Genomic DNA, 57,671 nt, shown 5'->3' on the forward strand with positions numbered 1-57,671 from the left:
ATTGCGGCAGTCTTGAAAACTGTTGACTGTAACAGGTCCGGGGGTTCGAATCCCTCTTTCTCCGCGACTTTTAAAAAGCCCTGATAATATTTATCAGGGCTTTTTTGTTTATGGTATTTACTATTCTTCTCATGTTAATAAAGTGATTCCTTTATTTTTATTACGATTCTTAATATTTTACCTTAGAAAATCGAAACGAACGTTTTTTTTCTTCCGGAGTTTATTTTAACTTTAACACAATGTATTATAAAACATTTGATCCGGCTCCGGAGTTACGCGAACTTATAAAATGTTACTGGATTCTGGAAAGCCCTGAAGAAGCTGTCCCGGAACGACAAACCATTGTTCCCGATGGTTGTATGGAAATGATTTTCCATTATGGCGATTTATACCGACAATACCTCGCTGATGGAAGCAATATTGTCCAACCACGATGTTTTGTAATCGGGCAACTCACCCAACCGTTGGAAATTGAACCTACTGGCACAACCGGAATTTTTTCGGTTCGTTTTCTTCCTGGCGGTTTTCTTCCCTTTGCTAACCTTCCGATTCGGGAAATGGAAAACACCGCCGTTTCGCTGGAACAACTATTTGGTAACGACGGACTCGAAATGGAGCAAAAAATCCTGAATACTCCATCGGTAACAGAACGCATTCAACATATTGAACGCTTTTTGCTGGATCGGCTAACCGATGCGAAAACCATCGATCGGATTATCAAGACTACGGTTGAAACGATTTTAACCGCTAACGGTCAGCTAACCATTGAAGCCGTTTCCAAACAAACCCATGCCAATCGCCGACAACTGGAACGCAAGTTTGCTACCACTATAGGACTCAGTCCCAAACAACTTTCTAAAATGGTACGCCTACAGGCCACACTTAAAATGATGCTTAACAATCAATTTACCAGCCTTACTACCCTGGCCTACGAAAATGAATATTATGATCAGGCACATTTTAGTAAAGATTTTAAAGAACTAACCGGATTTACACCAAAAGAATTTTATGATGATCAGCTAAAAATGTCTGCACTTTTTTATGGAACGGAATAGCACTGTCGCATTTTTACAATTTTATAATTATCGTATAGTGCAACTTTGCAGGACAACAAAACCATTAGTAGTATGAAAACAAAATTGCCATTACTGTTTGCCGCTCTTATGCTTTTAGGAGCCTGGACTCAGGAATCAACCGACATCAAAAAAGCCGATTGGATTATTGGCACTTGGGAAAACAAAACGCCTAAAGGAAGCCTCTATGAAACCTGGCGTAAAATTAACGATCGTGAATACCGTGGTAAAAGTTATATATTACAGGGAAAGGATACGGTCGTTTTTGAAACGATTCAACTCGTACAGGAAGGTCCTAACCTATTTTACATTCCGACAGTTAAGGATCAGAATAATAACCAACCGGTGCATTTTATTGCGAAAACAAGCTCCGCAACACAATTGGTTTTTGAAAACCGACAACACGATTTCCCACAAGTGATCACGTACACCAAAACTAGTACCGATGCGCTAACTGCCGAGATATCCGGTACCAAAAACGGACAGGAACGCAAACAGTCCTTTCCAATGAAACGGATAAAATAAAAAAGCGTTCTATAAGAACGCTTTTTTATCTAGTATTCAAAATTATAGATCGTCAATATGATTTAAAAGTTGATCAACCTCATCGATGGTATTAAAATAATGCGGTGAAATCCGTACAACGCCTTTTATTCCCTTTTTATCAAAATCAATAACACCGGATTCACGAGCACTGATACTGCAATACACCTCCCTTTTTAACAACTCCTGTTTTAACGTTAGAATTGGTTTTTCTCCTTTTGTAAATGTCAGGATATTGCACGTCACAGAACCCTGATCAAAAGTTGCTACTCCGGGTATGGTCGCGATATTTTTCCGAAGGTATGTCATTAATTGATCATTATAGGATTGAATGTTTTCTATTCCGAGGCCTTTCTGATAACGGATAGCTTCTTTTAAGCCCAATAATAAGGCATACGGAAGTTCCCAATACTGAAAACGTTTTCCCTGTTCGATTAGTTCAAATGTATCTTCCGAGCGCCAGATCGCTCCGGCTCCATCGATAAAAAGCGGGTAACTTCCCCGATCCAGCATTCGATCTGAAATATATAAAAATCCCGTACCTCTTGGTCCGCGTAGAAATTTCCGCCCGGTTACACTCATAAAATCACATTTTATTTTGGCTACCGAAACCGGCAACTGTCCAACCGACTGGCAGGCATCCAATAAAAAGGTCAGTTCTTCGCGTTCACAGATTTCGCTCACTTTTTCGACATCCTGAACGAGTCCTGAATTGGTGGGTATATGCGTTACACAAACCAATTTTGGCTTTTTTATAGCGATAAGGCGTTCAAAATCTTCAAAATCGATATCACCATTTTCTGTATTTCGTACCTTTTTAATCGCAATTCCAAATCGTTTTTGTAGTGACAAAAACTGCATTTGATTGGTCACATAATCATCGGCAGTGGTCAGAATTACATCGTCTTTTTGAAAATCGATTGCCGATAGCGCTTTAGCATAGGCATCGGTCGCACTATGCGCAAAAGCAATATTATGAGGTTTGGCTTCGATTAATTCGGCTACTTCGTTATAAAACTGTTGGATTTCGGCGCTATTCCGATCGAAAGCTGCATAGCCACCGTATTTTTCTTCTTCAATAAGATATTCCTGAATTTTCGCCATAACCGGTTTGGGCATTAGCGAGGCACCGGCGTTATTAAAATATAATTTATCAAGACAATTGGGCGTGTCTTTTCGAATCTGATCCAGATTTAAGTTGGTATTATAAAGCATTAGTATAGTCTAAAATCCCTTTAACAAAGGCATTATTTTTTAAGAAATTTATAAAACTGTTTTTCGGCTTCCATTTGAATCTGAACAAAATAAGTACCGGGAGCCAATTGTTCGGTATCGATTTGTACCGCTTCATCTGTTTTCGCAATAGCAACGCGCATTTGTTTTCCTAAAACATCAAACACCGTAATTTGATCAAAATCTATGGCCGTCATATAAATCCGATCGGTAGCCGGATTCGGATACATCCGGATCTGTTTTTTAGTGAAATCCGTGTTGGATAATGCCGTAACTGTAAGCGTTTGTGTGTTTGTAGCATTCGTATTACAGGCATTGGTTGTCAGGCTAACCGTATAGGTGCCATTAGCCTGATAGGTATGCTGCGGATTTTGTATAGTGGCTGTTGCTCCGTCGCCGAAATTCCAAAGGTAGGTTGTCGCGGTCGGATTTAGCGAGTCAAATTTATAGGTTCGGTTTTGAAGATCATCCCATTTGAAATGGGATGGATTGTCATGCACTCCAACAAACCAGGTACCAAGATGCTCAAATACAATATTTTTTACAATTCCTTTGATCATATTGGCATCGTCTGGTGACAAATCACCGATAAACGCCGTTAATGTGGGATCCTTTTTAAAAAAAATGGTGTAAAATGTAAACGCGGCTGCCATCGAACCAATATAGGATGGATGCGAGTTGTCTTCGATATACAACTCCATACCCGGGTTTTGTTCCCGGATAGCCCGCCAGACTTTTGATACTGGTGAAATCAGACTTTTATTATCGGTTGCCATTTTCATATACGAGGTATACAGGGCGTTGTCCATTCCTTCATAGGTACACAACTGCGGGAGTCCGTTGTTACAGTTTTGCTCATCGCCATACTTACGTCCCCAGGTCATATAAAAAACCGCAGAACCACACGGATTGGCTGTTTTAAAGGCATCGACCAATTGCCGGGCATACGGATATACCATATTGGCCACCTGTTGCTGCGGAAACGACGGCAATTGACTTTGTTCCTGTAAAACCACATGATCCCAGTTCCCTTCGGCGATTTTATTCAACACCGTAGGATTGGCAGCATGCTGTTGAAAACGCGAACCGCCGGGCGTATGACTGTCATATTCTAAATGATCATTTGTAGATTGTGCTATTTTTTGGATTAATTCCGGCAGGTTATTATAATAGGTGTAACTATTCCCTACAAAATAAACCCTTTTGGTTGTCTGTGCATAACTCCAGGTTATCCACAACAAACACACGATAAGCAAGCCTTTAAATTTCATGGTTTTACCGAATTATAATTATCTCAAATAATGTAAACAATCCTTAAATAATATATACGAATATACTTAAGTATTCTGACATTTTTAATAAATCATCACTTCAAGTAATAAAAATAGTAATTCCTATAATTAAAAAGCCTCCGGGACGATCCCGGAGGCTTTAACCTCACTAACTATCAACAAAATTTAATAATCGCCCTTTCAGGCGGAATATTTAATTCCATCCACCTCCTAATGCGCGGTATATGTTTACCATCGCATTCATTTGCTTCATCTTCGTTTCGATCAGGTCAAATTTGGATTCCAGAGCGTCACGTTGAGTCATCAAGACTTCCATATAATCGGCTCTTGCCGAGCTGAAAAGATCATTCGAAATTTCAATCGACTGGTTTAACGCTTCCACCTGTTTGGATTTCAGGTCGAAGGTTTTTTCCGTATTGCTGATCTTAGCCAATTGGTTGGCCACTTCGATGTAAGCATTTAAAAGCGTACGTTCGTAATTATACACCGCCTGAATTTGTTTGGCATTGGCAGTATAATACGCCGCTTTTATAGCATTCCTGTTAATTAACGGCGCGGCAAGATCGCCGGCCAACGAATACAACAAGGATTCCGGTTTAATTAAATAACTTGGATTAAACGCCTGATAACCGATACCGGCCGAAATCCCCAAAGACGGATAAAACCGGGCTTTGGCCACTTTAATATCTAATTTGGCGGCAACAAGATCCAATTCGGCTTGTTTGACATCCGGACGATTTTCCAATAATTGCGACGGAATTCCGGAATGAATCACATTTGGTACCAAACCACTAAACGTAGCGGTACTTCGTTCAACCGGTTGCGGGAAACGACCTACCAAAAAGTTGATTTTGTTTTCCGTTTCCGTGATTCGCTGTTGAATATCAAACTGTAGACTTTTGGTATTTAAAACCTGTGCCTCGAATCGGCGTACGGCTAATTCGTTCACACGGGCTGCCTGTTTTTGTAGTTTTACAATTTCCAGTGCATTCCCCTGTATTTCAATATTCTGTTTTACAATTGCCAACTGATTGTCCAAAGCCAATAATTCGTAATAGGAATTAGCAATTTCGGCGATCAGATTGGTCACGGTAAAGTTTTTACCTTCTACTGATGCCAGGTATTTGCTTACAGCTGCTTTTTTAGCATTGTGCAATTTGTTCCAGATATCCAGTTCCCAGGTGGCATACGCTCCGATGGAATAATCCTGTAGCGGTTCCGGCATTTCTTTTCCGGGTTTAATCTCGGTATTGGCTTCCATCGCACCGATGTTTGTAAAACGGGCTACTTTATCGAAACCGGCCGAACCTTTTAATCCGATAAACGGTAGGTATTCTCCTTTTCGCGCCCGGATTTCGTTACGACTGATTTCAATCTCCTGCATTGTGATATTCAACTCCTGATTCTTTACCAATGCCGTATCGATAAGCGCTACCAGGTATTTATCGGTAAAATATTCCTTCCATTTCATTTTTCCGGTATTCACCGAATCCTGTACTGCTGTTGTGTTATAGGCAGCCGGAACGTTTTTATTTTCCGATCTACCCAAGGTTGCAGGGGCTTTACACCCCGCAACCGTTAGTAGTAAACTGCTTACTCCTATACCTATATATAAATTTAATCGCTTACTCATTTTCTTGTTCCTCTTTTGTAAAATTATCTATCTGATGTACAAATTCGTGTGATAAAGAACTGTCTTCTTCATCGCGTATCAATTTTCTACCCGCTGCCAGTGAGCCGAAAATATAATACAATCCCGGTACGATAATTACCCCGAAAACGGTTCCGAAGAGCATTCCTCCAAGTGCTGCAGAACCCAGTGTTCGGTTACCGATAGCTCCGGCTCCACTGGCAAGCATCAACGGAATTAATCCGGCGATAAACGCAAAGGAAGTCATCAGGATCGGTCGGAAACGCACTTTGGCACCTTCGATTGCCGCTTCGAGTATTGTGGCACCTTCATGGTGCTTCTGGACGGCAAATTCAACGATTAATACGGCATTCTTACCGAGTAGTCCGACAAGCATGATCAATCCGATTTGCGCATAGATATCATTTTGAAGTCCCATCATTTTCAGTAATAAAAACGAACCGAAAACCCCAACCGGAAGCGAGAAAACAACCGCCAACGGAATGATAAAGCTTTCATATTGTGCCGCTAAAACGAAATAAACGAACGACAATACGATTAAAAAGATATAAATGGATTCATTTCCTTTACCGGCCTCATCATACGAAAGTCCTTCCCACGCAATGTCATATCCTTTTGGCAATGATTTTTTAGCGACTTCACGAACTGCCTGAATGGCTTCGGCTGTCGTATATCCTTTTGCCGGAAGTCCCTGAATCGCAGCCGAGTTATACATGTTGTAACGGGTAATCTCATTTGGTCCCTGTGTTTTCTTCAATCGCATAAAGGCCGAATACGGTACCATTTCGCCATGATCATTTTTGATATACAGGTTTAAGATATCCGACGGAAGTCTTCTGAATTTAGGATCCGACTGTACGTATACTTTAAAGAAACGCTCGAATTTAATGAATCCCTGTTCGTAGGTACTACCAATTAAGATATCCAGATTTTCCATCGCTTTTCCGATAGATACTCCTTTTTGCATCGCCAACTGGTTATCGATTTCCAATTCATACTGCGGATAGTTGGCCGCGAAGAACGTAAACAAACCGGTTAATTCTTTACGTTTACCCAGATCTTCCATAAACTTCTTGTTTATTTTATCGAAGTCTTTGTAATCGACCGTGGTACTCTTATCCAAAAGACGCATTGAGAAACCACCCGACGAACCAAATCCCGGAATGGCCGGTGGTTCGAAAAACTCAATTTTCGCACCAAGTCCTTTGGTTTTTTCTTCCAACTCTTCCATGATTTCCGTAACCGTATGTTTTCTATCGGACCATTCTTTAAGGTTGATCAAACACGTACCAGCATTGGATCCCCTACCTTCTGTCATGATTTCATAACCTGCCAGCGAGGATACGGATTCTACTCCATCCACATGCTCGCAAATCTTCTGTAAACGTTGTGAAACCTGATTGGTTGTTTCCAACGTCGATCCCGGAGGTGTCTGAATAATAGCATAGATTGTTCCCTGATCTTCACTTGGAATAAATCCGGACGGAAGAATCTTATTCACAAAGAAAGTACCGGCACAGAAGGCGATCAATACTCCGAATGTTAGCCATCTTCTACTTACAATCGATTTCAGCAGGCTTACATATTTACCGGTCATTTTATCAAAAACACGGTTAAAACTGTCCAGACTTTTGGTTAGTATGTTCTTTTTAACCTCTTTTCCGTGGTTATTTTTGAGCAACATCGCACACAACACCGGTGTTAACGTAAGCGCAATCAAGGCCGAAATTACAATCGAACTCGCCATCGTAATCGAGAACTGGCGGTAGAACGTTCCAACAGGACCGGACATAAAGGATATCGGTACGAATACAGACACCATTACAGCGGTAATAGCGATAATAGCACCACTAATTTCACCCAATACTAATTTCACCGCCTGATATGGCGTAATATGTGGGAATTCTTCAAATTTGGCATGGACTGCCTCGACGACGACGATCGCATCATCGACCACAATACCAATGGCCAATACAAGGGCAAATAACGTTACAAGGTTGATCGAGATTCCGAAAAACTGAATGACAAAGAAGGCACCAATTAAGGAAACCGGAACCGCTAATATCGGAATCAGCGTAGAACGCCAGTCACCGAGGAAGATAAATACTACCAGTGCCACTAATATAAAGGCATCACGCAAGGTATCGACAACCTGTTCCATAGATGCATCCAGGAATTTCGATACGTCATAACTGATTTTATAATCCAATCCCGGAGGGAAGGTTTCTTTCATTTCCTCCAGCTTGGCTTTTACCTGTTTGATTACATCGTTGGCGTTACTACCGTAGTTTTGTTTTAATACGATTGAAGCCGAAGGATGTCCGTCTAAATTGGAATAGATATCGAAGAATTCACTACCCAGTTCCGCTCGTCCGATATCTTTTAATCGGATACTTTCACCATCTGCATTGGCCCGGATAATTACATTTTCATATTCCGATGGCTCACTATAACGTCCTTTATAGGTTAAAACATATTCCAGGGATTGTGCCTGAATACCGGAACTTTGCCCGATACGTCCCGGACGTCCCACGATACTCTGTTCGCCCAGTGCTTTCATTACTTCATCTACCGAAACATTGTACGCTCGCATACGATCCGGATTTAACCAGATACGCATGGCGTAGGTTCTACTTCCTAATATCTGAGATCGAGCAACCCCTTTAATCCTGTTAATTTCAGGAAGCATTTTTACGTTGGCATAATTGTACAGGAATTTTTCATCCATGTTTTTACCTTTAGCATATAGGTTGATGTACATCAACATACTCGGCTGAATAGGTGTGATTACCACCCCTTCCCGTTGTACCAGTTCGGGTAGTAACGGCATTACCTGATCCACCCTTGTTTTGACCCTCACAACCGCCTGATTCGGGTCGGTACCCGGTTCGAAGATGATTCTTAAAGTCGCTTCACCGGCACTGGTTGCATCGGTCGCCATATAACGCATGTCCTGAACCCCGTTAATAGCATTTTCCAATGTTATCAGTGTTGATTTCACCAATACGTCTGCACTGGATCCCGGATAAGCGATAAAAATATTTACTGTTGTTGGCGCAATATCTGGAAATTGCGATGTTGGCAACTGTTTAATTGCCAGGGAGCCCATAAAGACAATCATAATCGAAATTACAATCGCAAATACAGGTCTATGTATAAATTTACTAAACATGTTTTCTCTTTTTAGTTATTCGATTATTCTGCATATAGCTCTAAATGCGACATAACATATTCAGGCTTCTCTAATTTGTAGTTGATTTTTTCATTCTCTTTTACGAGACGTATTCCTTCGATAAGTACTTTATCATTTAGCGACAAGCCGCTTTTAATCACGAAAATATGTGGTAATTCTGCAGCGATTTGAATTTCTCTTGATCGCAATACATTGTCTTTATCCACTACGTATACATACTTTTTGTCAAGAACTTCAAAAGTTGCTTTTTGCGGAATCAGAATCGCATTTTTAAGTGGAATTCCCATTTTGATGTTACCGGTTTCTCCGTGACGTAACAATCCTTTAGGGTTCGGGAATGTTGCTCTGAAGGCAATGTTTCCGGTTTCATTATTAAATTCACCTTCAATAGTTTCCACTACACCTGAATGGTCAAACATTTTATTATTTGCCATTAATAAGTTTACTTTTGGAGCACTATCGCTTTTTACTTTCGCTTTATAATCCAGATATTCGGCTTCGGGTACATTATAATACACCCACATTTTACTATTATCCGAAAGATTGGTTAACAGATCACCTTCGTCTACAAGACTTCCCTGTCTTACATGAAAACGGTCGATGATCCCGTCGAACGGCGCACGGATTTCGGTAAATCCAAGGTGTACCTGCGTTAGCGCTAATTCGGCTTTGGCTTTATCTAGTTTCGCTTTCGCCATAGCCAATTCATTTGGTGCAACCACATTTTTATCGGCAAGTCGTTTGGTATTTTTATATTCGATTTCAGCAAAACTGGCTTCAGCAGCTGCTTTTTGTGTTTCTGCTTGGTATAATTTTGGCATAATCTGGAATAACAATTGTCCTTTTTTCACAAATTGTCCTTCATCGACAAAAATTTTCTCCAGATATCCACGTTCCTGAGCTCTAAGCTCGATATGTTGAATGGAATGAATCTGGGACACATAATCCTTTGTAATCATCGTATCCTTTTGAACAGGATTGGTTACCAGATATTTTACTTGATCTTCTTTTTCGGTTTCTTTTTTTGACGTACAGCCAATGGAACACAACAAGGTACATAACCCTGTGAGCATTAGGATTTTCTTCATAATGGTTTTGCTTTTAAGCAGTATAAAATTTTATTGATTTTTTAGTGTACGGGCATAGATATCCTTACTCCGAAACGGGCAAAAAAATCCCAGGAGCATGGTGCCGCAAAACAAATGTTAGTGGAGATAGCGTTTTAACGCCAATGGTGGTTTGGAATCAAATTCTGATAACGCGGAAGATGATAAATTTTTTGCAGGAAGGCAAAAACAAAAAAGGCTTACAAAGTTGTAAGCGCTTTTTTATAGTGTAGTAATCCCTAGCGGGTACTTGTGTGTATAATACGGTAGTAAAATAATTATTTAACTCCAACCATTTTTTAGAAGACGTCAGTTCATTTTCTTCAGTCTCATTATCGGTAGGATATGTTTTGTCATTTAATTTTTCTACATGGCATGAAGTATAATTTGTGATATCACTAAGTGTACTGTATACACCAGCGTTCTGAAATTTTTCAGAATTCCCACTTGTTTCATAGCCCAAAAACTGCTGATGTGCCGTACGGGCAAAAAGCCCGACAGATCCGCTCAGCAGCACAAAACATAGCGCTATAAAAAATCTAATTCTTAACTTCATAATAATGGATTCAAAATTATATAAAGTTGTGTATACAGACCTTTTAAGAAATGTTAAATTTTCAATAAAATAATACCTCCCAATCGAAGCTCTTTGTCCGGTTATTACATTTACAAACATCCTGAAATTTTTCGAATAACAAGCAAAAAATATACTTTTTCAAAAACAGTAACAGTTAATCAATAAAGAACTCTATTTCAACACTTTTAATTCTCATTGATTAGCTGTTTAACTGCTTTAACTCTTAAAAAACATTTCATCTGAAACAATACCGACTACCATTATAATAGCCATCTGTTCCGGATTCAAGACTTTTATTTACCCTTTGTATGTATTTTTCACTACATAGTTTTTTCGAAACTCGTCCAGTTTTTTAGGACTTCTGTTAATTAATCGTTCGTTTAAGGCCACTTCAATGTCTGACATACGATAAAGACATTTCCCTCTTAATTTTGTATAAGGTAGTAATTCGTCCTTACGCAAACGTTGTAATGTTTTTGTACTAATATGGAACAATTGACATACATCATAATTGTCCATCCATATTTCATCCTGTTCTTTTACCTGTTTTGGTTTTGTGTCGTATCCTTTGATGTATTCTTCTATTTTCGCAATTTTTGCTAATAGCATCTGATACGCTTTGCTTTCTAAAGTAACTAACTCCATAATTTTCTGTTTTTTCAATAAAAAATAAAAGATCGTTTCCATTAACGTTTTCTAAAATTATCCCGTTTTTTTTATTCTGACAGTCTATTTGGCTCTTTATTAGTATGTTTTGACCTATAATTCCTTTTTTTAAAACTTGTGATTATTCTTTCGTTTTCTCAAAAAGCAAACTATTAAATTGATACAAAAAATCACTTTTATACGCTTCTTTTTAAATAATAATCACATTTTTCAATTTTTTACTTTTAAATCGTTAAAACTGTAGGAAGTGTATTTCGTGTAATCCGAAATTGTTTCTTTTGGGATTTCTACTCCGGGAAAACCTGATATCTCTTCTACCCGCTGGCGTTCGGTATCCGATCATAAAAACCGCGTGTATTATTTTGAAACAGTTCTAACGCCAACTACCTTTTGGGTTGACTTAAAGGAAATCGACTTTGGTGAAAAAGCAGCCGTTAGAAAATATAAAGTCTGTATTTAACAAATAACACCAATGCCCTTTTTATCCATAAGAATGATTTGTTTATCCATATAGTCACTCAACGTGATTAAAAAAATTGCCTTTTTGGGTCATTTTGAAAAAACAATACACATTAATTCTGCTCCAATTGGAAGTATTCGATTTTAACCAATTCGCCTGCTTAACAATTACATCATGTATAGTATAATTACTAAAAAACACAAATAATTCGCATTACGCCTACACTTAAACCGAAAAATGTGTCATTTCATTTAACAAATAATTTAAACCGGTAACATTCTGTTTAATAAAGAATAACCTACAGCTTACCATAACACAATCTTAGAAACGGCAATTTTTAACACCTAGCCTCTATGTTTGTATTGTATTGATAATCAATAGTACAACCAAATCTTTTAATTTATGAAAACACATTTACACAAGACAATTGGCAATGCCGGTCTTCTGTTTACGGCCTTAATGGCCTCGACAGTGATGTGGGGTCAGGTTACCTTACCGGGAACTTCGCCTTACTCAGAAAATTTCAACACCACACCAGGTGCAACCGGAACTACGTATCCTACTGGATGGACTTCGTATAACGGTACGGCTGTGGACAATGCCATGACAGTGGGTAATGCCACTTCTAATGGAGGTGCTAACTACAACTACGGATCAAAAATTGGTATCCTTGGTTCTGGAAGTGCTTTTGTACCGGGATCAATTGTATTGCGACTAACCAATACAACCGGTAAATCGAATTTAAAAATTTCGTATGATGTAATCAAAATCAGAGAGCAAGCCCGTAGCAACTCTTTCGATCTTGAAATCAGTACGACCTCAGCTACCAGCGGATTTACAGCTGTAAGCGGAGGAGCTTATGCATCCGGTACACTTGCAGAAGGTACTGTAACCAATTACACGAACATTGATCTTTCTGCCATCGACAATAACTCCGGAAACGTATGGATCCGTTGGAAATACGATGAAATCAGCGGATCAGGTAGTCGTGATGGTATTGCTTTAGACAATGTAGTGGTATCATGGGCTGATGCTCCAACAGTAACTACTGTAGCTGCTTCAGCAATTACAGCGTCTTCAGCTACACTTAACGGTACGCTTAACGCCAATGGAACAACATCTTCTGCTTCTTTTAACTGGGGAACTTCTTCAGCTTACGGAAACAGTATTGCAGCTACTCCATCATCTGTAAGTGGAACTACTGCAATTGGAATCAGTGCTGTATTAAACACTTTATTACCGAATACGCAGTATTTCTTCAGAGCTGTTGGAACAGCTGGAAGTGCTGTTTCTAACGGAGCAGGTGCTAACTTCTATACTGCTGCCAATGTTCCGGGAATTTTAACAGTGAACAATCCTGGAATTTACACTTTGGATATCACGGTAAATGCTACAACACAAAACAACAACCCTGCAGTTACTACCTATGCAATCCGTGAAATCAACGGAAGTTATGTACAGGCTAACGGTACTTTAGGTGTGAATCCAGTTTGGAGAACCGCTGCTCAATGGGGAACTATTACAGTAACAGGTCTTGCCGACAATACCGCTTATACTTTTGGTGTGAAAGCCAGAAATCAGGCTACTCCGGCAGTAGAAACTATTTTTAGTGCCGATGTTACTGCCAGTACTTTAGTAAATACTTTACCGACATTAACCGTTGGTACGATCCGTACGTTTGGAGAAGTTTGTGTGAATCAGTTCTCAGAAGTACGTAACTTTATCGTAGAAGGAATCAACATGACTACAGCTCCGCTAGTAGTAGGTCCTTTAGCCGGATATGAGTTTTCAGAAACGGCAACAGGTCCTTTTTCTGCTACTTTATCTATCGCTCAGGCAGGTGGTACACTTAATCAGACCGTATACATCCGTTTTGCTCCAACTACTACCGGTGCACACAACGGAAACATTGCTATCGTTGGTGGTGATGCTCCGGCTGTTGCTATTGCAGCTAGTGGAACAGGAATCAACACGCAATCGTCTATCACTACAATCGAAGCAGGTGCTTTATCTGCTGCTACTGCCAAAGTTACATCTGAAGTAAGTGCTGAAGGATGTTCGACAGTAACAGAAAGAGGAATTGTTTACAGTACATCGGCTAACCCGGTAATCGGTGGAACCAATGTAATCAAGGTTACAGATGCCGGAACCGGTATCGGAAATTATGTTACCAGCTTATCGGGTTTAATTGGAGGTACAGTGTACTATACAAAAGGATACAGTGTTAATAACGGTGGAACTACCTACGGTCAGGAATTGACTTTCACTACAGCTCCGGTTATTGCTCCTGTTGCTACAGATGCAACTAACGTAACACACAATAGTTTTACTGCCAACTGGGACGCATCAGAAGGTGCAGCCAGCTACCGTCTTGACGTGAGTGAATCGGCTACTTTTGGTACTTCATCTCCGGCTACTGAACTTTTCTTCTCAGAATATGTAGAAGGTACATCAACTAACAAATATGTGGAAATCTATAACGGAACCGGTGCTGCTGTAAACTTATCAGACTACCGTGTACGTTTATATTCAAACGGAAGTACCAGTGCTTCAGGTTCTGCCAACGACGTACAATTATCCGGTACTTTAGCAAACGGAAGTACTATCGTTTTACGTAATTCAGGTGCTTCTATCTACTCAGGTGCAGCTACAGTGGTGGCTTCTGTTAACTTCAACGGTAATGATGCCGTAGCCCTTTACAAAGTTTCAACAAACGCTAACGTAGACATCATCGGAAGAATCGGACAAGATCCGGGAGCTGCCTGGACTAGTGGTTCATTAAGCACTCTTGATCAAACTTTAGTTCGTAAAGCATTTGTTACTTCTGGTGTAACGGTAAATCCAACTTCTGGATTCCCTACATTGGCTACAGAATGGGATGCTTTACCATTAAACGATGTGTCTAACTTAGGTACACACACTTTCGCGGGTATTGCTCCTTCATTTGTTGCTGGTTATGAAAACTTAACCGTAAACGCTACACAACAAAACGTAACAGGTTTAACTCCTGAAAAACACTACTACTACCGTGTAAGAGCTGTTGCCGGAAACACAAGTGACAACTCAAACATTATCGAAGTAGTTACTATCGTAAATACACAACCTACATTCACGGTAACAGCATTGACTAACTTCGGTGAAGTTTGTATTAACGCTGTAAGTACTGTACAAAACTTTACTTTATCCGGAATCAACCTTACTACTGATGCTATCGAAGTAGGACCAGCTGCTGGTTTCACTTTTGCAACTGATGCTGCGGGACCATTTACATCGACTCTTTCATTAACACAAGCCGGAGGAACCTATTCTCAGGTTATCTATGTACGTTTTGAGCCTACAACTGTAGCTGCTTATAACGAAAACGTAACTATCGCTGGTGCTGGTACAGAAATCATCGTTGCTGCTGCCGGTACAGGTGTAAACAAAGTTGCTACTGTAGCTACTACAGCTACTGAGGTATTATCTGCTTATGCTGCCAAAGTATCTGCTGAGGTAACCAACGAAGGATGTTCAACTGTAATCGAAAGAGGTATTGTTTTCAGTACATTACCTTCACCTGAAATCGGAGGAACTGATGTTGTAGCCAGAGCTGATGACGGAACTGGAATTGGAGCCTATACAGTTAACATTTCCGATTTATACGGACAAACAGTATACTATACAAGAGCATATAGCGTAAACGCTGCTGGTGTAAGCTACGGTCAGGAATTGACTTTCACTACGGCTCCGGTACCGGCTCCTATTGCTACTGAGGCTACTGCTGTTACAGGAACTAGCTTTACAGCAAACTGGGATGAAGTTTTCGGTGCTGAAAGCTATCGTATTGACGTGAGTGAATCAGCTACATTTGGTTCTACTGCTCTTGCTACTGACTTATTCTTCTCCGAATATGTGGAAGGAACTTCTACAAACAAATATTTAGAAATCTATAACGGAACCGGTGCTGCTGTTAACTTATCAGACTACCGCGTACGTTTATATTCAAACGGAAGTACTAGTGCTTCAGGTTCTGCAAACGACGTACAATTATCCGGTACTTTAGCTAGCGGAAGTACAGTTGTAATCCGTAACTCAGGTGCTTCTATCTATTCTGGTACTGCTACTGTAGTTGCTTCGGTTAACTTTAACGGTAACGATGCTGTAGCGCTTTACAAAATTTCAACAAACGCTAACGTAGATATCATCGGAAGAATCGGTGAAGATCCGGGAGTGGCTTGGACAAGTGGTTCTTTAACTACACTTGACAAAACTTTAGTTCGTAAAGCTTCTGTAATTTCGGGAGTATCGGTAAATCCAACTTCAGGATTCCCTACATTGGCTACAGAATGGGATGTATTACCAGTAAATGATGTAACCAACTTAGGTACACATACTTTCTCTGGTTCAATTCCATCATTCTTACCAGGATATGAGAACGTAACTTCTTTTGGAGTTAGCTTACCGGTATCTGGATTAGTACCAAACAAAACGTACTACTACAGAGTAAGAGCAGTAGCTGGTAATACAAGTGGTAACTCAAACATCATCGATGTTACAACTGTTGAAACTGTAGCTAAAGCAGCTCAAAACCTTACTTTTGGTCAACCGGTTAATGCGATCACTATGTACAAACAAAACAATGTGATCAACGTTGTATCTTCTACAGATGCAATCCAGTCAGTAACTATTTTTGACCTATCTGGTAAAGTATTGTTCAACAACGATAACTTCAATGCTCAGGCAATTGCTATCGACAAATTAAACAACAATAACCAGGTGATCATCGTAAGAACTGTAACGGTTAACAATGAAGTGAAAACGCAGAAAATGCTTTTCTAATTTCAAATAAACAAATATGAAAAAGGGGCTGTCTTTCGGGATGGCCCTTTTTGCTATTAGTAAAATCGTGATTATCTCAAAGCTGACTTAGCTTAAAACAATAAAATTTTCTTTTTTCCAGATTTTCAATGAGAATATCGTTACAATACAGCGGGAATACTCCTTCCCGGATAAGCATAAAGCACACTGACTGAATGAATTTCGTGAGGGCCAACCATTAATTTTCCACTACTTGAAACACTTATAGGTACATCCCACCATAACACTATATCTTTATCATCTGATTCTGTCAAATAAATACTTTCAATAATCCCTGTTTCTACATTGTATTTGCATCCCCAAAAGGTACGTATATGATGAGGTGTAACAGTAGTTATCGAACAAACTCCTCTTTCTTGAAACCCTTTTATGATAAACTCCGAAAACGCTTTTACGTTATTGGGATATTTCTCTTCAAAAAAAGAATGATCAAAAAAATGATCTATATTTGGAAATATTTCAGGAAAATACTTCGGAAAATACCAAATCATCCCTCTTAATTCCATATTTCCCTGATTAGGAAAATGAGAAGCAAACGTTTCAAAAACGGCCAATTGCCGGAAATTAGCATGCTCTCTACCCGGAGTAAAACCATTTGGAGCTCCAACAGGAAGTACATTCCCATCGGCTATATAACGATCCTGCCACCATTGAATCATATTACTACTGGTAGCCGCCCAACAAAGCTTGGAGTCCTGAGAAAATCCTTCCTGCCCTCTCGACTTATTCTGATCATACCACCCTGTATCCAAACTAACGCCTTCGGCAAAAAGCGTTCCCGGTTCATGAGGAACATGAGTAAGCAAAGGAACTTCTACCAGAATTACCGCCGTTTCCCATTCCGTTACCTGAATTCTAAAATCAATAGCCTTTTTGATCGTTTTTACCGGTTTAATTTTTAATAAAAATCTCTTATTCCGTACCACACTTTCGGAATTTTCGATCGTGATTATTTTTGCTTTTCCAAGATTGGGGTCGTTTGGTGTAATATATATTTTAATCTGCTGGCTCTGATAAAAGTAGGCTATATTTTCAGGCGTATTTACCGCTGTCAATTTCGAACTGTAATCGGTCTTTCCCTGTGCTGGTAGTGCTGTAACAGTATTGCTAAACAGAGCACCTTCCTGTATTTGTAATCCTTCCATTTCAATCCGGTAACTATTATTATAAACAGTACCCGCTGCTGCATTTTCTTCTACTTCTACATATAGTGCAGACGGTACTCTTTGCAACGACGCCTCAATTACAATCGGAGAAGCATCTCCGGATAAAACCGGAAGCGCACTGGTACACATCGGAAAACCATCACTTATAAAATCTTCCGGACGACGTGTACTTTTCAATTGAAGTAATTCTGCCTCTGTTATCGGATCGTTAGAGAAAGTCATATTAGCCACTAAATAGGCTTTTAAACCCTCTCGTATTTCACTTTCCGGAATCGCAACGGTTATTTTTTCATTTTTAATTTCATGATGGCGTTCTTCCTGAACTAATTCTTCTCCGTTATTATGGAAAAGAAATAAACTATGCTGTTTTATAGCATTTTCCTGTTCTGTTGGATTGGCGTCTGAACTTTCGTTAAAATCACTCAGACTGATTTTAAATTCCAAAGACTTCATTCCGTTTGCCGGATCAGCAGTAAAAACATCTCGCTCTTCAGAACAGGAAACAGACGTAAAAACAAAAAGAATTATAATTAGAATACTTATTGTCGACTTAACCGACGATACAAAATACTTATTCATACTCATTTATATTAATATTTATCGTTAGTCTTTTGGAATTCTACGATTAAATTGAGGATACAGAACAATATTTTGGCACATCATAACTGATTATTACAAAGTTAATTTATACCACCTTAAATTCAGGTAAGCCTAACCGAGTCAATTACAACCTTTCAACAGACATTAATTTAAAACGGTTTACCCTCCTGTTTCTATCCTGTCTACTTTACATTCAAAACCTAACAATTATCATGTTTTATCCGCGAATAGGTTCATTATTTTGTAGAAATCTATTAGAACCATATGAATTACTGGAAAAAAGTAACCGCAGCAGAACGTCAGCTCCGCATCCGGGAAGCGCTGGCAGAAAATGTTAACTTTTCAAAAGATGCCTCCTTAGGCTATCCCGCCTCCAAACTGGATGGCAAAGTCTTTTATGAAGAAGCTCCCTTTTTAAAAGAGGCTCCGATGCTACAATCGTTTGTAGCCAATCCAAACCATATTGGTTGTCATACATTTGGCACTTCCGAAAAGGCCTTTAAAGGGACGCAGGAAATCGAACGTGAAGTACTCAATATGATCGCAGTGGATATCTTCCATATGGAACCTGAAAACTTCGACGGTTATATCGCTCCCGGCGGTACCGAAGCCAATATACAGGCACTGTGGATTTACCGGAATTATTTTAGCAATACTTTCGGAGCACATCCTGATGAAATTGCAATTCTGGCTTCCGAAGACACCCACTATTCCATTCCGAAAGGAGCCAATCTGTTACTGATCGACTGGTTAAAAGTTCCGGTAGATTTTGGAAATCGTTCCATCACAGCAGAAACACTGGAAACAATATTGATCAAAGCCAAAGAAAATGGTAAAAAATACTTTATCGTAGTAGCCAATATGGGTACCACCATGTTTGGTTCGGTAGACAATCCCGACCTGTATACGTCTTTGCTTGAAAAACACCAGCTCGACTATAAATTACATGTCGATGCTGCCTATGGCGGTTTTGTTTATCCGTTTAGCAATGCTTCTTCGGTTCTTGATTTCCAGAATCCAAAAATCAGTTCCATTACCATTGACGCACATAAAATGCTACAGGCGCCTTATGGAACCGGTATTTTTATCTGTCGTAAAGGACTTATCGAAAACGTACTCACCAAAGAAGCCGAATATGTGGAAGGTCTAGATCTGACACTCTGTGGAAGTCGTTCCGGAGCAAATGCCGTAGCCGTATGGCTGATTCTGACAACCTATGGTGCACACGGATGGTTTGAAAAAGTTTCTGTTCTACAAATGCGTACCAACTGGTTATGTCAGCAACTCGATCTATTGAAAATCCCATATTTCAGGGAACCGTTTATGAATATCGTAACCGTTCGGGCTTCCTTTGTCCCGGAACAAGTTGCCGAGCGCTTTAATCTGGTACCACAAAAACACGACGCAACCAACCAATGGTATAAAATTGTCGTAATGGATCATGTTGAAATCGAGCATCTGACCGCATTTGTCACCGCCTTACAAAATGTCGCCATCACCTCCGAAACATCCGTTTAAATCAGGAACGAAACATTTTTAAATAACAAAGCGCAACTAAAAGTTGCGCTTTGTTAAATTGCGGAAATTTAATAACAATCCGTCAGTATTTGATTATGGGATTGATAATAATGTAACTCCATACCATTATGCTCCTTACAAATTGTTTCCAATAAAGTCGTTACATTTTGCTGCATTGCCAATGATCCACAAATCATGATCACACCGCCCGATTGTAGCGTTTCGGCAATAAAAACCGCATCCCGTGCCAGTAAATCCTTGACATATTGTTTTGCGCCTTCGCGTGAATAGGCAATATGCAATTGTTTTAATTTTTGTGAGGTCAAACAGGCTTCAATACCGTCCCGATATAAGGCAAACGAAGCTTCTCCCCTAAAACCGCAATATAAATAACAATTCGCCCCTTTATTTTCGTCCAGCATTCCTAAAAAGGGTGCAATACCGGTTCCGTTGGAAATCATAATCACGTTTTGGGCTTTTTTCGGAAAATGGAAATGCTCATTACCTACAATTCGGGCTTGTAGTGTATCACCTGGTTTTAATGCATACAGATAAGACGACCCCAAACCTCCGGGATATAACTTGACACTCAACTGTACCATATGGTCCACTTTTCCAATCGAATATTGACGTTCCCGGTGATCGTTAGCCGGATAAATCGCCAATAAATCCCCGGATGTAAATGGCAACTTGCGTTGTGGCGCTATCTGAATCAGAAAGGCACCGTCGGTATGCGCCAGTTCGGTTTTCGAAACAACGGTAAACGCTTTTAATCCCTTTGGTTTTCCCTGAAAAGCAATCATCGATTCGGAAAAAGGAATTTCGACTTTTTGCGACCAAAGGTTCGCCCAGCGTTGGAAATCATCCGGAGATTTATCATTAACCGTATGAATATCCAGAAATGGTATTGCCCATGTTTGTTGCTCCAGTATATTGTGAACCTCAAAAGCAAACTTACAGAAATCCGGGTAGGATTTGGATCCGAAGCCTAAAACCGAAAAGTGAACCGGTTGCTGTTGTGGCTGTTTTTCCAATAATGTACGGAATTTTGCCGCATTTGTCGGCGCATCACCCAAACCATAAGTAGCCGTTAACAGGATGAGGTGTTCTGCTTTCGGGAAAACTGTATATGCATTCAGTTCCGTAATAAAGGACTTCTCTCCTTGTTTTAGCAACTGTTCGTGAACGGCATTCGCAAAACGAAATGTTGTCCCGTTTTCCGATCCGACCAAAATAATAAAACGGCTTTCGTCGCTTTTAAATTTATTTCGAACACGATTTCCGCGTCTTTTAAATGTGATTGCAAAACCGGAATAAATAAAAAATAGAATATTCGCAGCAGCTATCGCCAGAACAATCGCCCAAACAGCACTCGAACGCCCGGTATGCAACGTCAGACTCAGATTGGACAAAAGTGTGGTTTGTGAATACGGTATTTCGCTTAGGATATCACCGGTTATCTGATTCACGACCAATTCCCGGTCTTTCAGTTTAAACGTATAATAATCTTCTACGTCTTCGGAAAACGGAAATTCAATGGATTGTACTTCGGATAAAGGTAAATGCTGAAATACTTTAAAATCGGATAACTTTTGAGCCGGCTCCGAACGGATGGCATCAAAATCGATAGCGTGCGTTATCTTTTTTTCCGGTCCTAGCAATTCAAAGCGCACTAACGACAGATAGGTTCCGGTAATTGTAATGATCAAAATCGGAATTAATGCCAGTCGTCCCAATAATACATGGTAATACTGCGCGAAGTTTTCTTTAACGATCCGGGTAAAAAAACGTTTCAAACCACGTTGCCGCTGAATCACTAAAACCGTTCCGGTACTCGCGATCAGTAACAATAAAAAGGCGGTTATCCCTATAAAAACCCTTCCGGTTTCATGTAAAAAAAGCGAGCGGTGCAATGTGGTTACCCATCGAAAAAATTCATTTTCTTTAGGTACCACTCCGAGTGATTTCCCTGTTTTCGGATCTACGTAAACCGTTGCGTCCTTACCATCGGCATCAATCACTTTGGCTATTACAAACTGGTTGGCATCAATCGTTACATCGGTAATTTCGTCGTATTCCTTTTTGAGTACCGGTAGCATTTCAGCCACCGTAATTTGGTTGAAGTCGGCTGCGCGATAGGGTTGTGTTTTTTGCAGAACGGGTTCAAAAGCAAGCACAATTCCCGTTACGGAAGCGAGGGCTATAAAGAGAAAAGAAGATACAGCCAATGCTAGATGGCTGTATCTCCATAATGAGATTGTCATATTTCCAATTGTTAATTCGGACTGATACGTACGTAACGGATATATCCCGTACCTTCATTTTTACCCGAAAGATTCTCGGTTGTTAACGGGAATTCGATGTCTTTTACACGGTATTCCTGGTTCTCTACCGCTGATTCGAATCGAAGGCTGTAACCTGCATTAATCTTCGCATTTTCTAATTCCAACACTGTAATGCTACGCTCACCGCCCGAAACCGATGCTCCGGTAATGGCACTAAGATTAGCTGGTTTTTTAGTCTGGAATTTATGCCATTCTTTCAGGTCTTTGTACCATTTTTTATCATCGCCCATCACATAAAGTGTTTTTTCATAGGCGCCTTTCGGATCGATTAACGATACTACAATATAAGCACCTTCACCTGGATAATTTGTCATCTGAACCATACATTTGTATTTCGATGATCCGGTTTTCTGTGCCATTACTGTTACTCCCGAACAAAATGTCAACGCAAGGATAAGGGCTACTTTAAACAGTTTTTTCATATTCTTATTTTAAGAAATCTAGTGATACTTTATTTTTAGTCAATGTTTCGTTTTCAGAAGCCAGATCATAGGCTGTTTCTTTAAACTCGGTCTGGATTGATTTTTTAGCGTCAAGATTGTTGATCAGGTGCTTTAAAATCGTATCGTCCTGTGCTACTAAAGCCGCTTTATGTAAAGCAGTCATTCCTTCTTTATTCTTAGCATTTACGTCCGATTTATAACTTTCGATAAGTTTGATCAACGACATATCATTTTTTGCAACTGCCATATGTAGCAATGTATTTCCGTTTTTCTGAGGTGCTGCCACATTCAATCCGGTTTGTTCGATTGTTTTTAATTTGGCGCGGAACAACTCCTCTTTTTGCGGTGTATACGATTGCATTAAATAGGCTACTACATTATCGCCATTGGCATCCACAGCTTTTACATCGGCCTCTTTACTTAACAACAAACGAACCACTTCCGGAGAATTGTAACGTGCCGCTAATAACAATGCGGTTGCTCCTTTTTTATTCGCCTGATTGATATTTTTAACCGAAGGTAGTAAAATATTTAGCACTTCAAGATCGCTGTTACTTGCCGCTGCGTTCATAAAAGCGGTTGTTCCTTCTTTGTCCGGTTGGTTTACATCTACACCTTTAGACAGGAAATATTTAATAATATCACCTTGTTTGTCTTTTCTTACGATGGCATGTAAAACGGTTTCACCATTTTTCCCGGTAGCCGTCGGCTTGATTTTTAATTCTTCCAGATATTGGTAAACATCCAACGTGTTGGCAGTACTACGTGTTCCCTGACTCGCAAAGATCATCGCGTTATCGTTAAACTTCACTCCTTTTTTTAACAAGGCTTTCAAGGTTTCAATATTTCCGGTTCTGGCGGCATAGTTAAAAGCCGTATTTCCATTGGCATCGGTACTTTTAAGATCCAATCCTTTATTCACAAAGTAGTTGATCAAAGAAAAGTCTTTATCATAAGCTGCGACTAATAAAAGTGCATTAGCCCCTTCGTGATCCACATCTTTTTTCAGATTGGCTCCGTTTTTCAGGCACAAATCATACACTTTGGTGTTTGCCTGACCATTTGCAGCGGCAAAGTTCAATGGGGTATACCCTTTGTCATCCTGTAAATCCGTTTTAGCACCTTTGCTTAATAAATACTCCATCAGATCGACATTTCCTTTATAAGCCGCCCAAAACAGGTAGGTTCTACCATCGTGTGTTAGCTTATTTACACCGTTACCTTCTTGCGATAATAAAAATTTGATGGCATCGTTAGAAACCCCTTCGGTTATGGCAAATACCACCGGATCAAAAGCATTACTGTTCAACTGTGAAGGATTTCCTCCTTTTTGAATTTCCGCTTTTATAGTGGTTATGTCGGGATTTTTTTTCCAGAAAGAGCGCTCTAAAAATACATTTTGTTGCGCGTGAAGCGTTACGGAAGCCAGTGTTATCGAAGCGATAAATAGCTGTTTGAAGTTTATAGTCATGATAATTTGGTTTTGAATGATACCGTTTTTACAGCAACTACTGCAAAATCACGGTCGGGCAAAATTAATAAGAATCATTCTAAATAAAAAGCTAAATTATCACAAAATATAGATGGTTGCTTTTATTTGCTTATCGAACATTTATTTATTTCCAACAATAAAATAGGCCAGACTTCCCAAAACCGGAAAAGCAAGTATCAGAATACACCAGATAATTTTCCTATCCGATTCCAATCTCGATTTACTCAATCGAAACAAACTAAAGATGATAAATACAATCAAACATAACAGAAACAATTGCCAGTAAAATACACTCATTTGTTTATTTTTTAAATTAATAATCTCCCCTTATTCCATGTCTTTAAAATATGCCGTAAAAAAAGCAAATGATGTATGTCCTCCATACTTACTAAGCGAAGGACTAAATCTTCCTTTTGTTATTAATCTACGTCTATATACTGTACCAACGCTTTCAAAAAATAAATTATAATTAAAAATCCCTTCTACTATAACTTCATAGGGAGCTCCTCTATCTATATTAAAATGATAAAAACTTTGGCTATAGGATACTCCTAATGTAAAGCCCGTAATATCAGTAAAAACATTGGTGATTGCATCAAATTGCTTGGCATCCAATAAATTTCTATTATAATTAAAACTAAGATTCATATTCATATATAAAGCTCCACGAACCGGAAACTGCCCGGAATAATAACAATTATCTCTAAAATCCCAGTCACCTCCATATCTAGCAGATGTATTATTATTCTGTAATGTATCCAACACAGGCAACATCTCTTCTTTATTTAAAATAGTTTCTTTTGGAAATATCTTTTCTAAATCATCCAATGATTTCAGCATTATACACTCATCAGGTTTAATTTCGTCCGTAAACGATACATTGGCCGGGTCTAATCCCAGCTCTTTAAATTTTGCCAGTATCAATTCTTTTTTATAATTTTTCTCCTCTTGACTTAAACTTTTTGGCGTCGTTTCTGTATAATCGGAACCACACGAAACAAACAACAATATTCCTAAAAAAGGAACTCTCATTTTTTTTACAATAGTGACTAATCTCATAATTTCCATTTTTTAAACGTTTATCAGAAGTTCCGTAAACATTAAAAAACAATAGCATAAATGACTTTTTCTTACTGCTTTTCGAACGGAAATACAACATTAAAAACGATACAAACAAAAAAACCGTAGCCAATTGAACATTTTCAATAGGCTACGGTTTATATTTTTTAAGGATTCAGCTATCGGTATCACGAAAACGATACCAATCGTTCGTTGAATTATACTTGTTTATGATGCTTACAGTTCACCAGTAATTTCACCATTTGATCAAATTTCTGACGGTATTCATCCGTAAACGCGCCTTCGTGATCGTATAACGCTTTACGCGCAACCGGAACACTAAAAGGTAACGTCCACGCCCGTAGTGATTTGGCCACGGCATCCATATTCGTAATACCGTTCATCGCATGACTTCCATCGGCCCAACAAACAAACCCGATCGTTTTATCCGTTAGATACGGTGTCGTTTCTTTCGAACTGACTTCCAACCAGTCAAGGCAATTTTTCATCACACCGGTCATTCCGCCGTGGTACAAAGGTGTTAACCAGACATGTATATCCGCATTGCGAAATACATGTGCCATCATCTCCACCGATTTTGGCACCGTATTCAGGGTTACGTCAAAAAGTGGAATTCCGGAATCCGGCAGATTAAAAACGGTAACATTTGCCCCGGTCGCTTCGAATTCGGTTTTAAAATAATCGGCAATTTTATGTGAGGTCGCATTGGATCTTCTTTCCAAAGCGCCGTTAAATACAAGTACATTCATAAATCACAGTAATTGGTTAATATTTCCGGATCACTTTGGGCAATCCCGGTTCGCCATATAGCAATGTGGCAACTTTACCGGCCAGAATAGTGCTTACGCAAATATAAAGTGCATCCGGTATATGTTCGCTGGCCTTAACAGCCACTTTTTTATCAAAATATAAAGACAAATCGGCATTTTCGACCGACTTTTCCCAGCTTTTTATCAGGTGTTCCTTTTCCGTCCCGTAGGCAATTGATACGGCAAAAGGCTTTAATTTTGTCGTGATCAACATATAAACCCATTGTGGAATAATCGCATCAACAGAACAAACAACTGACACTGCTTTACCCGAATAGTCTTCCCAATTTACGGAATCCATCGCAGTTCTGAAACTTTTTTCTACAATGATCAATTCTTCATATAAGTAGGTTTTTATATCAAATGTTACAAAAGTCATCGTCGGACGGTAGACTTCTAAATCCAGTCGTAAAATCCCGGAAGCCGTCACTTTATTTTCTATGGTCGCATCTTCTGTCATAATCCAAGCGAATCCAATTGTACCTTATAAATAGCCTTAAACCACGAAGTTCGCGCTAATCCTGTAAAGATACAATCGCTGTTTATTATTTTTGATTCTGAAGCAAATGTAGTAAATTTGCCTAATAAACCAAATAATCACTTTGTTTATTATGGAAATTAAATTACCGGAAAACGAAAGAGCCTTATGGATCTTAAAAACCAAAGGCCCGCTTTCTGTTATAACCCTGGCCAAAGAACTGAATGTGACCACCGAAGGTGCGCGTTTTAATATTTTAAAGCTCGCTTCCGAGGGATTGGTACTATCGGAAACGGTTTCCAAAGGACGCGGCCGACCGCAGCAAATCTGGTCGCTTACCGCTACCGGTAATTCCCGTTTTCCGGATACGCATGCCGATCTGACGGTAAAACTGATCCAGAAAACAAGGGAAATACTTGGCGAAAAAGCACTGGATGCCGTTATCGAAGCGCATTCGGCAGAAATTCGGAACAGCTATCTAAACGCCGTATCCGGGGTAGATGCACTTGAAAAACGCATTCAGATTTTAACCGAAATCCGGAACAACGAAGGTTATATGGCTGGCTATACCCAAGAGGATGATCATTTTTTAATATACGAAAACCACTGCCCGATTTGCGCTGCAGCTACGATATGTCAGGGGTTTTGCCGATCCGAATTAGAAACTTTTCAGGCTGTTTTAGGCGAAAAAACAACCGTAGAACGTCTGGATCATATTGTTTCCGGTGCGACGCGTTGTACCTATAAAGTCAGTATCAAAAAGAATCGGTAACCAATTAATACCCTGTTTACATCCAAAATCTCATAAAAAAATAAATGTTGTATCTTTGCCGAAAATAGACACTGTATGACCACTTTCGAGCAATTTAATCTTCCCAAATCCTTACAAAAAGCTATAGACGAGATAGGATTGACTACGCCTACTCCAATCCAGGAGCGTTCTTTTCCGGTAATTATGTCGGGACGGGATATGATGGGAATTGCCCAAACCGGTACGGGTAAAACCTTTGCCTACCTGTTACCAATTTTAAAACAGTGGAAATTTACGCCAACGCACACTCCAAAAGTAGTGATCATCGTACCTACAAGAGAATTGGTAGTTCAGGTGGCGGAAGAAGTTGAAAAACTATCCAAATACATGTCTGTCCGCGTATTGGGTGTATACGGAGGTGTAAACATCAACACACAGAAAACTTCGGTTTACGAAGGTGTAGACATTTTAGTAGCCACACCGGGACGATTAATGGATCTTGCCTTAGATAATGTTGTTCGTTTTGACGAAATGCAAAAGCTGGTCATCGACGAGTTTGACGAAATCCTGAACCTAGGGTTCCGTTTTCAGATCACGTCTATTTTATCGATGATGAAACCGAAACGTCAGAATATTTTATTCTCGGCGACCATGACGGATGAAGTAGATGAATTACTGGACGAATATTTCGATTTCCCGGAAGAAGTTTCCCTGGCACCATCCGGAACACCGTTGGAAAAAATACGTCAGATCGCATACCATGTACCGAATTTCCTAACCAAAGTAAATCTTTTAAAACATTTACTAACGGAAGACGATAGCCTGGAACGCATCTTGGTATTCGTAAATAACAAAAGAGTTGCCGATATCCTGATGGAACATTTGGACGAAGACTTTTCGGGTCAGTTTGGAGTAATCCATTCCAACAAATCCCAGAATTACCGTTTGAATACCATGGCCGAATTTCAGGAAGGAAACCTTCGCGGTATCGTAACCACCGATATTATGGCGCGTGGATTGGATATTTCGGATATTACCCACGTGATTAACATGCAATTTTCGGAAGTTCCGGAACAATATATCCACCGTATCGGACGTACCGGTCGTGCCGATAAAGAAGGTATTGCCATTAGCCTTATCGATCCGAAAGAAGAAGAATTCCAGGTTGAATCCGAATTACTAATGGAAAAAGAACTGGAAATCTTAGAAATACCGGCATCGGTAACAATCGAAGAAAAAAGACTGGAGTTTGAAAAGGAAAAACAAAAAGTAAAATTCCTTTTAAAGAGAACCAAACTTGATGGTGGCGGTGCTTTTCACGATAAATCCGACAAAAACAAAAAAGTAAACCTTGGTGGTCCGGGCAAACGAAACCCGCGAAAAACAAAACCGCGTAACCGTGCTGTAGAAAAGAACAGAGCCGCCAAACGAAAAAAGAAATAATTGGTACCCGAAGTAATGTCGAAAACTAAAAACTAATTACTATTTTTGACAAACATTAAAATACAATGCAATTCAAACACCCTGAAATTCTGTATTTCCTCTTTCTATTGGTTATACCAATTCTGGTTCATTTATTTCAATTGCGTCGTTTTAAAAAAGAATACTTCACCAATGTTCGCTTCCTGAAAGAAGTCAGTATCCAGACACGAAAGAGTTCCCAAATAAAAAAATGGTTATTGCTTTGTACGCGATTACTATTGCTCGCCTGTTTGATTCTGGCTTTTGCACAACCTTTTTTTAACGCAAAAGACTCCAAAAATACAGCTAACGAAATGGTAATCCTTTTGGACAATTCCTTTTCGATGCAAGCCAAAGGCAACCGCGGTGAATTACTAAAAAGAGCCGTACAGGATCTTTTGGAAAACACTCCGGACAATCAGCGGTTTTCATTACTAACCAATACCGAAGCGTTTTGGGATACCGATATCCGTTCGATTCAAAAAGAATTACAATCATTATCGTACAGCTCGGCTCCTTTCCGACTTGATTTTTTACGAAACAAAGTCGAAGCTAAAAAACACAATGTTCCGAAAGATATTGTGATCATTACCGATGCCGTACAAGCCGATCAAAACGCGGCGGTCATTCAGGAACAAAGTCCGGTCTATTGTATCATTCCAAAGGCCGAAAATAAAAACAATATCAGCATTGATAAGGTTTCGATCAACCAGCAATCCGACGATTTTTACGAGATCAAAGTAGCGTTAAGTGCTTATGGCGAATTGCAATCCGAAATTCCGATGGCGGTTTATAACGGTAAAAATCTGGTTGCTAAAACCGTAATTACGTTTGATACACCGAAAAAAAGCATCGTATTCAATCTTCCGAAAAAAGATTTTCACGGTTATGTTTCTCTGGAAGACAACAGCCTAACCTACGACAATACGTATTATTTCAGCATTTCGAAACCGGAAAAATCCAATGTAATTGCCATTGGTGATGCCGACAAAAATGCCTTTTTATCGCGGATTTATACTCCGGATGAATTCCAATACAAAAATACCACGCTAAGCACACTCGATTATAATGCACTCGACAAACAAGACGCGATTATTATAAACGAATTAAAAGAAATTCCGCAGGCGTTAACCACTACCTTAAAGGCTTTTTACGACAAAGGCGGTACAATTGTGGTAATCCCGGCAGCGGAAACATCAGTACAAAATCTGACTGCATTTTCCGGGAATTTCGGAATTACCAAAATCGGTTCGTTACAAAATACACCGAAACAAATCACGAAAATAGCCTTTAACCATCCGCTATACCAAACCGTATTCGAAAAGAAAACCGACAATTTTCAATATCCGAAAGTCAATACTACTTTTACGATTGGCGGTAATCCGGCCGGTATTTTAAGTTACGACGATCAGACGCCGTTTTTGAGCTCCGTTACCAATAAAATCGGAATGTTATACCTGTTTGCCGCACCGATAAATAAAACAAACAGTAACTTTCAAAACTCCCCGTTAATTGTGCCTACTTTTTACAACATGGCACAAAATAATCAGAAAACCGGAATATCCGAATTTACAATCGGAGACAATCAAAGTCTGATATTGGACGTTATCTTATCGAAAGATGAAGTCGTAACGGTTCAAAACGAAAAATCGGATTTTATCCCAATGCAACAGATCCTAAACAACAAGATCAAACTGGACTTTGGAGACTATCCGGAACAATCGGGAAATTATGCTATCGCGAAAGGAAATACGCTACTGAAAAACATTAGTTTTAATCATGCCCGTACCGAAAGCGATCTGAGCCTGCACAACGAAAACATTTACGATAAATATACTAAAACCGACTCCATTGCCACTGTTTACAACGATATCCATTCGACGCGAACAGCCAGTGAAGCCTGGAAGTATTTTATCATCGCAACACTACTATTTTTATTACTAGAACTACTGATCCAAAAATTCGTAAAATGAATGTAATTCTTAAAAACGCAACGATCATCGATACCGACAGTCCGTATCACAACCAAAAAACGGACCTGAAAATTATCGATGGTACTATCCGTACTATCGGATCGAACCTTTCGAATGAAGAAGGCGCCGCCGTTATCGAACTGGAGAATCTCCACGTTTCCCAAGGGTGGTTTGACAGCTCCGTATCGCTTGGCGAACCGGGCTATGAAGAAAGAGAAACGATTGCCAACGGACTGAATGTTGCCGCCAGAAGCGGTTTTACCGATATAGCGTTACAACCCAATTCCGCTCCTGTAGTGGACAATCAGACCGAAGTTAATTTTGTATTACACAAAGCCCGGGAAGCCGCCACACAATTACACCCGATTGGCGCACTGACCAAAAACAGCGAAGGAAAAGACCTGGCCGAATTATTCGACATGACCAATGCCGGTGCTGTGGCTTTTGGCGATTATAACAAAAGTCTGGACAACGCCAACCTGTTAAAAATCGGATTGCAATATGCTCAGGATTTTAACGGACTGATCATCGCTTATTGTCAGGATGAAAAAATAAAAGGAAACGGAGTGGTAAACGAAGGTATCGTGAGTACGCGTCTTGGATTAAAAGGAATTCCGACACTGACCGAAGAAATCCACGTAGCCCGTAACCTTTTCCTATTGGAATACACCGGTGGAAAACTACATATCCCAACCGTATCTACGGCAAAATCCGTATCTTTAATACGCGAAGCCAAAGCGAAAGGTTTAAACGTGAGCTGTAGTGTTGCAGTACACCATTTGGTGATGACCGACGAAAAATTAACCGGTTTTGACACCCGTTATAAAGTGACACCACCTTTACGCGACGAAAAAGAAAGACAAGCCTTGATTGCCGGCGTTATTGATGGTACGATCGATATGATCACTTCCGATCACAATCCGTTGGATATCGAACATAAAAAAATGGAATTCGACAATGCCAAAAACGGAACTATTGGTATGGAAAGTGCTTTCGGAGCGTTATTAGCCGTACTTCCAATCGACATCATCGTAGCCCGCTTAACCGCCGGAAAAGCACTATTCGGATTAAAAAAACAATCGATAAACGTCGATCACAAAGCGAGTCTGAGTTTATTTACAACCGAAGGAACATGGGAATTTACCAAAGCTCATATTCTTTCCAAATCTAAAAATTCCGCTTTTCTGGGACAACCGATGAAAGGGAAAGCTTATGGAATTTACAACCACGGAAAATTAATCCTAAACGAATAAAAGATGCAAAATACTGTAGAGCAAGGCAAAACAACCGCTATTATCAGCTATATCACTATTATCGGAACCATTATCGCTATTTTTATGAATATGGAAACCAAAAATCCATTTGCCGGTTTTCACATTCGTCAGGCATTTGGTACACACCTGGCTTTTTATGTCCTGGCATATTTTGTAGGATATGCCGATAGCTGGATGGCTTCTTCTGCATTTTTTATCTTCTTTTTTGTTCTTTGGGCCTATGGAATCGTAGGTGCCTTCCAAAATGAAATGAAAGTCACTCCTATCCTGGGAAAATATTTCCAGGACTGGTTTAAAAATTTAGCATAAAATGAGTCTATCGTTATTTCACCTCGTTAGAGAACCCAAAATCAAATCGGATAAAAATCCGTTATTATTGTTATTACACGGATACGGCAGCAATGAAGAAGATCTGTTTTCATTTGCTTCGGAACTTCCGGACAATTATTATGTTATTTCTGCACGGGCACCGCATCCGATGCCGCCTTACGGAAATGCCTGGTATAGTATCCACTTTGATAGTGATGCCAATAAATTTTCGGATGACGACGAGGCGATCGAATCCCGCGCGCTTATTGCTAAATTTATCGATGAATTAATCGAAACCTACCCTATTGATCCGACAAAAGTTACTTTAGTTGGTTTTAGTCAGGGTGCAATTTTAAGTTATGCCGTTGCTTTATCCGATCCGGAAAAAATACAACGCGTAGTCGCTTTAAGCGGTTATATTAATCCGGCGATTTTGGTCGATGGTTATGCCGATAAAGCACTTTCAAAGCTTCAATTTTTTATTTCCCACGGAACAGTCGATCAGGTTATTCCGGTAGAATGGGCTCGAAAAGCCCCAGAATTTTTAAGAGCTTTGGGACTGGATGTTGTTTATAACGAATATCCGGTAGGACATGGTGTCGCTCCGCAAAACTTCTACGATTTTAAAAACTGGTTGCAACAAACCTTATAATAAACTAAAAAGTCCGGTAATCACCGGACTTTTTTATTGTTCGGGATTATCACTTCCCGTTACTTGTTTTTCTTCAGTTAAGGCACCTTTATATTTTACGATTCCTTTTTCGATCAGTTTTAAACCGTCACCGGTTTCCAATGTCCAACCTTCTCCGTGGTAAGGTTTACCTTCTTTTTCACGTGTCAGGATAACCGAATTGTTTCTGTCCGGCAAAAACAATTCCGCCCGATCACCATCTTTTTCGAAGGTTACAAATCCACTGATAATTGGTTCTTCGATTTCTTCTTCCTCGTCAACAGTAGTTTCTTTTACCGGATTTAGACGAAAACCTTCTTCGAACACACGAATACAATCATTTTTAAGTACCGACCAACGATAACCGGCAGAACCAACACATCCGTGTTCGTCTCTGTCGGTCCCTAAAACCATCGGTTTAGGACTCACTACAACTTCTTTTTCGTCATCGTGTTTTTTCATGATATAATCACAGGATACGAAAAGAAAACTGCATAAAAGTAAGGGCAATATTTTTTTCATGCTATTATCTTTTTGCTTCAAAACGGTTTCCAAAAAGGAAACCCTGTTGAAACTTTAAAGTTACAAAATAATCATATTATTGTACGGTATTGGCAAACAAAATCGCATCAATACGCTCGAAATCCGTAGGCTTATCTTCATTATGAAAATATTTTAACAGGACTTCTCCTCTAGCCGATCCGCTGTAAAAGTCGGCTATAATCCAACGGTGATTTAGTATTTTTATTTTACTGATAATAAATTTATTTCCGTTAATCGGCTCATAAGGTACCAAACGGTTACCGGTTTTGGCATCGTTAAGAGTTACCAGATCTTCTTTTACTTTGGCTGCGACTTTAGCCACATCATAACGCGAGAAATATTCCTGTGCATCGTCGTCAAAATCCAAAGAAAAATAATCGCTGTCATTTTTTTCTTCTTTCAGAGTATTGATGGAATCCCGAACTTTTGTGATACGGGTTTTGGCATTTTCAAGTTCTTGTCCTTGTGTTTTGAGGATTTTATTCGAGTTCATATACTGAAAAATATTAAACAGTAATGACAGGATAAAAAGATAGAGTATCGCTTTTTTCATAGTGGTTAAATTACAATTTCAAGGTTGTCATAGGCCAGGAATACATTTTCCGGCAGGGTTTGCTGCACTTCTTCGTGGAATCCCATATGATGACTAATATGCGTCAGATAGGCTCTTTCGGGCTGAATTAATTTGATAAACGCCAGTGCTTCTTCGAGATTAAAATGGGAAATATGCGGTTCGATCCGAAGTGCATTTACCACAAGAACTTTTAATCCTTTTAATTTTTCGATTTCTTCAGTGTCGATTGTTTTTACATCGGTCAGATAGGCAAAATCATCAATACGATAGCCAAATACCTGTAAATCGGCATGCCAGGCATTTACCGGAATTACTTTTTTACCGCCGATTTCGAAATCGGAATCCTTTTCCACTTCCGTTACCGTTACGGATGGCGCACCCGGATAGCGGTTTTCGGTTTCAAAAATATAATCGAAACGTCTTTTCAGACTTTCAATTACTCTTTTATGTGCATAAACTGGCATATCACCTTGTCGGAAATTAAACGGTCGGATATCATCTAATCCGGCCGTATGATCCGCATGTTCATGCGTAAACAATATACCGTCGAGTTTACGGCAATTGGCCGCCAGCATCTGTTGTCTGAAATCCGGACCACAGTCAATTGCATAGGCTTGGTCATCCCAGCTTAGCAAAGCGGAAACCCGTAATCGTTTATCTTTTATATCGCGGCTCAGGCAAACCGGATGATCACTTCCAATTATAGGAATCCCCTGTGAGGTTCCCGTACCCAAAAAATATACTTTCAAAGTAGTCTTCTTTTTTACAAAAATAAGAATCTCTCTTCTAAAATAATGAATACACCCTGTGTTAAAAAACAATAGTTTCAGAAATTTAGAGCCGATCCTAATAATAACGGGAGATGACAGCTTATCAAAATCATTTTAAAACTACACGTACAATAGTTCACATTTTATTTTACATTCCAGTAATCAGGTCTGACAAAACGACTTACTAAGCCACTAACAACACATAAACCCCAAAACCACTTGACTTTTTAGTTAAAATGTCGGATATTGCACTGCAAATCAATGACGATCATGAAAGATAAGGAGCAACCGGAAGAAAGTCAACCCAAAAAAAGAAAAGTATCGCAGGGTCCGATAAAGGAAAAAGCCCGAACGATGCAAAAACTTGTTGATGCAGTGGGAATTGTCCTGAAATCGGAAGGTTATACAGGTCTCACTATTGCAAAAATAGCAGCTGCTGCAGGTTTAGACCGTAAACTGATTTACGCGTATTTTGGTGATGTAAACAATCTTATTGAAACCTATATCAGGAAACGGGATTACTGGGCGAATTCGTATGACGATGATATCGTTCCAGACATCATCACACAAAATCATGTCAGCGTAACGGATGGTCAATATTTTCTGCAAGGTCATTTTAATGCCTTTCTTGAAGACGTCGAAATGCAAAAAATGATTCTTTGGGAACTTAGTGAAGTCAACCCACTTTTAATTGAAATTGCCGAATTACGAGAAAAAGTAGGCGAAGAACTATTTAAATATTCAGATCCCTATTTTGAAGGAACGGGTATTAATATGCGCGCCATAACAGCCATCATGATTGGCGGAATCTACTACCTTTCCTTACACGCCAAGACCAATGGTGTTACAATTTGCGGAATTGACGTCAATCAACCCGATGGAAAACAAGCCATTTTAGATGCGTTAGCACAAATAGTTGATTTTGGCTATGAAGCTGCTGAAAAAACAAAAAAATAATTCTTAAAATACCTTTATACTGAAACCGCTTTTCTAAGCGGTTTTTTTTATGCTTTTATATTATTTATCGCTTTTTTCACTTTATACTACTTGATTTCACAAAATGATTTTTAGATTAAATTATTTCTCAATTTGTTACAAAACACAACAAAACATCAATTTTAAAACGAAACCTACATTTTTTAACAATACAAAACCTATTAAAACAAAAATATAACCGTTTTTTCAATTCAAAATATCTAAAAAAATAGATTGATTTTTTAAAATATTCACATTTTGTACCATTAATTAATCTTTTGATAATGATAATTTAATAAAAATGAGGCTGAATTTATTATTTCCAAGACAAGCGATATATTTTTTCAATAGATTTGTTTTCAACTAATTATCAAAAAATTTTAATTATGAAAAAATTTATTTTGATGGCAGCAATGATTCTGCCTTGTGTATTTGCTTCAGCAGCAACTTCTGAAAAAGTAGCACCAAACGCGAATACTTCAATTGAATTAACCAGCAACATGGTATTAGGCCAAACTGCTGATGAAGTTGGAGAAGCTATCTATTTAGGTGTTTACGATGTATACGTGGATGGTGTCTATATTGGAACTTATCACGTATATCTGGTAATCAACTAGAAATGTTCGCAAAGTGTCTGTTATTTTTATAACAGACACTTTCTTTTTTAGTCAAAAAATCATATTTTTGATTAAATCACACTAAAAGTTCCAAATTTAGAGTCCCTAAAAATTATTTCTATGAAACGTTACATTTTTATTCTACTAACCAGTATCGGCATGAATCAGACTATCACCGCACAAACCTCCAAAATAACGTACGAAGAACAGGCGAATATTGAGAACCAGTTAAAAAATGTAACCGATCCGGCAACACGCGAACGTGTATCAAAATACCTGTCTCAGGTTAAAACATTTACGCTATACTATAAAGATGGTATCTCATTGTATAACGAACAAAACGCAAATGACACTTCAGATAAAGACAGTGGATTAAGCGAAAGCAGCTCCAAATTCAAGACCGTAAACATTGGTAAGAAAAGTGGTGGCATTTATAAAAATCAAAAAACAAACGAATACCTACAGGAAGCTGATCTTTTAGGCAAAGCTTTTCTGGTTTCGGACAAACTGGATAAAATCAGCTGGAAGTTGATCAATGAAACCAAAAAAATTGGCGAATTTAACTGTAAAAAAGCCACTGCCGTTGTAAACGGTGAAAACGTTACCGCCTGGTATGCACCTTCACTTCCCATAAATGACGGACCAAAAGACTACTGGGGATTACCCGGATTAATTATCGATCTGACAACCGATACGAAAACGTATCATGCTATAAAAGTCACATCGATAGCGCAATTTGACTTTGAAAAACCTTCTAAAGGACAAAAAATATCCAAAGAAAACTATATAAAAGACCGAAACGAAAAAGTTGATCAACTAAAAAGAGGAATGGGGAATGTGTTAAACCAGAACTAAATGATCCGAACTTTTTTTGTACTGCTTATTCTAGTTATACCCACGCTCCTAAATGCCCAGAACATTACCGGTATCCTAATCGACTACCAGTCAGAAAAGGGCATTTCCGGGGCAACCCTGCAACTCATCGATAGTCAGACAAACGCTACCATAAGCTATGTACTATCCGATGATAACGGGAAATTTACGCTGGCAATACCTCCGCCCGGGAATTATATTTTAGAGATCAATCATATCGCGTATGATCCGGAATTTCAACAAATAACCGTTTCTAATTCCAACCCTGAAATTCATCTTCCGATACAACTCAGAACGAAATCCAAACAACTTAACGAAGTAATCGTTCAAGGTTCGCGCGCAGCAGCGCAGCAAAAAGGCGATACAATTCGCTACAACATCAATGCTTTTACAACCGGAAATGAAGAAAAGCTTAAAAACATTATCGAAAAACTTCCCGGCCTTGAAATCGACGATAACGGAAAAATAAAATCCCAAGGGAAAGTCATCGAAGAATTACTGATCAACGGTAAACCGTTTTTTGGTAAAAATCATAAAATGGCTACGGAAAATCTGAATGCCAAAATGATCGACGATATTGATTTGATCAACAATTATGAAACCTTTGGCGCCATAAAAGATATTGAGGGAACGAACAATAAAAAAGCGCTTAACATCCATATCAAAGAAGAATACCTTGGCAAAATAACCGGTGATATTGCCGGGCTATCCGCTTATGACGATCGGTATAAAGTGCACAGCAACCTGTTTCGGTTTATGCCCAAATTTAATGCCAGCGCTATTCTCGACAGTAATAACCTAGGCGAACAGGCGATTAGTCTTCGGGATTATATGGATATGGACGGCAACATCAAATCGGATATCCGGAACAACGACATGGGCAATCCTGTTTTTGGAGCGGGGAAAATTCCAAAGTTTCTGGTTGCTAACGAAAACAACGAAACCAGTCGTTCGCATACCGCAGCTCTAAACATCAGTGCCATGCCAACGGACAAGTTGAGCATTAATGCTTTTAGCATTTTAAATCATTCCCGTTTTACCGAACAACGTCTGGTTGAAAAAACTTTTTTTAACACTTCCAATTCCCTACAATCTCAGGATGCTATAGCCGGTAAGATGAACTTTTTATTTAATCAGACAAAAGTAAATCTGGAGTACAAACCAAACAAAGATAACCTGATTAATTACTCAGCCATTCTGGATTCCGGTCATGACAAAGGGCAACGGGACACGGAAAGCATTCTAAACGGTCAGCCGCAGGATTTTGAAGAAAACAACAAAGCGATTAAACTTAATTTCGGACAACAATTGAGTTATGTTACCAAGCTCGCTCGTAATAAATTACTTTCAATCAACGCCTATCAGGAATTTAAAAAGCAGGACAACCGTTATGATTTTATTTCCGACCAGCAAACCTTGCTTCCTCCCTATCAGCGGCTTGATCAGGAATATGTTTTTAAGAGTAATGAAATCGGCGTTTTTAGCAAATACACGCAAAAAATCAGCAACCATGTGGTACGTGGCAATGCCGGTTTTGTATGGAATCGTTCGTCTTTAGAACTCCTGCAATCGGCATTAGTCACCGGTCAGCCGGAAATAAATCGAAACAGTAATTATGCCTTCGCCGACATATCGGTCAAAAAAGCCATTTCCCTATTGCAATACAATGCCAAGCTGGAATTCCGAAATTATTTTTTACAGCCGTCTGATGCCACTAAGGCTTATCTGTTACCGTTTGTACAAGTAAAACTCGCTTTTACCGACTTGCATTACCTGAGTCTGAGTTATAACCGGAATATTAGTTTTTATGCCAGCGATATACAAAACAATTTTCTATATGCCGACGATTATCGGAATTATTACAACCCTAGTACCATCGTTTTCGAAAAACCATTCGAGCAAAATATTGTATCGCTCAACTATTTTAAATTCGACCTTTACAATGGCTTTTTATTTCTGGCCAATTCGTCCTATTCCCGGAATAAAAACGAAAATACCAGCAACAGTAGCAATGTCGGAAATTACAATTATATAGCCTATCGCAACGATGCCAGCGGTTATTCCTGGAACAATCTGATCAGTGTGGAGCAACGTATAAAACCGCTTAAATCCAAAGCAAAAGCGACATTTTCGTATTTGCTTACCGAGAGCTATAATTTTATAGGCGATCAGCAAAATGATTACCGAACCGATAATTTTATGGCGCGTTTTTCTTTGATCAGCTCTTTTAAAGACAGCTGGTTTAATTACGAAATCGGTAGTCAGTATTCGAATTATGAAACACAGTACGAACTGTTTAATAGTACGATTTACACGCGTAAATGGACACCGTTTCTAAACTTTAACGGTCAAATTAATGACAGAATTCTTTATAGACTGGACAATAGTCTGGAGCATTTTTCGACGACCGACAGTGACCGTCAGTTTTTTAAAACCGATTTTAAGTTGAGTTATAAAAAGCCGAAAACCCATTTTAAATACTGGGTGGAAGGCAATAATATTTTTAACATCAGTAATCCTTCCATAATTGCCACCAGTAATAGCAATAACAGTTTTAGCCGTGAAACCATCACCCGACTGGCTGGATATATCGGTTTCGGAATCGGTATGGAATGGTAATTCTCTTCCAATCATTTATTTTTTTCCGTTACATTCAATTATTTTTATTAATTTCACAGTAATGTGAAACATTATTCACAGTGTTCTGCCCCGCAAATTAATGGCATAACACGATTTATCCTCTTTTCGGTTTTTGATAATGCCGGCAGCAATGCCGGCTTTATTATAAAGTCGCAAAAAGTACCTGAATACTATTTTCATCGTTTGAACAACGCTATTTTAACATTAAAAATAGAATTATTTAGCTTTTATTAGAGTCCCTATTTTGTTAACTTTGCACTATTATGGCATTTATGAAAAACACAGATAACGAAATTACACTTAAAGGCGACCGGGAAATTGAACACATTCCGGCCCTTAAAGAAAAGGCGCTCCGCATTAACCTTAATAAAAACATTTACGGGACATTTGCCGAAATCGGCGCCGGACAGGAAACGGTAAGGCATTTTTTCAGAGCCGGAGGTTCTTCCGGTACCATTGCAAAGGCAATGTCGGCCTACGACAAAGATTTCAGTGATGCAATTTATGGTGTGGAAGATGATGGACGTTATGTTACTGAAAGCCGCTTAAAAAAGATGTTATCCCACGAGATTCAACTGGTGGAAGAACGTTTAGGAAGAGACAAACACCCAAGCAAAATGTTCTTTAGTTATGCGAATACCGTAGCTACTATCGACTTTGCGAAACAATATAAAGGCCACGGATGGGTTGGTATCAAATACCAACTGGATCCGGAGGAAGACTATAACGAGATTATCCTTCACATCCGTTTTAAGGAAAGCGATTCAAGATTACAACAGGAAACTCTTGGAATTTTAGGTGTTAACCTTATCTACGGGGCTTTTTACAAATACAACGATCCAAAAAAATTACTGCGTTACCTATACGATCACCTGGACAAAGATCAGTTGGAAATTGACACAATCAATTTTTCCGGTCCGCGTTTTAAAGAAGTCGACAACCGATTAATGAGTTTACAGCTTGTTAAAAACGGAATGACCGATGCGGTGATGTTTGGTCCGGATGGTAACAACGTACTTCCGGCAACGATCCTATACCGTAAAAATATCCTGGCACTACGCGGAAGTTTCCGCCCGGTTACCAAGGTTAATATGGACATGTACCAGAAATCGTACGAAATGTTCCTTCAGGAGAAAAAAGTAGACAAGGATAATACGATGGTTATTTTCGAAATCACATTATCCAACCTACGTTCGGAAGGCGAAATCGACGAGCGTGACTTTATGGATCGCGCCGAATTGCTTTGTTCATTAGGACAAACAGTTATGATTTCGAACTTTCAGGAGTATTATAAAGTGGTGGAATATTTCTCCGAATACTCCAAAGCCCGAATGGGATTGGCCATGGGCGTTAGCAATCTGATTGATATTTTCGACGAAAAATACTACCGTCATCTTAGCGGTGGAATCCTGGAAGCTTTCGGTAAATTATTCTATCGCGATTTAAAAGTATTCCTGTATCCGATGGAAGACGAAGATGGAAATGTGATCACGTCGCAAAACCTGAAAGTACACCCACGAATGAAAGAGTTATATAAATTCTTTGCCTACAACGGAAAAGTAGTCGACATTACCGATTTCGACAAAGACCACCTTAAAATCTTTTCCCGTGAGGTTTTAAAAATGATTCACGACGGACAAGAAGGTTGGGAAGAAATGCTACCGGAAGGAATTTCGGAATTGATCAAACGTGATCACCTGTTTAGTTGTGGTGATCAGCCGGAACTGGAACAACAATCCAATTAAATACATTGGAAACAATCATAAAAAAACCTGTCGGATTTAAAATCGGACAGGTTTTCTTTTTTGGTTATTATTTTAAAATCTGATCGGCATGTGCTTTGGTTTTTACCTGATTACACTATCAATTAAACACAAGTAGGTCGCAGAAATCACATTTTGAAAGCCTTTAAAAAAGAGGTATATTTGATTTATTTCTCATTAAGCATCAAAACAGACATCCCTAATAAATCTGCGCTAAGAAAAATTACACTTAGTAAAAAACACTAAATCATATGATTCGTCTAATCAATCACTCGTTATAAATGGATAATTTAGAAGAAAAATCGAATTTTATGTTCTACGCAACGGAAGACGGAACTACCAATATTCAAGTAGTTTTGTATGACGATACCGTTTGGGCTACGCAACGCTCCATGTCGGAAATTTTCGGCGTAGAAGAAAACACAATTACATACCATTTATCAAATATTTATACAGAAGGTGAATTAATTAAAAACGCAACTACTCGAAAAATTCGAGTAGTTCGATTAGAAGGAAATCGAAATGTTAATAGGGAACTTGATTTTTATAATCTTGATGCCATTATATCTGTAGGATATCGGGTAAACTCTGTAAAAGCTACCCGATTCAGAATTTGGGCGACTACCATCTTAAAAGAATATCTGATAAAAGGATTTGCTCTTGATGATGATCGATTAAAACAAGGTAAAGCTTTATTCGGCAAAGACTATTTCAATGAATTATTAGAAAAAATACGTGAAATACGTGCAAGCGAAAGACGTTTCTATCAGAAAATCACCGATATATACACCACAGCTGTAGATTATGATGTTAAAGCAAAAATTACGCAAACATTTTTTGCTACCGTACAAAACAAACTCGAATTCGCTATAACAAAACAAACCGCTCCAGAAATAATAAAGTCGAGAGCTAATGCTACCAAACCGAATATGGGATACAACATGGAAAAACGCCGGTACGTATGGTAAAATAATGCGGTCGGATGTTTGTACCGCAAAAAACTACTTAAATGAGGAAGAAATAGCAGAGTTAAACATCTTAGTAAATATGTATCTCGATTATGCAGAATTACAAGCCAAAAGAAATAAAATAATGACCATGGCAGATTGGATTAAAAAGATTGATACCTTTCTAAATTTCAACGAATACGACCTTTTAAAGAATTCCGGAAAAGTACGAACAGAAGTAGCAAAAAGTTTTGCTCTGGAGGAATATGAAAAATTCAGAGTTATACAAGATCGTGAGTACAGGTCTGATTTCGACAAAGCCATTGAAAAAATAAAATCATCCAGAAAATTACCCTCGGAAAACACCATCAAAACATCAAATAAAAAAGACGATATACATAACGACAATCCAGATTCCTAATTTTATTACTTTTTAAATACTAAATAATGCTATAAAAATAAAGTTAAGGCTGTTTATTACAGCCCTATACTTTTAAATTATCTAAAAAAACAGTTCTATATTTATTCTCTTTATTTTAAAATCTGATCGGCATGTGCTTTGGTTTTTACCTGAGTGATCACATCTTCGATCACTCCTTCTTCGTTAATCACAAACGTAGTCCGATGGATTCCATCGTATTCTCTTCCCATAAACTTTTTTGGTCCCCAAACGCCAAAAGCCTGAATAACCGATTTATCCTCATCGGCCAGTAACGGAAACGGAAATTCATATTTATCTTTAAACTTTCCCTGTGCTTTGGCACTATCGGCACTCACACCTAACAACTCGTAATTATTCGCTTTAAAGCGTTCGAAATTATCTCTTAAATCGCAAGCCTCCGCGGTACATCCCGGCGTATTGGCTTTCGGATAAAAAAACACAACCAGTTTTTTCCCTTTGTAATCGGCCAGTGTATGCGTTTTTCCATCCTGATCCACTCCTGAAAAATTCGGAGCCTTATCTCCTTTTATTAATGTCGTCATAACCGTATATTTGTTTTTATAAAAGTAGAAAAAATGACCAAAGAAGACAAAGTCGAATTTGTTATAAGAACGTTAAACGAAATCTACCCGGAAATTCCGATTCCTTTAGACCATAAAGATCCTTATACACTGTTAATTGCCGTATTATTATCGGCACAATGTACCGATGTACGCGTTAATCAGATTACACCTTTGCTATTTGCCAAAGCCGATAATCCGTATGATATGGTAAAAATGAGTGTCGAGGAAATCAAAGAAATCATACGTCCCTGCGGACTTTCACCGATGAAATCGAAAGGAATTTACGGTTTGTCGCAGATTCTGATTGAAAAACACAATGGCGAAGTACCTCAGGATTTTGATGCTCTTGAAGCGCTACCGGCTGTAGGCCATAAAACGGCCAGTGTTGTTATGTCGCAGGCATTTGGCGTTCCGGCTTTTCCAGTAGACACCCATATTCACCGATTGATGTACCGCTGGAACCTATCGAATGGAAAAAACGTACAGCAAACCGAAAAAGATGCCAAACGTATTTTTCCACGGGAATTATGGAACGATCTTCATTTACAAATCATTTGGTATGGCAGGGAGTATTCGCCGGCCAGAGGATGGAATCTCGAAAAAGACATTATTACGCAAACCGTAGGGCGGAAATCGGTTATTGACGAGTATTACAAAGCGAAAGTCAAAGTCAAATCCAAACCATAAAAAAACATCCCGATATTTACTATATCGGGATGTTCCTTAATTAGCAATAGACTCAAACGTCAAATCACCTACTTTGACAATAGTCAGCGCTTTTGAATAGCTGAGTAAAAAACTTATAGTTTCTTTTTTAGGTAACATTGTTTGACTTGCTGTTTTTTTCTTAGAGTAAAGTTTTGCCATATTTGCGATTTAGGATATACATAATAACGCAAAACAAACTCCAATATTGTTTAGTTTGTCAAAACTATTTGATTTTTTTCGATTACTTTTCTAAGATTCATTAACGCGTAGCGCATACGCCCTAAAGCGGTGTTGATACTCACTCCGGTTAGATCGGCGATTTCCTTAAAACTAAGATCCTGGTACATACGCATTACCAGTACCTCTTTCTGATCTTCCGGTAGTTCCTCGATCAGGCGTTGTAAATCCACTTCCACCTGTTCGCTGATGATTCTGTTTTCAACATTCGGACTGTTATCCGTCATGATTGAAAAAATAGAAAACTCTTCCGTTTCCCTGTGGTACGGCATTTTTTTGGATTTTCTAAAATAATCTACGATTAGATTATGAGAAATACGCATTACCCAAGGTAGGAATTTACCTTCTTCACTGTAATTTTTGGATTTCAGTGTTTTGATGACTTTAATAAAAGTATCCTGGAAAATATCTTCTGTTATTTCCCTGTCCATTACTTTAGAATAAATAAAGCCATAAATTTTGGACTGATGTCTTTCAATTAATGTAGCCAAAGCGGTTTCATCGCCTCCTACATAATTTTTCACTAAGACAGCGTCTGGAAGTACAACATTAGCCATAATAATACCTTTTAGTTTTTGGTTTGGAATTTTTGAGAAATTGTGTCTAAAAAGTATTTTTATCCTATAGGCAAATGTTAAATTGGGATTAATGTTAAGCCAAATATAACATAATTTTTTATTACAACACTAACGGATTTTAAAAATTAACATATTTTCCTGTAGTAAATCCCATCGTTTTTTAAAGAATTTTCAACGGTACCCCTGCTTTTACCGGGGTCTTACAACCGAAGGAACTTTTTTTCGGGAAACACAATATTCTATCGTAAAATGCTGTTTTTGCTTATCTTTGTATTCTATGAAAACTGACATTACCACACTGGAGCCCAAAAAAAATATTATCATAAAAGGGGCGCAATTACACAATTTAAAAAATATCGATGTAGCGATTCCGCGGAACAAACTGGTTGTGATTACCGGTCTGTCCGGTTCCGGAAAATCGAGTTTGGCTTTCGACACCTTATATGCCGAGGGACAACGCCGTTATGTAGAAAGTTTGTCTTCCTATGCCCGTCAGTTTTTAGGAAGGCTGGACAAACCCAAAGTGGAATACATTAAAGGAATTGCACCGGCCATAGCCATCGAACAAAAGGTGAACACCACCAATGCGCGTTCGACGGTTGGTACATCGACCGAGATCTACGATTATTTAAAACTGCTTTATGCCCGGATTGGAAAAACCATTTCTCCCGTTTCCGGCAGAGAAGTTAAAAAAGATACCGTTACCGATGTGGTAAACGAAGTCAAAAAGCTTCCGTTGGATAGCAAATGGATGCTATTGGCTCCAATTCACCTGGAAGAAGGCCGTAAACTGGAAGACAAATTAAAAGTTTTACTGCAACAAGGTTTTGCCCGTATTTTGGTGGATACCGAAATGGTACGCCTTGATGAAATTGATCAACATAGTCTAGACCATAAAGATGTACTATTGATCATTGACAGGATCATTGTAAAAGACGACGAAGAATTTTTTAACCGTCTGGCCGATGCCGCACAAACCGCATTTTACGAAGGTAAAGGCGAATGTTATTTACAGGAACTCAACAGCGAAAAGCGCATTGTTTTCAGTAATAATTTCGAAATGGACGGTATCACCTTTTTGGAGCCTAATGTCCATTTATTCAGTTTTAACAACCCATATGGCGCCTGTCCGAAATGTGAAGGTTACGGAAATGTAATTGGTATCGACGACGAACTCGTGATTCCAAACACCGCACTTTCGGTTTACGAAAACGCTATTTATCCATGGCGTGGCGAAAGTATGGGCTGGTACCGCGATCAGTTGGTAAACAATGCTTATAAATTCGATTTCCCGATTCACAAACCGTTTTTCGAATTATCGGAAGAACAAAAAAGTCTGATCTGGAAGGGGAACCGCTTTTTTACCGGACTGGATGACTTTTTTCAGGAACTGGAAGAAAAGAACTATAAAATTCAAAACCGTGTGATGTTATCCCGTTACCGCGGTAAAACAAAATGTAACGTTTGTAAAGGAAAACGTCTCCGACCGGAAGCCAATTACGTACACGTAGGAGGCAAAACCATATCCGATCTGGTTGACCTTCCGATTAAAAATCTGATTGGATTCTTTAAAGAACTAACATTGTCCGAATATGACGAAAAAGTAGCCAAACGACTGCTAATCGAGATCAACAACCGTTTGCGTTTTCTGGATGAAGTGGGCTTAAACTACCTGACGTTAAACCGAAATTCGGCTACCTTATCCGGAGGAGAATCGCAGCGTATCAATTTGGCCACTTCGTTAGGTAGTAGCCTTGTTGGATCGATGTATATTCTGGATGAACCGAGTATTGGTTTACACCCAAAAGATACCGAACGTTTGATCAAGGTACTTGAAAACCTTCGCAACCTTGGTAATACGGTTATTGTAGTCGAACATGATGAAGACATCATGAAAGCTGCCGACATGATTATCGACATCGGACCGGAAGCCGGAACCTATGGCGGTCATTTGGTCGCACAGGGAACTTATGACGAAATCCTGAAAGCTGATTCGCTTACGGCACAATACCTAAACGGAAACATGGAAATCGCAGTTCCTAAAAAAAGACGCAAATTTAAAAACCATATCGACGTTATCGGAGCGCGTGAAAACAACCTTAAAAACATCGATGTTACCTTCCCGTTGGAATGCCTTACCGTAATCACGGGGGTTTCCGGAAGTGGAAAAAGTACACTGGTTAAAAAAATACTTTTCCCGGCCTTGCAAAAACAGCTGGAAGGCGTAGGTGAAAAAGCCGGTCAGTTTAGCGAATTAAAAGGGAGTTATTCCCATATCAAGCATATCGAATATGTAGATCAGAATCCTATTGGACGGAGTTCCCGTTCCAATCCGGTTACCTATATCAAAGCTTATGACGACATCCGGGATTTGTTTTCCAAACAAGCTGTTTCGAAAATGCGAGGCTATCAGCCCAAACATTTTTCGTTTAACGTAGACGGTGGACGTTGTGAAACCTGTAAAGGAGAAGGTTCCGTGACGATTGAAATGCAGTTTATGGCCGATGTACATCTGGAATGCGAAACTTGTAACGGAAAACGCTTTAAAAAAGAGATTCTTGAGGTAAACTTCGAAAACAAAAACATCGACGATGTGTTAACAATGACTATTGACGATGCCATTGCTTTTTTTGATCAGCATAAACAAACCAAAATCACACAAAAGCTACAACCCTTACAGGATGTAGGATTGGGTTATGTACAATTGGGGCAGTCGTCATCTACCCTTTCCGGTGGAGAAGCACAACGGATCAAACTGGCTTCATTTCTGGTTAAAGGGGTTACCAAGGAAAAAGCGTTATTCGTATTTGACGAACCGACAACCGGTTTGCATTTCCACGATATCAAAAAACTATTGGCTTCTTTTGATGCCCTACTCGACAAAGGTCATTCGATTATTGTTATTGAGCACAATCTGGATCTGATCAAATGTGCCGATTATATTATTGATATCGGTCCGGAAGGCGGTGAAAACGGCGGAAAACTGATTGCTTTTGGTACGCCGGAAGAAGTTGTCAAAAACAAAAATTCCGAAACCGGTAAATATTTAAAAGAGAAATTATAATGATAAAAAAATCCCGTTTCAAATGAAACGGGATTTTTTTATGATGGTATATTTAAACCTGACAGGTTTTTAAAACCTGTCCGATTTCTCGTTTCAATCTATATCTATATCTATTCGATCACAATCTTTTTCGAAATACGGTGTTCTCCGGTTTCGAGTATTCCCATATAGATTCCTTTGCTTAGCTTACTGATATCAACCGATTCCAGCAATTTGGCATTAGCAATCTTTTGTTGTAACACTTGTTTTCCGTTAATATCCACCAAAGTAAAAACATACTCATTTACTTCCAGTTTTCCTTTGTTAATCGTTAGGTATTCTTTTACCGGATTCGGAAAAAAGCTTACATTAAAATCTTTTTCAAAGGTATCGGTACCCAAACTTGCCGTAGTGGTTGCTTTGGCAAAATGCAAAGTCGCACCCGTAGCAGCTTTTGCCACATTATATACATAAACCGGATCCATATTCACCAATAAATCCTGAGTGGTATGTGCATGCGTTGTTTCGTTGGTTTCAAAAAAACCGGTAATAATTTCACCATTCGACTGAAAAGGCATATAATCGGATGCATAGGCATACGACAATTTGGTCTGCAAAGGCGAATACAGCTTAACACATTTGATCAACTCATTAGTAATCGTATTCGAGGCCGCATTATTGGCCGATGGATTTCCGGTATCTCTTTCGCAGGTAATGGTATTATTTAACATTCCGGCGACACCTCCTACTTCATCGATATTAAATACCAGCTTGATATTCATTTTTGGCGTTGTACCATTTACAATGGTGCTCACATAATTCTGACTACCTCTTAGTCCGTCTTCTTCTCCGCTGAAATTGATAAACTTAATCGAATATTCGGTTGGAACATTTTGTAATAGTCGGGCGATTTCGAGTATACTCGTTACCCCACTACCATTGTCGTTCGTTCCCGTTCCGGTAATCGTATCATAATGTCCGCAAACAATCACATACGTATTCGGATAGACCGTACCGATTTTCGTAACGGTCAGGTTTTTACAAGTCGCCCCAGAATAGGTAAAAGTGTCTTCCGACAATTGGCTTGCCGTATATCCGTAGCTCAGGTATTTATTTTTGAGCCATTGTAGCGTATTGGCCTGTGCCAGGGTTCCGCGGTACTTGACGCCCAGATTTTCAAACTCCGTGAGATTCGTCAGAATTCCGGATTGTGAAGCTTGGTTGACTACATTGGCGTAGCTCTGTATATAGGTTTGGGCTTGGGTTGTATTCCCATATACAGTCGCCAGCAATGAAATCATTAAACTTTTAGTTAAGTTTTTCATTTTTTTAGTTAGTTATTCGTTTTTTTATGGGTTATTACCGGAAAACCGGTCAACGAAGATACTAATTTTTCAGACTAGCTGTATTAGACATTACAAATAGCGCTTTCTTTTTTTAAACCCTTAAAAACAAAATGATTACAAGCCTTTATAAAACAAACGATCCGACATAAGTCGGATCGTTTTAGCAGGTTTAAGAGCGTTTTTATTCGATCACAATCTTTTTTGTGATACGATGCCCGTCTGCTTCCAGAACGGCCATATAGATTCCTCTGTTTAATTTCGAAATATCGATTGTTTCCAATAACTCTGCATTGGCAAATTGCTGGTTCAACACCCGATTTCCATGAATATCCACAATTGTAAAAGAATAGTCATTAGTCGTTAGTTTTCCTTTATTGATCGTTAAGCGATTTTTAACCGGATTCGGGAAAAAGCTCACATTAAAATCCTTATTGGCATTTTCTGTTTCTGAAGTCGGAATAGTTGCTTTCGCAAAATGAAGTGTCGCACCGATGGCCGCTTTAGCCACATTATACACATATACGGTATCCAGATTAACCAATAAATCCTGTGTGGTATGGGCATGAGGGGAATAATAATGTTCGAAAAATCCGGTGATCACTTCTCCGTTTTCCTGAAATGGCATATAATCCGATCCGTATGCATACGACAATTCTGCTTTTAAAGGCGAATAAAGCTCCGTGCAGGCCATTAATTCTCTTGTTACCACATCGGAAGCCGCATTATTTGAAGTCGGCGCAAATAGGTCACGTTCGCAAACAATCTTATCGTTTACTATTCCAGCGACACTTCCGATTTCGTCAATATTAAAAACCAACTTAATATCCATCTTAGGCGTTGTTCCGTTAACCACTGACGTCACATAGTGCGTACTTCCCAATAGTCCGTCTTCTTCTCCACTAAAATTGATAAATTTGATCGAATATTCCGTTGGGATATTTTGCAACAATCGGGCGATTTCAAGAATAGTAACCACACCACTACCGTTATCGTTGGTACCACTTCCAACGGCTGTATCATAGTGTCCGCAAACAATTATGTAGGTATTTGGATAAACCGTACCCATTTTAGTCACAATTAAATTTTTACATGTCGACCCCGAATAGCTAAAGGTATCTTCCGATAATTCACTCGTTGTATAGCCATAACTCAGGTATTTATTTTTAAGCCACTGTAAGGTATTTGCCTGATTTACGGTACCCCGGTATTTCAGACCGAAATTTTCAAATTCCGTCAGATTCGTTACAATTCCGGTTTGTGACGCCTGGTTCGCAACATCGGCGTACTCCTGTATAAAGGTTTGCGCCTGAGTCGCCGTACCGCATACGGCCGCGACTAAAGAAAGCATTACGCTTTTAGTTAAGTTTTTCATTTTTTTGGTTAAGATTTAGGTTTTTTAATAGGTTATTCTCGATATATCGGGTAACGAATATAATAAATATTAATTTCACATTGGTGAGAATTTACAAAAAAACTTACAAAATTATTTTTTTTCATTTTTAACAATCGCTGTAACACAGGTATTTACAGGGATTCCAAAAAATAGTCCTATTCGCTTCATTGTTTTGGCACGCAAATTGAATTTAGATAAGCAACGGAATTTTTTTTTAACCGATTCCGACAAGTGGATCCGAAAAACTATACGAGTAGGAAACTATTAAAATTAGGTATTATGAAAAAAATTACACTTTTAGTAGCCAGCATCTTCCTGGTGGGAAGTATGGCTCAAGCATCCGTTAATCCCGTTTTTTCTGATGCTAAAACCAACGGTCCGCGTTATGGAATCGATTACAGAAATGCCGAACCGATTATGTTTATGGAACGTGGTATTGCGTTTTATATCTTTCCGAATGGGGAATTTGATTTCAACACCCAACCGGAAACCAACGGAACCGTAGTATACCGAAACGGAAGACGCGGTGTGGTAAACACCACTTATGGCGCACCCGATCCTCGCAATCCGCGTTATTACAATACGGCTACAAACTATGGAATCCGTATCGAGCATGATAACTTTGGCCGTGTACGCCGCGTAGGTAACGTTTTTATCAACTACGACAGTGCAAACCGTGTCAAAAGAGTGGGAACCGTTTATATGAGTTACAACAGCTTTGCCTTGTCACAAGTAGGTGGTCTGCGTATTTTCTATAACAGAAGAGGACAAATTGTAGACATCAGCGGGTATGTAAACCGTGATTCTCAAGGATATGCCTATATTCCAGCTGGAAACAATACAAACAACGGTTATTATCCGGAAGATGATTATACCACTGGCGGATCATGGCAAAACAATAACGATGATTACTATTATTACAGAACCGACGGTACAAAAGCAAAAATGACCGATAGTGACATCAAAGAAATAAAAGACAAATAATAAAAACGATTTATATTAAAATTTTGGTTGGTTAGTTTGAAGAAACCCGCGACGCTTTTTTTGCCGAGCGGGTTTTCTTATTATCGTTTTAACCGAACCATCGTCAGGACTTTATCCATAACGAAATTAATATCTTCCGAAATTTTAAAGCTATAATTCAGATATAAGTATACGACCGAAATCAATGTTGATTTTAGCAGGATTCCAATCACCGCATGAAACGGGAAATCCCAATAATAAAAAGCAAAAAAGCAGCCCAGCGAGATGGCAAAGGAATAAAGTGTTTTTTTGGAAAACGGAAACAACTTCATCCGAACCACTACAAAAAGTAATTTCGCCACGCTATAAAGCGTAATCGAAATCAGGGTAGCAATGGCCGCTCCTTCGATTCCCAACCGCGGAATAAAATACATATTCAGACTTACGGTGAGGAAAACCAACAGCAATCCTAAAAACAAAACTGCCCGATAATATTTGGAATTAAAAATAATGGCATTGTTATTTCCTAAAAGCAAATCGAAATATTTGGAAAGTCCGATCACAAAAACCACAAAAATCCCACCGCTATAATTGGCCGGCAAAAGCGTATATAATTCTTTTACATTTACCAAAATTCCCAAAAACACCAATCCGCCAACAACCTGTAAGGAGATTGATGTTTTTTTATAGAGTTCGTTAAGTTCGTCGTGTTTATTTTCGGTCATTAATTTGGCCGTAATCGGATACGTAATCTGGTGCATCGCCCGACTGGGAACCGAGATAACCGTCGCAATAAAAATGGCCACCGAATAATAGGCAATATTTTCTATCGCGATATATTGACCAATCATGTTTTTATCCACATCCAATAACATGTTCGCAATACTACCCGACAGGATAATAAACGACGAATACACCAATACGGCGCGGGTATTGTGCGGCAATTTAAATCGGAATACGATCGGTTTGACTTTAAAAGCATAAAACAGCATGAGCAACATCACCGCCAAATAAATCAACATCAGGAAATTTACAAAAGCCTCGGGTGTAATCCATTTAAAATAAACCGAAAACAGGAAAATGGTAATAAAAATACGAAGTGCAATTTCTTTGATAAAACTTCCGAAAACCGATTGCATATGCACTTTCACCCAGGCATAAAAAATCTCGAAATATCCCATACACAACCCAATAACCGGAATTTGCCAGACATATTCATAAATGATCGGATTTTTTCGGGATAAAAACGAAGCTATAGCCGAATAACCAAAAGTCCCAAACAGCATCATCGGAATGATCAGTAAAAAAGGAAGAAACAACACCAGTGTTAAGAACGCTTCTTTTTCTTCTTCCGTTTTATAATGGGTGAAATATTTGATCAGTGTGTTATGTACACCAAAAGCCATCAAAGGCATAATGATATTGGCCGACGACAACAAATAGCCCGTTAACCCATAATAGGTTTCGCCCAGAAACTTCGGATACATAAACAACGTATTCGCTGCACCGATAGCAAAACCGATATAGGTAATAATGGTATTTTTTATGGATTGATTAATGACAATTCCCATACTATTTCAATAAATCGGCCAGTTGTTTGGTTAAATTCCTACGGCTGTATTGTTGTAAACCTACCGGATATACTTTTAGGTTTTGCGTCAGATAAAGTCTGTAATACGACAATAACGTCTCTTTTACCAAATCTTTATTATCGTATAAGGCAAAAACACCGGTATTCGTTTGTTTTATGATTCCGGCAAAATCGGCATCTTCCGGACCAATTGCCAGAATCGGTCGTTCGGAAACCATATATTCGAACAATTTCCCCGGGATAATACTTTTGGTTTCTTCCGAGTCGATTTCAACCAGCAATAACACCTGCGAACTTCGTTGCTGTTGCACAGCTTCCTGATGGGAAACATAGCCTAGGTTATTCACATAAGGCGAAAGTCGGAACTCCTCGATCGTTTCGAGTACTTCCTGACTCGTTGCTCCGATTAACTTTAATTCGAAATGATCTTTAAAACCCGGTTCCTCTTTTATCAGTTCGCTAAGTGCTTTCCATAAAATCCGCGGATTACGTTCGGACAAAAATGACCCGATATGCGCCAATGAAAACTTCTCATCCAACGGAAGTCGGGTTACGTTTTCCACGTCGTAACCGTTTGTAATCACATGAATAGGTTTGGACGTAATCGCCTCAAACTCTTTTTGCGTCGTACGACTTGTCACCAGTAGAAAATCAGCTTCCTGCATCACTTTTCGTTCCAGATCTTTGTGCTTTTGAGCAGCATAATCCGATAATTTTAATGCTTTATGATACCCGATAGTCGTCCATGGATCGCGGAAATCGGCCACCCATCGAATGCCCGTTTGCTCCTTTAAATGCATCCCGATAAGGTGCAAACTGTGCGGCGGACCGGTTGTAATTACCGTATCAATTCCGTTTTCTTTGATATACCGTTGTAAATAGGCTACCGAAGGTTTTACCCATAACACCCGTGCATCCGGGATAAACAAATTCCCTCTGGTCCATAACATCAGGCGTTCGAGGAACGATTGCTTCTTTTTGTTCGGGATAATTCCGGAACTGATTTTTTTGGTTTTATTTTTAGAAAAAACCGATGCCCAGGCATACGGTTCTGTAATTTTCTTTTGTAATACCGTCACCCCTTGCGGCACTTCGTCCAGTAATTTGGCATCCTGTAACGGATAGGTCGGGTTCTCCGGAATATACACAATTGGTTCCACTCCGAACTCCGGTAAGTACTTCACAAACTTCAGCCAACGCTGTACACCCGGTCCTCCGGCCGGTGGCCAATAATAGGTTATAATCAGTACTTTCTTCATTATCGCTACGACGGGATCTGCTGTTTCTTTTTGTTGTCAAAATAAATACCGGCAATGATCAACGCTAACATCACGATAAAGCTAATCAATGAAATCATACTTCCTTTTTTGATGACTTCCGGTTCGAATTTGAATTCAATCGTATGTTTTCCGGCTGGAACTTCCATCGCACGCAATACATAATTCACTGCAAAATGAGGTACTTCCTTACCATCGATAGTCGCTTTCCATCCTTTCGGGTAATACACTTCCGAGAAAACCGCCAATCCTTTATTTGGATTATTGGCTGTATATTTCAGGTAGTTTGGTTCGTATTGTGTTAATTTGATGGTCGCTGTCGAATCGGTTACAAACGTATTTTCTTTTACTACACCGGCAAATTCTTTCTGATTCAGCACGGCTGTTTTTTTCGTATCCAGTTTATCCAGTGCTTTCATTTCGGCATCCGGCGTATCCACTTTTTTCACGTCGCTCACAAACCAGGCGTTTCCATTTGCTTCCGCATTTTTTAGTGGAATATCCTGCCCCTGATCGTCTTTCTGAATGATATATTTTACATTCAGCATGTTTAACACACCAATGTTGTTTTTCGCAATCTGATAATCGAACAGCTGTTGCATTTTTCTTGGTTTGGCCGCATGATAACCGCCAATCGAGCTATGGAAATAGGACGTTCTGGCGCTCGACATGTTTCCTTCGACTTCAAACACACGGTAGTGCGTGGTGTCTTTTAGAATCTGTTCGTCGGCCGGAGTCGCTTCAAACGGAACATCCGCCTGACGTGCCGATACAAAACTATCGCTGTTTACATAATTTTTATCCACAAAGAATAAATCACCTACCATTAGTACGCCTACCAAAACCACTGCTGTTACCTGCGACAATTTGTTTTTAGAGAACAACCATAAAATAGCAGCCGCTAGCAAAATCAATACGCCCGAACGCAATAAATCGGATACATACATCGCTGCACGTTGTTCTTTTAAAGCGTCGATAAACGGAGGGCCCATTTCGCCATAGGCCTTTAAATACATACTGTCACTTCCGCCGGTAAAGTCGAACATTCCTTTGGCAAACAACAATATTACTACTACCCCCAATGCCGTAGCACCCGATTTCCATAGGGCATTCCAACGCTCTTTTTCTTCGGCTTTAAAGAAAGACTGCAATCCTAAAACCGCCAGAACCGGCATACACAATTCCAGGATTACCTGAATTGAAGACACGGCACGGAATTTATTGTACATCGGCACATAATCGATAAAGAAGTTGGTCAGCGCCGGGAAATATTTCCCCCACGACAAAAACAACGACATTAAAGCTCCGGCCAGAAAGGCATATTTAATTTTTCGGTTATCGACAAACAACGCCAATACAGCCAGGAAGAAAACGATAGCTCCAATATAGGCCGGTGCGGCTACAATGGGCTGTGCTCCCCAATAGGTTGGCACACTCGATACAAAATCTTTCGCCTGACTTGGAGAGGCTCCCTGATTGGAAATAAACTCATACATGGGTGAATTTTCGCCTACATTTTCATGGTTCGAACCACCAAATAAACGCGGTGCAATCAGGTTAAAGCTTTCGGCAATACCGTAACTATATTCGGTGATATATTCGTAGGACATCGCATTGCTGCTTTCTTTTTTAGAACCGTCCGGATTAAAGGTCAGTTCACTATCACTTCGGGTACTGTATTTGGCATATTCCGAAGTGGCCATTAAATTCGTTGCGTTTACACCGATACTCAAAATACCGGCAATCGCAAACGTGGCGACAATGATTCCAAGATCTTTATATTCTTTATTTTTAATATACTGAACCAGATAATAAATTCCGATTACCAATAGGAATAACAACAGATAATAGGTCATCTGGAAGTGATTCGCATTGATTTCCAACGCGGCTGCGAGCATCGTGAGTATTCCGCCTGCCAAATAGCGTTTCCGGAATACCAGAATCACCCCGGCAACTACCATAGGCATATAGGCGATGGCATGGGCTTTTGCATTATGTCCGACACCGAGAATGATGATCAGATAGGTTGAAAAACCGAAAGCCAGCGCTCCGAAAAATGCTTTCAGGCTATCGACACGAAATACACGTAACAGTATATAAAATCCAAGGAAATACAGAAACAGATAATCGGCCGGACGCGGCAGAAAACGGATTACCGAGTCCAGTTGTTTGATAAAATTATTAGGATAATTGGCACCCAACTGGTAGGTTGGCATTCCGCCAAAAGCACTATCCGTCCAATAGGGTTCTTGTCCGGTTGTTTTTCTAAAATCGGTTTGTTCTTTCGCCATACCGATATATTGCGCGATATCGGATTGGAAAACTTTTTTCCCTTGCAATACAGGATGAAAATACAATAAAGAGATTAGTACGAAGCCAAGTATTGCCAGTACATGGGGATAAAATTTAGAAAGGTTTTTCATAAAACGAATTTAGCCTAATAATAGTAGGCTAAAATAGAAATAAAAGTATTGTAAAAAAAGAAAAAGAGTAGCTTTAAACACTACTCTAACTCTTCGAAATCGATATATTCTCCAACTTTTTTCTTTTCCTTTGGTTTATCGGACGAAAAGTTGGATTGTGTATTTTGTTGCTGTTGCGTTTGTTGCTGGTTATAATATTGTTGTTGCTGCTGGAAATTTTCTTCTGCTTTTTTCACCACCTGCTGTAAAAAGTAAGGTGCCAATAGTTTCATTACAAATTTCAGGGCATAGTAAATTACAATAATCCACAACAACGTTTTTACAAGACCGCTAAATGATGCCGTATCCATAATCTATAATTTTTTCCAAATTTACTAAATCCAAC

Annotated in this window: 45 protein-coding genes and 1 pseudogene; 19 read left to right on the forward strand and 27 right to left on the reverse strand. The window is 39.1% G+C overall.

Annotated features, from left to right (window positions below; genetic code table 11):
* The first annotated feature begins 239 nt into the window (after positions 1-239).
* A complete protein-coding gene (locus tag Q1R07_RS01260) occupies positions 240-1,055 on the forward strand; it encodes a helix-turn-helix transcriptional regulator (RefSeq protein WP_300485165.1) in 816 nt (271 codons plus the stop codon).
* A 72-nt stretch (positions 1,056-1,127) separates the two neighbouring features.
* Entirely contained in the window at positions 1,128-1,598 is a 471-nt protein-coding gene (locus Q1R07_RS01265; protein ID WP_300485167.1) for a DUF6265 family protein, read from the forward strand.
* Positions 1,599-1,640: 42 nt separating this feature from the next.
* On the opposite strand, the gene Q1R07_RS01270 is transcribed toward Q1R07_RS01265, so the two are convergent.
* From Q1R07_RS01270 to Q1R07_RS01300, 7 genes are all read right to left on the reverse strand, one after another.
* A complete protein-coding gene (locus tag Q1R07_RS01270) occupies positions 1,641-2,831 on the reverse strand; it encodes an aminotransferase class V-fold PLP-dependent enzyme (RefSeq protein WP_300485168.1) in 1,191 nt (396 codons plus the stop codon).
* A 32-nt stretch (positions 2,832-2,863) separates the two neighbouring features.
* The gene (locus Q1R07_RS01275; RefSeq protein ID WP_300485170.1) at positions 2,864-4,120 is read right to left on the reverse strand and encodes a PKD domain-containing protein; all 1,257 of its coding nucleotides are present in this window, start codon (positions 4,118-4,120) and stop codon (positions 2,864-2,866) included.
* Positions 4,121-4,334: 214 nt separating this feature from the next.
* Positions 4,335-5,774 carry an efflux transporter outer membrane subunit gene (locus tag Q1R07_RS01280; protein ID WP_300485172.1) on the reverse strand — a complete coding sequence of 480 codons (1,440 nt, stop codon included), beginning with the start codon at positions 5,772-5,774 and terminating at the stop codon, positions 4,335-4,337.
* Positions 5,767-8,964 carry an efflux RND transporter permease subunit gene (locus Q1R07_RS01285; RefSeq protein ID WP_300485174.1) on the reverse strand — a complete coding sequence of 1,066 codons (3,198 nt, stop codon included), beginning with the start codon at positions 8,962-8,964 and terminating at the stop codon, positions 5,767-5,769. The genes Q1R07_RS01280 and Q1R07_RS01285 overlap by 8 nt, the downstream gene beginning before the upstream one ends.
* Positions 8,965-8,987: 23 nt before the next feature.
* Entirely contained in the window at positions 8,988-10,073 is a 1,086-nt protein-coding gene (locus Q1R07_RS01290) for an efflux RND transporter periplasmic adaptor subunit (protein ID WP_300485176.1), read from the reverse strand.
* A gap of 157 nt (positions 10,074-10,230) precedes the next feature.
* Positions 10,231-10,767, reverse strand: a complete 537-nt coding sequence (locus tag Q1R07_RS01295; RefSeq protein ID WP_300485178.1) for a hypothetical protein — start codon at positions 10,765-10,767, stop codon at positions 10,231-10,233.
* A 198-nt stretch (positions 10,768-10,965) separates the two neighbouring features.
* Positions 10,966-11,313, reverse strand: coding sequence for a helix-turn-helix domain-containing protein (locus tag Q1R07_RS01300; RefSeq protein ID WP_300485180.1), 348 nt, complete (start codon positions 11,311-11,313; stop codon positions 10,966-10,968).
* 883 nt (positions 11,314-12,196) lie between these two features.
* On the opposite strand from Q1R07_RS01300, the gene Q1R07_RS01305 reads away from it, so the two are divergent.
* Entirely contained in the window at positions 12,197-16,612 is a 4,416-nt protein-coding gene (locus tag Q1R07_RS01305) for a lamin tail domain-containing protein (RefSeq protein WP_300485182.1), read from the forward strand.
* A gap of 140 nt (positions 16,613-16,752) precedes the next feature.
* Here Q1R07_RS01305 and Q1R07_RS01310 read toward each other — a convergent pair whose 3' ends face one another.
* Positions 16,753-18,396, reverse strand: coding sequence for a hypothetical protein (locus tag Q1R07_RS01310; protein ID WP_300485183.1), 1,644 nt, complete (start codon positions 18,394-18,396; stop codon positions 16,753-16,755).
* A gap of 285 nt (positions 18,397-18,681) precedes the next feature.
* Between Q1R07_RS01310 and Q1R07_RS01315 the strand changes: the two genes are divergently transcribed.
* Positions 18,682-19,935, forward strand: coding sequence for an aminotransferase class I/II-fold pyridoxal phosphate-dependent enzyme (locus Q1R07_RS01315; protein WP_300485184.1), 1,254 nt, complete (start codon positions 18,682-18,684; stop codon positions 19,933-19,935).
* A 68-nt stretch (positions 19,936-20,003) separates the two neighbouring features.
* On the opposite strand, the gene Q1R07_RS01320 is transcribed toward Q1R07_RS01315, so the two are convergent.
* The 7 genes from Q1R07_RS01320 to Q1R07_RS01350 all read right to left on the reverse strand — a co-directional run bounded on the left by Q1R07_RS01320 (position 20,004) and on the right by Q1R07_RS01350 (position 26,564).
* Positions 20,004-22,199 (reverse strand): PepSY domain-containing protein, encoded by a 2,196-nt coding sequence (locus Q1R07_RS01320; protein WP_300485185.1) that lies wholly within the window; start codon positions 22,197-22,199, stop codon positions 20,004-20,006.
* A gap of 11 nt (positions 22,200-22,210) precedes the next feature.
* Positions 22,211-22,702: a DUF2271 domain-containing protein gene (locus Q1R07_RS01325; RefSeq protein ID WP_300485186.1), complete on the reverse strand. Its 492-nt coding sequence runs from the start codon at positions 22,700-22,702 to the stop codon at positions 22,211-22,213.
* 4 nt (positions 22,703-22,706) lie between these two features.
* Positions 22,707-24,194, reverse strand: a complete 1,488-nt coding sequence (locus tag Q1R07_RS01330; protein WP_300485187.1) for an ankyrin repeat domain-containing protein — start codon at positions 24,192-24,194, stop codon at positions 22,707-22,709.
* A 141-nt stretch (positions 24,195-24,335) separates the two neighbouring features.
* Positions 24,336-24,512 carry a PLDc N-terminal domain-containing protein gene (locus Q1R07_RS01335; RefSeq protein ID WP_300485188.1) on the reverse strand — a complete coding sequence of 59 codons (177 nt, stop codon included), beginning with the start codon at positions 24,510-24,512 and terminating at the stop codon, positions 24,336-24,338.
* Positions 24,513-24,542: 30 nt separating this feature from the next.
* The gene (locus tag Q1R07_RS01340) at positions 24,543-25,274 is read right to left on the reverse strand and encodes a hypothetical protein (RefSeq protein WP_300485189.1); all 732 of its coding nucleotides are present in this window, start codon (positions 25,272-25,274) and stop codon (positions 24,543-24,545) included.
* 218 nt (positions 25,275-25,492) lie between these two features.
* Complete coding sequence (locus tag Q1R07_RS01345; protein WP_300485190.1) at positions 25,493-26,044, reverse strand: NADPH-dependent FMN reductase; 552 nt, start codon at positions 26,042-26,044, stop codon at positions 25,493-25,495.
* A gap of 16 nt (positions 26,045-26,060) precedes the next feature.
* A complete protein-coding gene (locus Q1R07_RS01350) occupies positions 26,061-26,564 on the reverse strand; it encodes a DUF2480 family protein (RefSeq protein WP_300485191.1) in 504 nt (167 codons plus the stop codon).
* Positions 26,565-26,715: 151 nt separating this feature from the next.
* Between Q1R07_RS01350 and Q1R07_RS01355 the strand changes: the two genes are divergently transcribed.
* The 6 genes from Q1R07_RS01355 (at position 26,716) to Q1R07_RS01380 (ending at position 33,002) form a co-directional block, all read left to right on the forward strand.
* Positions 26,716-27,354 carry a metalloregulator ArsR/SmtB family transcription factor gene (locus Q1R07_RS01355; RefSeq protein ID WP_300485193.1) on the forward strand — a complete coding sequence of 213 codons (639 nt, stop codon included), beginning with the start codon at positions 26,716-26,718 and terminating at the stop codon, positions 27,352-27,354.
* A 75-nt stretch (positions 27,355-27,429) separates the two neighbouring features.
* Entirely contained in the window at positions 27,430-28,776 is a 1,347-nt protein-coding gene (locus tag Q1R07_RS01360) for a DEAD/DEAH box helicase (protein ID WP_300485194.1), read from the forward strand.
* 65 nt (positions 28,777-28,841) lie between these two features.
* Positions 28,842-30,767 carry a BatA and WFA domain-containing protein gene (locus tag Q1R07_RS01365; protein WP_300485195.1) on the forward strand — a complete coding sequence of 642 codons (1,926 nt, stop codon included), beginning with the start codon at positions 28,842-28,844 and terminating at the stop codon, positions 30,765-30,767.
* Positions 30,764-32,020 carry a dihydroorotase gene (locus Q1R07_RS01370; RefSeq protein WP_300485197.1) on the forward strand — a complete coding sequence of 419 codons (1,257 nt, stop codon included), beginning with the start codon at positions 30,764-30,766 and terminating at the stop codon, positions 32,018-32,020. The genes Q1R07_RS01365 and Q1R07_RS01370 overlap by 4 nt, the downstream gene beginning before the upstream one ends.
* Positions 32,021-32,023: 3 nt before the next feature.
* Complete coding sequence (locus Q1R07_RS01375; RefSeq protein ID WP_300485199.1) at positions 32,024-32,350, forward strand: hypothetical protein; 327 nt, start codon at positions 32,024-32,026, stop codon at positions 32,348-32,350.
* A 1-nt stretch (position 32,351) separates the two neighbouring features.
* Positions 32,352-33,002 (forward strand): alpha/beta fold hydrolase, encoded by a 651-nt coding sequence (locus Q1R07_RS01380; RefSeq protein WP_300485201.1) that lies wholly within the window; start codon positions 32,352-32,354, stop codon positions 33,000-33,002.
* A 33-nt stretch (positions 33,003-33,035) separates the two neighbouring features.
* Here the strand turns inward: Q1R07_RS01380 and Q1R07_RS01385 are convergent, their stop codons facing one another.
* From Q1R07_RS01385 to Q1R07_RS01395, 3 genes are all read right to left on the reverse strand, one after another.
* Positions 33,036-33,542 (reverse strand): hypothetical protein, encoded by a 507-nt coding sequence (locus Q1R07_RS01385; protein ID WP_300485203.1) that lies wholly within the window; start codon positions 33,540-33,542, stop codon positions 33,036-33,038.
* Between the two features lie 76 nt (positions 33,543-33,618).
* Positions 33,619-34,116, reverse strand: a complete 498-nt coding sequence (locus Q1R07_RS01390; RefSeq protein WP_300485205.1) for a hydrolase — start codon at positions 34,114-34,116, stop codon at positions 33,619-33,621.
* A 5-nt stretch (positions 34,117-34,121) separates the two neighbouring features.
* Positions 34,122-34,886, reverse strand: a complete 765-nt coding sequence (locus Q1R07_RS01395) for an MBL fold metallo-hydrolase (RefSeq protein WP_300485207.1) — start codon at positions 34,884-34,886, stop codon at positions 34,122-34,124.
* 291 nt (positions 34,887-35,177) lie between these two features.
* On the opposite strand from Q1R07_RS01395, the gene Q1R07_RS01400 reads away from it, so the two are divergent.
* From Q1R07_RS01400 to Q1R07_RS01425, 6 genes and pseudogenes are all read left to right on the forward strand, one after another.
* Positions 35,178-35,864, forward strand: a complete 687-nt coding sequence (locus tag Q1R07_RS01400) for a TetR/AcrR family transcriptional regulator (RefSeq protein WP_300485210.1) — start codon at positions 35,178-35,180, stop codon at positions 35,862-35,864.
* Positions 35,865-36,268: 404 nt separating this feature from the next.
* Entirely contained in the window at positions 36,269-36,499 is a 231-nt protein-coding gene (locus Q1R07_RS01405) for a hypothetical protein (RefSeq protein ID WP_300485212.1), read from the forward strand.
* A gap of 120 nt (positions 36,500-36,619) precedes the next feature.
* Positions 36,620-37,354 carry a GLPGLI family protein gene (locus Q1R07_RS01410; protein WP_300485214.1) on the forward strand — a complete coding sequence of 245 codons (735 nt, stop codon included), beginning with the start codon at positions 36,620-36,622 and terminating at the stop codon, positions 37,352-37,354.
* Entirely contained in the window at positions 37,355-39,991 is a 2,637-nt protein-coding gene (locus tag Q1R07_RS01415) for a carboxypeptidase-like regulatory domain-containing protein (RefSeq protein WP_300485216.1), read from the forward strand.
* A gap of 293 nt (positions 39,992-40,284) precedes the next feature.
* Complete coding sequence (locus Q1R07_RS01420; protein WP_300485220.1) at positions 40,285-41,757, forward strand: TonB-dependent receptor; 1,473 nt, start codon at positions 40,285-40,287, stop codon at positions 41,755-41,757.
* Positions 41,758-42,056: 299 nt separating this feature from the next.
* Positions 42,057-43,143, forward strand: a pseudogene (locus Q1R07_RS01425) (virulence RhuM family protein).
* A 110-nt stretch (positions 43,144-43,253) separates the two neighbouring features.
* Here the strand turns inward: Q1R07_RS01425 and bcp are convergent.
* Positions 43,254-43,706, reverse strand: a complete 453-nt coding sequence (gene bcp / locus Q1R07_RS01430; RefSeq protein ID WP_300485222.1) for a thioredoxin-dependent thiol peroxidase — start codon at positions 43,704-43,706, stop codon at positions 43,254-43,256.
* Positions 43,707-43,739: 33 nt separating this feature from the next.
* On the opposite strand from bcp, the gene nth reads away from it, so the two are divergent.
* Positions 43,740-44,414 (forward strand): endonuclease III, encoded by a 675-nt coding sequence (gene nth, locus Q1R07_RS01435; protein WP_300485224.1) that lies wholly within the window; start codon positions 43,740-43,742, stop codon positions 44,412-44,414.
* 36 nt (positions 44,415-44,450) lie between these two features.
* Here the strand turns inward: nth and Q1R07_RS01440 are convergent, their stop codons facing one another.
* Together Q1R07_RS01440 and Q1R07_RS01445 are read right to left on the reverse strand one after the other, a co-directional pair.
* Positions 44,451-44,594, reverse strand: a complete 144-nt coding sequence (locus tag Q1R07_RS01440) for a hypothetical protein (RefSeq protein ID WP_300485226.1) — start codon at positions 44,592-44,594, stop codon at positions 44,451-44,453.
* 50 nt (positions 44,595-44,644) lie between these two features.
* Positions 44,645-45,229, reverse strand: a complete 585-nt coding sequence (locus tag Q1R07_RS01445; RefSeq protein WP_136402015.1) for a sigma-70 family RNA polymerase sigma factor — start codon at positions 45,227-45,229, stop codon at positions 44,645-44,647.
* 298 nt (positions 45,230-45,527) lie between these two features.
* On the opposite strand from Q1R07_RS01445, the gene uvrA reads away from it, so the two are divergent.
* Complete coding sequence (uvrA, locus tag Q1R07_RS01450) at positions 45,528-48,314, forward strand: excinuclease ABC subunit UvrA (RefSeq protein ID WP_300485227.1); 2,787 nt, start codon at positions 45,528-45,530, stop codon at positions 48,312-48,314.
* 110 nt (positions 48,315-48,424) lie between these two features.
* On the opposite strand, the gene Q1R07_RS01455 is transcribed toward uvrA, so the two are convergent.
* On the reverse strand, positions 48,425-49,618 hold the full coding sequence (locus tag Q1R07_RS01455; RefSeq protein WP_300485230.1) for a M28 family peptidase: 1,194 nt from the start codon (positions 49,616-49,618) through the stop codon (positions 48,425-48,427).
* Positions 49,619-49,820: 202 nt separating this feature from the next.
* Positions 49,821-51,011, reverse strand: coding sequence for a M28 family peptidase (locus Q1R07_RS01460; protein WP_300485233.1), 1,191 nt, complete (start codon positions 51,009-51,011; stop codon positions 49,821-49,823).
* A 300-nt stretch (positions 51,012-51,311) separates the two neighbouring features.
* On the opposite strand from Q1R07_RS01460, the gene Q1R07_RS01465 reads away from it, so the two are divergent.
* Complete coding sequence (locus tag Q1R07_RS01465) at positions 51,312-52,016, forward strand: hypothetical protein (RefSeq protein WP_300485236.1); 705 nt, start codon at positions 51,312-51,314, stop codon at positions 52,014-52,016.
* Positions 52,017-52,096: 80 nt separating this feature from the next.
* Here the strand turns inward: Q1R07_RS01465 and Q1R07_RS01470 are convergent, their stop codons facing one another.
* The 4 genes from Q1R07_RS01470 to Q1R07_RS01485 form a co-directional block, all read right to left on the reverse strand.
* Complete coding sequence (locus tag Q1R07_RS01470; protein WP_300485239.1) at positions 52,097-53,566, reverse strand: polysaccharide biosynthesis C-terminal domain-containing protein; 1,470 nt, start codon at positions 53,564-53,566, stop codon at positions 52,097-52,099.
* Position 53,567: 1 nt separating this feature from the next.
* Complete coding sequence (locus tag Q1R07_RS01475) at positions 53,568-54,845, reverse strand: glycosyltransferase family 4 protein (protein WP_300485241.1); 1,278 nt, start codon at positions 54,843-54,845, stop codon at positions 53,568-53,570.
* Between the two features lie 5 nt (positions 54,846-54,850).
* Complete coding sequence (locus Q1R07_RS01480; RefSeq protein WP_300485243.1) at positions 54,851-57,286, reverse strand: YfhO family protein; 2,436 nt, start codon at positions 57,284-57,286, stop codon at positions 54,851-54,853.
* An 80-nt stretch (positions 57,287-57,366) separates the two neighbouring features.
* On the reverse strand, positions 57,367-57,636 hold the full coding sequence (locus tag Q1R07_RS01485; RefSeq protein WP_300485245.1) for a DUF4834 family protein: 270 nt from the start codon (positions 57,634-57,636) through the stop codon (positions 57,367-57,369).
* Positions 57,637-57,671 lie beyond the last annotated feature (35 nt).

This window comes from Flavobacterium sp. (assembly GCF_030146175.1).
GTDB lineage: Bacteria > Bacteroidota > Bacteroidia > Flavobacteriales > Flavobacteriaceae > Flavobacterium.

What these genes read in the sequence shown, in the direction of transcription:
- Q1R07_RS01445 (WP_136402015.1), bottom strand. Translation starts at nt 45,229, where the DNA reads ATGGCTAATGTTGTACTTCCAGACGCTGTCTTAGTGAAAAATTATGTA.
- Q1R07_RS01335 (WP_300485188.1), bottom strand. Translation starts at nt 24,512, where the DNA reads ATGAGTGTATTTTACTGGCAATTGTTTCTGTTATGTTTGATTGTATTT.
- Q1R07_RS01305 (WP_300485182.1), top strand. Translation starts at nt 12,197, where the DNA reads ATGAAAACACATTTACACAAGACAATTGGCAATGCCGGTCTTCTGTTT.
- Q1R07_RS01315 (WP_300485184.1), top strand. Translation starts at nt 18,682, where the DNA reads ATGAATTACTGGAAAAAAGTAACCGCAGCAGAACGTCAGCTCCGCATC.
- Q1R07_RS01385 (WP_300485203.1), bottom strand. Translation starts at nt 33,542, where the DNA reads ATGAAAAAAATATTGCCCTTACTTTTATGCAGTTTTCTTTTCGTATCC.
- Q1R07_RS01390 (WP_300485205.1), bottom strand. Translation starts at nt 34,116, where the DNA reads ATGAAAAAAGCGATACTCTATCTTTTTATCCTGTCATTACTGTTTAAT.
- Q1R07_RS01375 (WP_300485199.1), top strand. Translation starts at nt 32,024, where the DNA reads ATGCAAAATACTGTAGAGCAAGGCAAAACAACCGCTATTATCAGCTAT.
- Q1R07_RS01340 (WP_300485189.1), bottom strand. Translation starts at nt 25,274, where the DNA reads ATGAGATTAGTCACTATTGTAAAAAAAATGAGAGTTCCTTTTTTAGGA.
- Q1R07_RS01325 (WP_300485186.1), bottom strand. Translation starts at nt 22,702, where the DNA reads ATGAAAAAACTGTTTAAAGTAGCCCTTATCCTTGCGTTGACATTTTGT.
- Q1R07_RS01405 (WP_300485212.1), top strand. Translation starts at nt 36,269, where the DNA reads ATGAAAAAATTTATTTTGATGGCAGCAATGATTCTGCCTTGTGTATTT.
- Q1R07_RS01260 (WP_300485165.1), top strand. Translation starts at nt 240, where the DNA reads ATGTATTATAAAACATTTGATCCGGCTCCGGAGTTACGCGAACTTATA.
- Q1R07_RS01330 (WP_300485187.1), bottom strand. Translation starts at nt 24,194, where the DNA reads ATGACTATAAACTTCAAACAGCTATTTATCGCTTCGATAACACTGGCT.
- Q1R07_RS01370 (WP_300485197.1), top strand. Translation starts at nt 30,764, where the DNA reads ATGAATGTAATTCTTAAAAACGCAACGATCATCGATACCGACAGTCCG.
- Q1R07_RS01475 (WP_300485241.1), bottom strand. Translation starts at nt 54,845, where the DNA reads ATGAAGAAAGTACTGATTATAACCTATTATTGGCCACCGGCCGGAGGA.
- Q1R07_RS01480 (WP_300485243.1), bottom strand. Translation starts at nt 57,286, where the DNA reads ATGAAAAACCTTTCTAAATTTTATCCCCATGTACTGGCAATACTTGGC.
- uvrA (WP_300485227.1), top strand. Translation starts at nt 45,528, where the DNA reads ATGAAAACTGACATTACCACACTGGAGCCCAAAAAAAATATTATCATA.
- Q1R07_RS01295 (WP_300485178.1), bottom strand. Translation starts at nt 10,767, where the DNA reads ATGTTTGTAAATGTAATAACCGGACAAAGAGCTTCGATTGGGAGGTAT.
- Q1R07_RS01300 (WP_300485180.1), bottom strand. Translation starts at nt 11,313, where the DNA reads ATGGAGTTAGTTACTTTAGAAAGCAAAGCGTATCAGATGCTATTAGCA.
- bcp (WP_300485222.1), bottom strand. Translation starts at nt 43,706, where the DNA reads ATGACGACATTAATAAAAGGAGATAAGGCTCCGAATTTTTCAGGAGTG.
- Q1R07_RS01415 (WP_300485216.1), top strand. Translation starts at nt 37,355, where the DNA reads ATGATCCGAACTTTTTTTGTACTGCTTATTCTAGTTATACCCACGCTC.
- Q1R07_RS01380 (WP_300485201.1), top strand. Translation starts at nt 32,352, where the DNA reads ATGAGTCTATCGTTATTTCACCTCGTTAGAGAACCCAAAATCAAATCG.
- Q1R07_RS01365 (WP_300485195.1), top strand. Translation starts at nt 28,842, where the DNA reads ATGCAATTCAAACACCCTGAAATTCTGTATTTCCTCTTTCTATTGGTT.
- Q1R07_RS01270 (WP_300485168.1), bottom strand. Translation starts at nt 2,831, where the DNA reads ATGCTTTATAATACCAACTTAAATCTGGATCAGATTCGAAAAGACACG.
- Q1R07_RS01400 (WP_300485210.1), top strand. Translation starts at nt 35,178, where the DNA reads ATGAAAGATAAGGAGCAACCGGAAGAAAGTCAACCCAAAAAAAGAAAA.
- Q1R07_RS01465 (WP_300485236.1), top strand. Translation starts at nt 51,312, where the DNA reads ATGAAAAAAATTACACTTTTAGTAGCCAGCATCTTCCTGGTGGGAAGT.
- Q1R07_RS01460 (WP_300485233.1), bottom strand. Translation starts at nt 51,011, where the DNA reads ATGAAAAACTTAACTAAAAGCGTAATGCTTTCTTTAGTCGCGGCCGTA.
- Q1R07_RS01410 (WP_300485214.1), top strand. Translation starts at nt 36,620, where the DNA reads ATGAAACGTTACATTTTTATTCTACTAACCAGTATCGGCATGAATCAG.
- nth (WP_300485224.1), top strand. Translation starts at nt 43,740, where the DNA reads ATGACCAAAGAAGACAAAGTCGAATTTGTTATAAGAACGTTAAACGAA.
- Q1R07_RS01265 (WP_300485167.1), top strand. Translation starts at nt 1,128, where the DNA reads ATGAAAACAAAATTGCCATTACTGTTTGCCGCTCTTATGCTTTTAGGA.
- Q1R07_RS01440 (WP_300485226.1), bottom strand. Translation starts at nt 44,594, where the DNA reads ATGGCAAAACTTTACTCTAAGAAAAAAACAGCAAGTCAAACAATGTTA.
- Q1R07_RS01280 (WP_300485172.1), bottom strand. Translation starts at nt 5,774, where the DNA reads ATGAGTAAGCGATTAAATTTATATATAGGTATAGGAGTAAGCAGTTTA.
- Q1R07_RS01350 (WP_300485191.1), bottom strand. Translation starts at nt 26,564, where the DNA reads ATGACAGAAGATGCGACCATAGAAAATAAAGTGACGGCTTCCGGGATT.
- Q1R07_RS01420 (WP_300485220.1), top strand. Translation starts at nt 40,285, where the DNA reads ATGAAAAACACAGATAACGAAATTACACTTAAAGGCGACCGGGAAATT.
- Q1R07_RS01470 (WP_300485239.1), bottom strand. Translation starts at nt 53,566, where the DNA reads ATGGGAATTGTCATTAATCAATCCATAAAAAATACCATTATTACCTAT.
- Q1R07_RS01355 (WP_300485193.1), top strand. Translation starts at nt 26,716, where the DNA reads ATGGAAATTAAATTACCGGAAAACGAAAGAGCCTTATGGATCTTAAAA.
- Q1R07_RS01275 (WP_300485170.1), bottom strand. Translation starts at nt 4,120, where the DNA reads ATGAAATTTAAAGGCTTGCTTATCGTGTGTTTGTTGTGGATAACCTGG.
- Q1R07_RS01360 (WP_300485194.1), top strand. Translation starts at nt 27,430, where the DNA reads ATGACCACTTTCGAGCAATTTAATCTTCCCAAATCCTTACAAAAAGCT.
- Q1R07_RS01345 (WP_300485190.1), bottom strand. Translation starts at nt 26,044, where the DNA reads ATGAATGTACTTGTATTTAACGGCGCTTTGGAAAGAAGATCCAATGCG.
- Q1R07_RS01290 (WP_300485176.1), bottom strand. Translation starts at nt 10,073, where the DNA reads ATGAAGAAAATCCTAATGCTCACAGGGTTATGTACCTTGTTGTGTTCC.
- Q1R07_RS01310 (WP_300485183.1), bottom strand. Translation starts at nt 18,396, where the DNA reads ATGAATAAGTATTTTGTATCGTCGGTTAAGTCGACAATAAGTATTCTA.
- Q1R07_RS01285 (WP_300485174.1), bottom strand. Translation starts at nt 8,964, where the DNA reads ATGTTTAGTAAATTTATACATAGACCTGTATTTGCGATTGTAATTTCG.
- Q1R07_RS01320 (WP_300485185.1), bottom strand. Translation starts at nt 22,199, where the DNA reads ATGACAATCTCATTATGGAGATACAGCCATCTAGCATTGGCTGTATCT.
- Q1R07_RS01485 (WP_300485245.1), bottom strand. Translation starts at nt 57,636, where the DNA reads ATGGATACGGCATCATTTAGCGGTCTTGTAAAAACGTTGTTGTGGATT.
- Q1R07_RS01455 (WP_300485230.1), bottom strand. Translation starts at nt 49,618, where the DNA reads ATGAAAAACTTAACTAAAAGTTTAATGATTTCATTGCTGGCGACTGTA.